Origin of the sequence: Yersinia mollaretii ATCC 43969 (assembly GCF_013282725.1) — a bacterium.
Taxonomy (GTDB): domain Bacteria; phylum Pseudomonadota; class Gammaproteobacteria; order Enterobacterales; family Enterobacteriaceae; genus Yersinia; species Yersinia mollaretii.
Map to the genome: position 1 here is coordinate 1,211,103 of NZ_CP054043.1, position 57,671 is coordinate 1,268,773.

The window sequence follows — 57,671 nt, forward strand, 5'->3', positions numbered from 1 at the left end:
AGGCAATCCCATCGCCTTGACCATTTGGTGAAGCGGCTCTATTTGCGATCGTAAATCATCGGGCATCGGTGGGCGGTGAGATTTATATTCAGCGAATAACTCATCACGAAATGTTTTGCCTTTAGCATCAAAAACAACCGCAACATGGCTTGGACGATATTGCAGCAACAGACTGCGCAACATGTTCAACACGCCATACATCGCGCCTGTCGGTTCGCCGCTGCCATTGGTCAACGGTGGGAAGGCATGGTAAGCGCGATAGAGGTAAGAGGAACCGTCAACGAGGATCAATGGGTTTTCTGCAATCTGGGCCATAGAGTTTCTTCATCTTTATTCAGCAAGGTCTGACGCTAAGAATGCCATAGCTGGCGGCAAGAGACGAATCTTAGCGTCCATTCTTGTGCGAAAGAGAGCATTTTTGCTCAGAGATCTTGAAGATCCTTTCTGTGGATAACTTTGTGAGTAAAAACATGTGCAGATTATATTTATCCGTCATCCAGCAAAGAGTTAATAATTAAACCAAGTATTATCATGGAGTTATGATTGCCTCTTTCTTATTTTACTGTCATTTTTCCTTTATCTCAATTGTGGATATTACTTATTTAGTCACGAGCTGAAGATAAATAAATTTCACTTATGGGCGAATTATCTCACGCCTTTTTTTATTACACTAAGCCACCCATTTTTAGCATTTTTACATCATGAATATCCACACCAAATCATCACGGAAATAGATAAGTAGATAAAAAACAACACCCCGAAAAATAGAAAGCCAGCATTCGGTCGCGTGTCTGTGACGTGGGATAATAGAGTGATTTAACAGCAGGGAAAGAAATAGAGTGGCAAAACAAAGTGCAGTGTGGGTATTGGGTGAGTCAAAGAGGCGCTAACAAAAGCCAGCGCCTCTTTACGTATAATTACTTTTGGGTCAGTAGGAACTTAACGACATCCGCATACTGTTTCACATAGGTATCCATTGAGCTGGTATCCATGCCATCGTTCTTAATCATATATTTGCCATTAACAAACATGGCCGGAACGCCGCGTAATTCTAAATCTTGAGCCGCTTTTTGCTGCTGAGCAACCAAGGATTTAACCACAAAGCTATTTAATGCCGCATCGTAGTCTTCACCACTCACACCCGCTTTGATAAAGACATTACGGATGTCATCGGGGGTCTGAACCGTTTGTGTTTTCTGTACGCCTTCAAACATCAGTGGGGTGATTTTATCTTCAACGCCCAGCGCCATAGCAACAGCCCATGCTTGAGTCAGTTGCTTGCCTAATGGGCCAAGGAACTCAACATGATAACGGGTCATTTTAGTCCCTTCTGGCAGTGCTTTTTTTACTGCCTGAGGAACATGGTAAATTTCTTCAAACTGGTAGCAGTGAGGGCAGTAGAAAGAGAAAAACTCTAAAACCTGAGGCTCACCCGTTACGGGTTTGTTTAACGTCTGGTACTGAGTACCGTCAGTAAATTGTGCGGCTGATGCGCTGAATGCCATCACCATGCCAACAAGCGCTAACCAAACATTTTTCATACTATAACGATCTCCATTATCTTAGCTTTAGTACATTGGCATCAGCTGCAAAGGCGGTGCCTGCAACAGCTTAACCTGCTCAGTAAATGATGCAGTCTGCTGTAACCAAAAATCAGACTCCGCCATCCACGGAAAACTTTTAGGGAATGCAGGGTCCTGCCAACGTCTGGCGACCCATGCAAGGTAATAAACCATCCGCATCGCGCGTAAAGGTTCAATCAGTGCGAGTTCACGCTGATCAAAATCAGCAAACTCACCATAGGCTTCTAGCAGAATATCCAACTGGATCAACTGCTCACTGCGTTCACCGTGTAGTAGCATCCAGAGATCCTGAATCGCTGGACCATTTCTGGCATCATCCAGATCGACAAACATCGGCCCATCACGCCATAAAATGTTGCCGGGGTGGCAGTCACCATGTAGCCGCAATGGCTGCCAATCGGTGTGCCAATACTGCTGAATGGTACTGATCAACAGATCGGTCGCCGCCAGAAACTTATCTCGCTGTTTTGTTGGTACCAGACTACTGCTGGCCAACAACTGGCGTGGTTCTGTCAGATACTCTTCAATGCCGATCGTTGAACGAGCAACAAAAAGTTTATCGCTACCCACTTGATGAATCCGGCCGAGAAAACGCCCGACCCACTCTAATTGGTCAAGATTATCTATCTCATACTGGCGGCCGCCGACACTGGGAAATACCGCAAAGAAAAACCCATGATGAGTATGCAAGGTGTTCCCATTGAGCAGCAAGGGAGCTATCACCGGGATCTCCGACTCTGCCAAATCAAGCGAGAATTGATGCTCCTCGGTGATTTGTTCGCGACTCCAGCGCTCAGGACGATAAAATTTCACCACATAACGTTTACGATCTTCATCCATAAACTGATAAACGCGGTTTTCGTAACTGTTAAGCGCGGTTAAACCAGAATCCACCCGTAAACCGACCCCTTCAAGGGCATCCATAATCAGGTCAGGAGACAACGTCTGAAAATTAAAGGCAGAGCTGTTCATAACAACATTCAGTCTATATAAGTGACAGCGACGCGCTGAGAATAAGAAATAGTATCATCAAAGCCTAATCTACGCAGATAAGGAGTATGACTAATCTTTAATGATGCCACGAGCGCGCAATATGGCCGTTTTAAAATCTTCTTCGAAATCTTTTTTCAATCCTGGGATCACTTCTGTCGATGCTGAACCGCGCATTTTCAGGTGATAAATAAGAATATCGTCGGTGAGATCTGAAAACTCCCCCTCGAAGCCCGCTTCAGCGGCCAGTTTTTGTAAAAACTGTACCAAATTTAAATCAGGCTCCTGCTGCCAGGCCGGATGTAAAAGCTCAATCAGTTCATTAACACGATGGCATTTCATAGCAAATTTATCCTATTCAAAAATATGCAGACAAAGTAGCAGGGATAATCACACAGGGAAAGAGAGCCTACTGTCAATAAAAGTAAATCCTGACCGATCCTCCTATTTAAAGATACAATTCGTCAGTCAGTTGAATATAGCGGAGTGATAGAAATGCAGCCCAATATAACAGGCGTTATTCTTGCCGGAGGCCGTTCTTCCCGAATGGGCGGAAATGATAAGGGATTGATTCCTCTTCATGGCAAGCCGCTGTTTCAACATGTCATTGACCGATTAAAACCGCAGGTTGATAACGTGCTAATTAATGCTAATCGTCATCAGGCGTTGTATCAAGAAAGTGGTATGCCGGTCATCAGCGATATCATTACTGGCTTCGTAGGCCCACTGGCAGGCATGCATGTCGGGCTGAGCCATTCACCTACAGAATGGGTTGTGTTTGCTCCCTGCGATGTTCCCACACTTCCTATCAATTTGGTTTCTCAGCTTTGGCACGGGAAACAGCAAGCGTTGGCCGCTTATGTCCACGATGGCGAGCGAGCACATCCAACATTAGCCTTAATGCATGTCAGCTTAAAACCACGCCTTGCTGAATTTCTGGCAAATGGAGATCGTAAGCTGATGATATTGATGGAGAGTGTGAATGCACAACCCGTAATATTCCGTGGGCAAGCCAACCAATTTAGCAACCTAAATACCCCCGCAGATTGCGACTTATGGGAACAAAGTAAAAGAGGGTCGTTATGAGCCAAAAGATACCGCCGTTATTAGGTATAGCCGCGTACAGTGGTACAGGAAAAACGACGTTATTGAAAAGTCTGATCCCCTTACTTCAGCAGCGCCAGATCCGGGTCGGCTTAATCAAACATACACATCACAATATGGAGATTGATACTCCAGGGAAGGATAGTTATGAATTGCGTAAAGCTGGTGCTCATCAGACTCTGGTTGCCAGCGATTGTCGCTGGGCATTGATGACAGAAACACCGGAACAAAAAACCTTGGATCTCCACTACCTGGCTAGCCGGCTAGATGCATCAACTATTGATCTCATCTTAGTCGAGGGTTTTAAGCATGAACCGATTAGCAAAATAGCACTTTATAGAGAAGCCGTGGGTAAGCCGTTCACAGACTTAATTGATGAATATGTTATCGCTTTGGCAAGTGACAAACCCATCTTGAGTAGTGCCGTAGATCAATTGGATATTAATCAGCCAGAAGAAATTGCAGAGTTTATTTGCGGTTGGTTAGGAAGGAAGCAGCAATAAGAAGTAAAACTGAGCGGCGATAGAGCCTAGGTCTTATTAGATTTCAGCTCTACCCATACTTTTTGAGTTTTGAGTGAAGACATAAAAAACTGCACCCTGACTCGTTGGGCTTCCCACTGTCAGAGTGCAGTTCAGTCGCGGAGACTTTTTTTGGTTTTGGTTTTGGTTTTGACACATAGCAAAAACCCCACGCTTTTGGCATGGGGTCTCGGCTTGATTTGATGCCTGGCAGTGTCACAGTATTCGTCTCATCTTGAGGATGAGTCTCACCCCTTCGGGGCCAGCGCAAGACGCTGTCCAAACTGCATGCGCAGTAGTATTCGTCTCATCTTGAGGATGAGTCTCACCCCTTCGGGGCCAGCGCAAGGCGCTGTTCAAACTGCATGCGCAGTAGTATTCGTCTCATCTTGAGGATGAGTCTCACCCCTTCGGGGCCAGCGCAAGGCGCTGTTCAAACTGCATGCGCAGTAGTATTCGTCTCATCTTGAGGATGAGTCTCACCCCTTCGGGGCCAGCGCAAGGCGCTGTTCAAACTGCATGCGCAGTAGTATTCGTCTCATCTTGAGGATGAGTCTCACCCCTTCGGGGCCAGCGCAAGGCGCTGTTCAAACTGCATGCGCAGTAGTATTCGTCTCATCTTGAGGATGAGTCTCACCCCTTCGGGGCCAGCGCAAGGCGCTGTTCAAACTGCATGCGCAGTTTGTCGCATGTCATGCTCGAATAGCGCACGCCAGAACCATAAACAAAAAAGGCCACCCATCAGGGTAGCCTTTTTTGTTTATTTGATGCCTGGCAGTGTCCTACTCTCGCATGGGGAGACCCCACACTACCATCGGCGCTACGGCGTTTCACTTCTGAGTTCGGCATGGGATCAGGTGGGACCACCGCGCTAAGGCCGCCAGGCAAATTCTGTTTCAATCAACTCGCTCACGATAAACTCTCGTCAGCCAGCCAATCCAATCTCGGAACATTCGCTGAAAATCTACTCTCAAATCACCAAAACACCTTTGGTGTTGTAAGGTTAAGCCTCACGGATCATTAGTACTGGTTAGCTCAATGCATCGCTGCACTTACACACCCAGCCTATCAACGTCATAGTCTTTAACGTTCCTTCAGGGGGCTTAAAGCCCCAGGGAAGACTCATCTCGAGGCAAGTTTCCCGCTTAGATGCTTTCAGCGGTTATCTCTTCCGAATTTAGCTACCGGGCAATGCCATTGGCATGACAACCCGAACACCAGTGATTCGTCCACTCCGGTCCTCTCGTACTAGGAGCAGCCCCTCTCAATCTTCCAACGCCCACGGCAGATAGGGACCGAACTGTCTCACGACGTTCTAAACCCAGCTCGCGTACCACTTTAAATGGCGAACAGCCATACCCTTGGGACCTACTTCAGCCCCAGGATGTGATGAGCCGACATCGAGGTGCCAAACACCGCCGTCGATATGAACTCTTGGGCGGTATCAGCCTGTTATCCCCGGAGTACCTTTTATCCGTTGAGCGATGGCCCTTCCATTCAGAACCACCGGATCACTAAGACCTACTTTCGTACCTGCTCGAGCCGTCACTCTCGCAGTCAAGCTAGCTTATGCCTTTGCACTAACCTCACGATGTCCGACCGTGATTAGCTAACCTTCGTGCTCCTCCGTTACTCTTTGGGAGGAGACCGCCCCAGTCAAACTACCCACCAGACACTGTCCTCACCCCGGATTACGGGGCCGAGTTAGAACATCAAACATTAAAGGGTGGTATTTCAAGGTTGGCTCCATGCAGACTGGCGTCCACACTTCAATGCCTCCCACCTATCCTACACATCAAGGCTCAATGTTCAGTGTCAAGCTATAGTAAAGGTTCACGGGGTCTTTCCGTCTTGCCGCGGGTACACTGCATCTTCACAGCGAGTTCAATTTCACTGAGTCTCGGGTGGAGACAGCCTGGCCATCATTACGCCATTCGTGCAGGTCGGAACTTACCCGACAAGGAATTTCGCTACCTTAGGACCGTTATAGTTACGGCCGCCGTTTACTGGGGCTTCGATCAAGAGCTTCGCCTTGCGGCTGACCCCATCAATTAACCTTCCAGCACCGGGCAGGCGTCACACCGTATACGTCCACTTTCGTGTTTGCACAGTGCTGTGTTTTTATTAAACAGTTGCAGCCAGCTGGTATCTGCGACTGGCTTCGGCGCCGAGAGCAAGTCTCTTTACCTAATGCCAGCGTGCCTTCTCCCGAAGTTACGGCACCATTTTGCCTAGTTCCTTCACCCGAGTTCTCTCAAGCGCCTGAGTATTCTCTACCTGACCACCTGTGTCGGTTTGGGGTACGATTCAATGTTACCTGATGCTTAGAGGCTTTTCCTGGAAGCTTGGCATCAACTACTTCTGCACCGTAGTGCATCGTCATCACACCTCAGCGTTGATAAGCAACCGGATTTACCAAGTCACTCCGCCTACATGCTTAAACCGGGACAACCGTCGCCCGGCTAGCCTAGCCTTCTCCGTCCCCCCTTCGCAGTAACACCAAGTACAGGAATATTAACCTGTTTCCCATCGACTACGCTTTTCAGCCTCGCCTTAGGGGTCGACTCACCCTGCCCCGATTAACGTTGGACAGGAACCCTTGGTCTTCCGGCGTGCGGGTTTTTCACCCGCATTATCGTTACTTATGTCAGCATTCGCACTTCTGATACCTCCAGCAGCCCTCACAGGCCACCTTCAACGGCTTACAGAACGCTCCCCTACCCAACAACACCTAAGTGTCGCTGCCGCAGCTTCGGTGCATGGTTTAGCCCCGTTACATCTTCCGCGCAGGCCGACTCGACCAGTGAGCTATTACGCTTTCTTTAAATGATGGCTGCTTCTAAGCCAACATCCTGGCTGTCTATGCCTTCCCACATCGTTTCCCACTTAACCATGACTTTGGGACCTTAGCTGGCGGTCTGGGTTGTTTCCCTCTTCACGACGGACGTTAGCACCCGCCGTGTGTCTCCCGTGATAACATTCTTCGGTATTCGGAGTTTGCATCGGTTTGGTAAGTCGGGATGACCCCCTAGCCGAAACAGTGCTCTACCCCCGAAGATGAGTTCACGAGGCGCTACCTAAATAGCTTTCGGGGAGAACCAGCTATCTCCCGGTTTGATTGGCCTTTCACCCCCAGCCACAAGTCATCCGCTAATTTTTCAACATTAGTCGGTTCGGTCCTCCAGTTAGTGTTACCCAACCTTCAACCTGCCCATGGCTAGATCACCGGGTTTCGGGTCTATACCTTGCAACTAGACGCCCAGTTAAGACTCGGTTTCCCTACGGCTCCCCTATTCGGTTAACCTTGCTACAAAATATAAGTCGCTGACCCATTATACAAAAGGTACGCAGTCACACCACGAAGGTGCTCCCACTGCTTGTACGTACACGGTTTCAGGTTCTATTTCACTCCCCTCGCCGGGGTTCTTTTCGCCTTTCCCTCACGGTACTGGTTCACTATCGGTCAGTCAGGAGTATTTAGCCTTGGAGGATGGTCCCCCCATATTCAGACAGGATGTCACGTGTCCCGCCCTACTCATCGAGTTCACAGAAGGTGTGTTTTTGTGTACGGGACTATCACCCTGTACCGTGCGACTTTCCAGACGCTTCCACTAACACACAAACTGATTCAGACTCTGGGCTCTTCCCCGTTCGCTCGCCGCTACTGGGGGAATCTCGGTTGATTTCTTTTCCTCGGGGTACTTAGATGTTTCAGTTCCCCCGGTTCGCCTTGCATGGCTATGTATTCACCATGCAATAGTGCAACGAATTGCACTGGGTTTCCCCATTCGGGTATCGTCGGTTGTAACGGTTCATATCACCTTACCGACGCTTATCGCAGATTAGCACGCCCTTCATCGCCTCTGACTGCCTAGGCATCCACCGTGTACGCTTAGTCGCTTAACCTCACAACCCGAAGGTGTTTCTGTGCTCAAAGTGGTTGCGCGTTCACAAATGCGGTGTTGTTCCGTGCGCGCAATCCTCATGAACGTTAAGTTCACTCCGGTTGCTGTGCGCGGTACGCCTTGCCTTTGCGTCGCTCACTCACTTTTTGACATTGAAAACCTGTCGCATTGCGATTATTTGAGAGACTCTAATACAGGTTACTTCTTATCTCAGTACTGCTACGGAGAGATAAGTTTCAGCTGTATTGTTTCAATTTTCAGCTTGTTCCAGATTGTTAAAGAGCAATATCTTAAACACGACTCGTTAAAGTCATCTTTAAGATATTTTTTAGTTCATAAAGAACCAGTGATAATGTCTTTCACACATTATCGGATTGGCGTCCCCAAGGGGATTCGAACCCCTGTTACAGCCGTGAAAGGGCAGTGTCCTAGGCCTCTAGACGATGGGGACACAAAAATTGCTACTGAATCAGTGATTCAGTATTTTTGTGTAAAGGTGAGAATGTGGTGACACATTCGAACGACTGATGCAGTAAATACTCGATGCCGAGGTTCTACAGCACAATCATCACCCTCATCAACAGGTGCTCTTGCTCATTACATTCATCAGACAATCTGTGTGGACACTACGCAATGCGTATCGTTAGGTAAGGAGGTGATCCAACCGCAGGTTCCCCTACGGTTACCTTGTTACGACTTCACCCCAGTCATGAATCACAAAGTGGTAAGCGCCCTCCCGAAGGTTAAGCTACCTACTTCTTTTGCAACCCACTCCCATGGTGTGACGGGCGGTGTGTACAAGGCCCGGGAACGTATTCACCGTAGCATTCTGATCTACGATTACTAGCGATTCCGACTTCATGGAGTCGAGTTGCAGACTCCAATCCGGACTACGACAGACTTTATGTGGTCCGCTGGCTCTCGCGAGTTCGCTTCACTTTGTATCTGCCATTGTAGCACGTGTGTAGCCCTACTCGTAAGGGCCATGATGACTTGACGTCATCCCCACCTTCCTCCGGTTTGTCACCGGCAGTCTCCCTTGAGTTCCCACCATTACGTGCTGGCAACAAAGGATAAGGGTTGCGCTCGTTGCGGGACTTAACCCAACATTTCACAACACGAGCTGACGACAGCCATGCAGCACCTGTCTCACAGTTCCCGAAGGCACCGAAGCATCTCTGCTAAGTTCTGTGGATGTCAAGAGTAGGTAAGGTTCTTCGCGTTGCATCGAATTAAACCACATGCTCCACCGCTTGTGCGGGCCCCCGTCAATTCATTTGAGTTTTAACCTTGCGGCCGTACTCCCCAGGCGGTCGACTTAACGCGTTAGCTCCGGAAGCCACGCCTCAAGGGCACAACCTCCAAGTCGACATCGTTTACAGCGTGGACTACCAGGGTATCTAATCCTGTTTGCTCCCCACGCTTTCGCACCTGAGCGTCAGTCTTTGTCCAGGGGGCCGCCTTCGCCACCGGTATTCCTCCAGATCTCTACGCATTTCACCGCTACACCTGGAATTCTACCCCCCTCTACAAGACTCTAGCTTGCCAGTTTCAAATGCAGTTCCCACGTTAAGCGCGGGGATTTCACATCTGACTTAACAAACCGCCTGCGTGCGCTTTACGCCCAGTAATTCCGATTAACGCTTGCACCCTCCGTATTACCGCGGCTGCTGGCACGGAGTTAGCCGGTGCTTCTTCTGCGAGTAACGTCAATCAACCGTGCTATTAACACGACTGCCTTCCTCCTCGCTGAAAGTGCTTTACAACCCGAAGGCCTTCTTCACACACGCGGCATGGCTGCATCAGGCTTGCGCCCATTGTGCAATATTCCCCACTGCTGCCTCCCGTAGGAGTCTGGACCGTGTCTCAGTTCCAGTGTGGCTGGTCATCCTCTCAGACCAGCTAGGGATCGTCGCCTAGGTGAGCCATTACCTCACCTACTAGCTAATCCCATCTGGGCACATCCGATGGCGTGAGGCCCGAAGGTCCCCCACTTTGCTCTTGCGAGGTCATGCGGTATTAGCTACCGTTTCCAGTAGTTATCCCCCTCCATCAGGCAGTTTCCCAGACATTACTCACCCGTCCGCCGCTCGCCGGCAAAGTAGCAAGCTACTTTCCGCTGCCGCTCGACTTGCATGTGTTAGGCCTGCCGCCAGCGTTCAATCTGAGCCATGATCAAACTCTTCAATTTAAGATTTGTTTGATTTGCTACTAATGAAAGTAGCGATGCTCAAAGATTACTTTCTGCAAATATGCATTCGAACCGAAGTTCAAATGTGTACTGCTTTGGTCACTCTTCAAGACTTTGATATTGCTTCTGCCTGCCGAAACAGGCTTCGATATCGTCTTGCGAGTGCCCACACAGATTGTCTGATAAATTGTTAAAGAGCGTTCGTTACCCGTTTGCCTTGCGGCGAATCTTACGGTAATGCGGGAGGCAGATAATACGCTTTCCCGCTGAAGAGTCAAGGTTTTATTTGGTTTCTTTCGAACTCAAACGCCTTCTTTTCTCTTCCTGACCCGGCGAAGTGTGTTTCGTTGTTCCCGGTCAGTGGAGGCGCATTATAGGGAGTTCCTGACAGGCTGCAACCCCTAATTTGAAAAAACTTTTCAACCGCGTTTTTTTTCAGCAAATAGGGGGTAACAGGTGAGTTTTTAAACAATTATTACGCTAAACATTCAGTCTTAGAGTGAATCTGTAGAGTAAAATAGAAATATAAGAAGACAGATAGGACAAATCACCATGCAACTAAATACCCAACAACAGGCCGCCCAGCGCAATCTTTCATATCTATTAGCCGAAAAAATTGGCCAGCGCATTCTCGCAGGTGAATATGTAGCCGGTAGCATACTGCCTGGTGAGATAGAGTTGGGTGAGCAATTTGGTGTTAGCCGTACTGCCGTTCGTGAAGCGGTGAAAATGCTCGCAGCAAAAGGGATGTTATTGCCGCGCCCACGCATTGGCACCCGAGTCATGCCGCAAACAAATTGGAACTACCTTGATCAAGAGCTACTGACGTGGTGGATGACCAAAGAGAATTTTGATCAGGTGATGCAGCACTTCCTTATATTAAGGACATCACTCGAGCCTCAAGCCTGTTCACTGGCGGCGGTGAATGCCAATGATGAGCAGCGGGCGTTGTTAGCCTCATTAATTGCAGAGATGCGCGCGCTGCATGAGCAGTTTAATCGCGAACGATGGATTCAGGTGGATGCCCAATTTCATCAGTTAATCTATGAGGCCAGCGGCAATCCATTTTTAACCTCTTTCGCCAATTTGTTCAGTTCGGTTTATCACAACTATTTTCGCGCTATTACCGGCGATGAAGTGATTAAGCTGCAATACCATCAGGATATTGTCGATGCGATTCTGACGGGTGATAGCCAAGGCGCTTTATTGGCCTGTCAGGTGTTATTAAAGGGGAAAGAGTAGCGGCGAGATGTTATTTATATCTATATAAAGATAAAGGGTACTCACGCCCACTCAATTTAATCAGGACGGACAATGATAAAATCTGCGCGCAGCATGGCGGGTCTTCCTTGGATAGCCGCCATGGCTTTCTTTATGCAGGCTTTGGATGCCACCATACTGAATACGGCCCTGCCATCAATCGCCGAAAGTCTTCATCGGTCACCGCTGACCATGCAATCCGCGATTATCAGCTATACCCTGACCGTCGCTATGCTGATCCCGGTGAGTGGCTGGCTGGCTGACCGCTTTGGCACCCGCCGAGTGTTCATTTTGGCGGTTTCACTCTTTACTCTAGGTTCACTACTATGCGCACTTTCTGGTTCACTGCCATTTCTGGTGGCCTCCCGCGTGATTCAAGGCGTCGGTGGGGCGATGATGATGCCCGTCGCCAGACTGGCACTCATTCGGGCTTATCCACGCAGTGAATTATTACCGGTATTAAATTTTGTCACTATTCCCGGATTAATCGGCCCCGTCATGGGGCCGCTGTTAGGTGGACTATTGGTCACCTACGCCACTTGGCACTGGATTTTTATCCTTAATATCCCTATTGGCATATTGGGCATTGTCTACGCACGCAAATACATGCCCGACTTCACCATGCCCAAACGCGCCTTTGATTTTATCGGCTTCCTGCTATTCGGTAGCAGCTTAGTGTTGATATCCGTGAGTTTGGAAATCATGGGGCGGCCAGATATTGCTGATTACCTGCCCGCCGCGACACTGGTCGGTGGCTTATTGATGCTGCTCTTCTATATATTCCACGCGAAAGGCCACCCAAATCCATTAATTGGTTTACCGCTGTTCAAAACCCGCACATTCTCCGTCGGGATTGCAGGTAATGTGGCCTCACGGTTAGGCACTGGTTGTGTGCCCTTCTTAATGCCATTGATGTTACAGGTTGGATTTGGTTACTCCGCCATTATTGCCGGTTGCATGATGGCACCGACTGCCATTGGTTCGATGATGGCGAAATCTGCCGTGACACAGGTATTACGTTCGCTGGGGTATCGCACCGTATTAGTGGGCATTACCGCCATTATTGGCGTGCTGATCGCCCTGTTTGCACTGCAATCGCCGGGAATGTCGCCTTGGCTGATGATCTTGCCACTCTTTGTTTTGGGTATGGCGATGTCCACTCAGTTCACCGCAATGAATACCATCACACTGGCGGACTTGACCGATAACAACGCCAGCTCGGGTAACAGTGTTTTGGCGGTCACCCAGCAGTTGGCGATCAGCTTTGGTGTGGCTATCAGCGCGGTGGTATTGCGGTTTTATGATGGGTTGTCGTTTGGGGGTAATGTCGATCACTTCCACTACACCTTTATTACCATGGGCGTGGTGACACTGCTTTCATCTGTGGTGTTCCTATTACTCAAACCCAAAGATGGCGACAATTTAATTCAGGGCCGCAATGTGAAAAAGATTTCGCGCCCTGCAAAGAGTGAAGTTTAACGGATAGCGACCGACCCACGCTCAATAAGCTCGGGAGTGAGAATCAGCACTTGCGGTTCCGCTTCCGGGTTATTCAACCGATGAATCAGTGTATCAATCGCCAGTTCGCCAAGGTCATCTTTTGGTTGATGGATGGTCGTCAGTGGTGGCGTCATATATTGTGCAATTTCAATATCATCATAACCAATGACCGCCATATCTTGCGGGATCGATAATCCAGCCTGATGCAACGCCTGATAAACCCCTACCGCCATAGCATCATTGCTGGTGAAAACGGCATCGGGTGGCTCCGGTAGGGCAAGTAACTGCTTCATCGCCACTAACCCGCCACCAAATTCAAAATCACTGGCGACTTCATAACCGGCAAGCACGGGTAACCCCGCGCGGTTCATAGCCTGACGGTATCCTTCCAAACGTTCTTTGGCCGGCGTTTTGTCCTGCGGACCCGCAATGCAAGCGATTCGGGTATATCCTCTGGCAATCAAATATGAGGTTGCCATTTCTCCGCCAAATAGCGAGTTATCCTGAATCACGTCATTCACCCCTTCAAACGGCGCCCAGTCCATCATAATGATTGGCAATGAAGGGTAACAACGCAGAATATCTTGGGAGGGACGGTGGCTTTCGGTGCACATCAGCAGTAATCCATCGACGCGTTTCTGCATCAGGGTTTCAATGCTACGACTCATGCGATCAATATCGCCTTCGGTATTGCACAGAATCAAACTATAACCGCGCTCATAACAACTGCGCTCCACGCCTCGGACAACTTCGGCATAAAATGGGTTGCTACTGGCAGTAACCAACATACCTATGGTGCGGGTTTGTTTCAGTTTTAAGCTGCGGGCCAGTGCAGAAGGGGCGTAGTTGAGTTGCTTGATAGCAGACAGCACTTTGTCGCGGATAGGATCGCTGACAAAGCGATTTTTATTAATAACATGCGAGACAGTGGAGGTTGATACGCCCGCTAAACGGGCGACATCTTTCATGGTGGCCAAAGTTATACCTGACCTTGTAAGAAGCTATCGATCTCGGTTCGCCAAGGAATGGAGGGTTGTGCGCCTGGCCGAGTGACGGCAATCGCGGCAGCGGCATGAGCAAAGCGCACGGCTAAGCCCATCGACTTACCTTCCAATAGCGCAGTCAGTAATGCACCATTGAACGTATCACCCGCAGCAATAGTATCCACCGCATCAACTTTGAACCCCGCGACCAATTGACCTTTGCCCTGTTCGCTGAGCCAGACACCACGGCTGCCCAAGGTGATGATCACAGTAGCGATGCCTTTATCATGCAGAATTTGTGCTGCTTTCGCCGCATCATCATCATGCTCAATATGAATGCCCGTTAAACGCTCAGCTTCGGTTTCATTCGGGGTAATCATATCCACCAGCGCTAACAACTCATCAGGCAGTTCACGAGCGGGGGCGGGGTTGAGAATAACCTGAGTCTGATGCTGTTTTGCCAGTTTAGCGGCGGCCATCACGGTATCGAGCGGAGATTCTAGCTGCATGAGCAGTGCATCGGCATCCATCACCTGCTGCTGATAGCGGTGAAGATAGTCAGGCGTCACCGCCGAGTTAGCCCCAGCATTGATGCCAATGACGTTTTCGCCTTCACCGTTGACGAAAATTAGCGCCACACCGGTGGTGGTTCCCGCAACCGCCTCAATAGGCGCGGTATCAATATGATCGCTGGCTAATTGCCGACGCACCCGTTCACCAATATCATCTTCACCCACACAGGCAATAAACGCGATATTCGCCCCACTACGGCCAGCGGCAACAGCCTGATTAGCGCCTTTGCCACCGAAAGCAACGTTATACTGCTTCCCGATCACCGTTTCACCCGGACGCGGAAACTGCTCAATGTTCAGAATATGGTCGGCATTGATGCTGCCGAGGACCACCAGCTTACCTGTTTCCATCGTATTTATTCCTTTGTAGATGACGCCACCGCCCAGATTATCGCGACGGTGGCGTAATGCCCTGCTTTTCTTCTTTTATTGTTTGGTGACTAATTTCAAGTCTACTGGGATAACCGCCGGCACTTTTTCGCCTTTCAACACTTTATCCGCAGTTTGAATGCCAATGACACCAATCTGGTCAGGGCGTTGAGCAATGGTTGCACCCAATTTGCCGCTCTCAACCGCTTTGATACCATCGTCGGTGCCATCAAAACCGACCACTAGCACATCTGTTTTACCCGCAGTTTGCAAAGCGCGCAGTGCGCCCAGTGCCATTTCGTCGTTCTGAGCAAACACGGCCTGCACTGTTGGATGGGCGGTCAGCAAGTTCTGCATGACGTTCAAGCCCTTGGTGCGGTCAAAGTCAGCAGGTTGGCTAGCCAGCAGTTGGAACTTATTTTTTTCCATCGACTGTTTAAAACCTTCGCCACGTTCACGCGCCGCAGAGGCTCCTGCGATCCCTTCCAACTGAATGACTTTGGCATCGCTACCCAATTTCTTGGCAATAAAGTCACCGGCCATTTTGCCGCCGAAACGGTTATCCGATGCCACGTGACTCACTACAGTGCCGGCGTTAGCCAGACGGTCAAGGGTGATGACCGGAATGTTTGCCTGATTAGCCATTTTCACGGCATTACCCACGGCATCAGAGTCAGTTGGGTTAATCAGCAGCAATTTCGTGCCACGAACCGTTAAGTCCTGCACGTTTGCCAGCTCTTTCGCCGGGTTGTTTTGCGAATCCAACACCACTAGGTTGTAGCCCAGTTTATCGGCTTCTTTTTGTGCGCCGTCTTTCATTGAAACAAAGAACGGGTTATTCAGGGTGGAAACCACCAAGGCGATGGTATCTTTTGCCAGTGCGTTTGCACTCACAGTCGCGCTCAATGCAACAACAGAGATCAAGGTAGCCAGTTTCTTCATTTTCATGGTCACAATTCCTGTAGGGAGAGAGGTTATTTGCTGCTTTTGTTATCTACCAATACCGCAAGCAAGATAACCACTGCTTTCACGATCATTTGGTAGTAAGAGGAGACACCCAATAAATTCAAACCGTTATTTAAGAAGCCGAGGATAAGTGCGCCGATTAGAGTGCCGACAATCCGCCCTTTCCCCCCAGCCAGACTGGTACCGCCTAGAACCACGGCTGCTATCGCATCCAGTTCATAGCCTGTACCCGCTGTCGGTTGTGCTGACGACAAGCGCGCCACTTCGATAATCCCTGCCAGTGCCGCTAACAATCCACACAGCGAATAAACAATAATTTTAACTTTATCGACGCTAATACCAGAGAGCCGTGTGGCTGACTCATTACCGCCTAAGGCGTAGATATAGCGGCCCAAGCGGGTGTGGTGCAACATGTACCAAGCCGCAATAAAGACAATCGCCATCAACCAGATAGGGGTCGGAATACCAAAGGGACGACCTATGCCGAACCAGCCAAAGGTGTCGGCCACCTCCGTAAAACCGGTATTGACCGGGCTACCATTGGTGTAAACCATGGTGACGCCGCGCAGCAACAGCATCATGACCAGTGTGGCGATAAACGCCTGCACTTTACCTTTGGCGACAATCACCCCGGTAATCCCGCCAATAAACGCCCCCAATGCCAGTGCCGCCGCGACGGCGACCATAGCATTCACTTCTAAACCCACAATCGAGGCCGCCACCGCACCAGTCAACGCCAGTAATGACCCCACCGACAAATCAATGCCGGAAGTCAGGATAACCAGTGTCATCCCCACCGCCATAATGGCGTTGACGGAAGTTTGCTGAAGAATGTTAAACAGGTTATTCAGGGTGAAAAAGTTTGGACTTAGCGACGAAACCACAGCAATCAGCACCAGCAGCGCAATCAGTGATTTTTGTTCTAATAACCATTCTTTGCTGAACCAGCGTTTTGTCTGGATCGTCTGGGAACTCATATCTGATTACTCCTGCTCACTAAGCTTTTGCTTATCAAAAGATTGCTTGCCGACGGCGGCTGCCATCAACACTTCTTGGGTCGCCTGTTCAATCGAGAACTCGCCGCTTAGCTGGCCTTCATGCATCACGAGAATACGGTCACTCATGCCGAGCACTTCCGGCATTTCTGAGGAGACCAGAATGATGCTCAGCCCTTCTTGCTTGAATTGGTTGATTAACTGGTAGATCTCTTTTTTAGCCCCGACGTCCACCCCACGAGTCGGCTCATCGAGGATCAGTACTTTGGGGCGGGTCATCAAACCGCGTGCAATTGCCACTTTTTGCTGGTTACCGCCGGATAACAAACCAATCGGCTGTTCCATCGAAGGGGTTTTGATATTAAATAAGCGAATAAAATCCGCGACTGCCAGTTGTTCATCCGCGTGCTTAAGCGAACCGCCCGCACGGCTGAAATAACGCAATGCCGTCAAAGACATATTCTCTTTCACGGACATTCCCAGCACCAAACCATCCCGCTTGCGGTCTTCGGAAATATAGACGATGCCGTTTGCCAAACCATCTTGCGGTGAATGGGTCACCACTTCACGGCCATCCAGCATAATGAAGCCAGACTGACGCGGCAGCGCACCATAGATGATTTTCATCAGCTCAGTGCGGCCTGCGCCCATCAACCCCGCCACACCAAGGATCTCGCCGCTGTAGAGGGTGAAACTGACATTTTTCACGCCGGGGCCACATAGCTGTTTGACCTGTAAGCGCTTTTCGCCACGGGGTAAATTCAGGCGCGGGTATTGCTCTTCTAACTTGCGACCCACCATCATCTCAATCAGAGAGTTTTCAGTCAGCTCGTTAACCGGTTTTTCCGCGATAAATTGCCCGTCACGGAACACAGTGACGTCGTCGCAAATCTCAAAAATCTCTTTTAGCCGATGGGAGATATAAACAATGCCGCGACCTTCCGCTTTCAACTCATTAATGACATTAAATAAAGAGGCGGTTTCAGTGTCGGTCAAGGCATCGGTTGGCTCATCCATAATGATGACTTTAGATTCAAAGCTCAGCACTTTGGCGATCTCCACCATCTGCTGATCACCAATAGAAAGTTCACCCACCAGCCGGTGGCTGCTGTAATGAATATTAAGACGCGCTAGCAGTAAATCCGCTTCGGCATACATCTTTTTCCAATCGATGCCGCCAAAGCGATTAACAAACTCGCGCCCTAAAAAGATATTTTCGGCGATGGTTAACTGCGGGATCAGGTTAAGTTCCTGATGGATAATGCCAATGCCCGCTTCCTGCGAGGCTTTTGGGCCATTAAACACCACTTCTTGACCCATAAAATGCTGACTGCCGGCATCTTTACTGTAGATGCCAGTCAGCACTTTCATCATGGTCGATTTTCCGGCCCCATTTTCGCCGACCAGTGCCATCACCCTGCCAGGATAGACACTGAGCGCCGCACCGGAGAGTGCTTTGACGCCGGGAAAGGCTTTATCAATCCCTTTCAGTTGCAGCAAAGGTTGCATAAATGCCTCAGAAGGTTACGCCGGAGCAGAGAATGATGTTAGCAAAGGGGGAACACTCCCCGCTACGAATCACTGCCCGGCTTTGTTTGGTTTGTTCTTTAAAAGCCTCGTGGCTGATATAGCGCAAAACAATTTGGTTTCCCTGATGTTGCTCAAGTTGTGTTAACTGGGCGAGTAACGCTTCATGGAGTTGCGGATTATTTTTAACGATCTCCTCCGCAAGGTACGCACTCTCAACCTGCATTTCTTGCGTCACCACCTCAAGAACCTGGAGGAAACCAGGGACGCCTCGTGTCAGTGCCAGATCGATACGTGTGGTGGTTGCCGGTATGGGCAGCCCCGCATCACCTATCACAACCTGATCGGTATGACCCAGGCGAGAGATAACAGCGGAAATATCAGAATTCAGTAATGCGCCTTTTTTCATTTTCGACTCCAACAGCGAAACGTTTCGCTGATACTGAGTTTAGAAAAATAGCCGCAGAAGGCAAACTCAATTTGATGAAATTGTGATCGCCATCGAAACGTTTCGCTGAACATGTGAAAAGTGGGAATAATAGAAGTGAAAAAGGCCACTATGATTAGCGGCCTTTCAGGTTAAATCTCGACTTGTGTTCCTAGCTCAATCACCCGGTTAGGGGGGATCTCGAATTGATCTGCGGCGCGCAGCGCATTACGGCTGAGGGCAATAAATAGCTTGCCGCGCAGGAACAGATACCATGGTCGTCGCGTCAGAATGAGCGACTCATGGGACATAAAGAACGACGTTTCCATCATCTGGCACGGCAAGCCTTCTAAGCCACAGCGGTGGAAGATCTCCTCTACATTTGGCGTTTCGCGCCAACCATAACTTGCCACCACCCGCCAGAAAGTCGGCGAGAGCTGCTCAATGGTGACCCGCTTCACATTGTGTACGTAAGGGGCATCCTCAGTTCGTAATGTCAGCAGCACCACGCGTTCATGTAGCACTTTGTTATGCTTGAGGTTATGCAACAACGCGAACGGAATCACATTCATTGCCCGCGACATATACACCGCCGTCCCCGTCACTCGCACCGGAGGTGATTTCTCCAATGACGCAATCATCGCTTCCAGTGAATTGCCGTGTTCATGCATACGGCGCAGCAAACCAAAACGCTCGCTTTTCCAAGTGGTCATAATGATAAACATCACGAGACCCAGAGAGAGCGGCAACCAACCGCCGGAGAACAATTTCAAGGCGTTGGCTGAAAACATCGGCACATCGATAATCAGTAAAACCACCAGCAGGCAGCCGACAAAAACGCGATTCCAGTGCCAGTTTTTCAGCGCGACAGTGCAGAACAAAATACTGGTTATTACCATGGTTCCAGTTACCGCGATGCCGTAAGCGGCCGCCAGATTACTGGAGCGCTCGAAGCCGACAATCACCAGAACCACCGCCAGATAGAGTGTCCAGTTGATGACCGGGATATAGATCTGACCCGACTCCATTTCGGAGGTATGGATAATGCGCATCGGTGGCAAGTAGCCTAACCGCACCGCCTGCCGAGTCAGCGAGAACACACCCGATATCACCGCTTGTGAGGCAATCACTGTCGCCAGTGTCGCCAGTATTAATAGTGGGATCAAGGCCCAGTCAGGGGCTAACAGGAAGAAGGGGTTTTTGATGGCTTCCGGGTTTTTCAGCAGTAATGCGCCTTGCCCAAAATAGTTCAGCACCAATGAGGGCAGAACCACGGTAAACCATGCCAATCGGATAGGGAATTTACCAAAATGCCCCATATCAGCATACAGCGCTTCCACGCCAGTGATGGCCAGCACCACCGCGCCGAGGGCATAAAACGACACCGCTTTATATTCAGTAAAGAAGCCTATCGCCCATTTGGGATTCAGCGCAGACAGGACTTCGGGATTCGCAATAATACTGCGTAGCCCCAGCAGGGCGATCGTCAGAAACCATACCAGCATCACTGGGGCGAATAGTTTGCCGACACTACCAGTGCCGTGTTTTTGAATCACAAACAGCAGAGTTAGCACCGCAATAGAGCAGGGGACGATATAGGGATCGAGCGCAGGCGCGGCAATTTCCAACCCTTCGATGGCTGACATGACCGAGATTGCAGGGGTAATGACCACCTCGCCATAAAAGAAGCTGCCGCCAATCAGCCCAAGAATCACCAGTATTGAGGTGGCGCGAGATGAGGTATTACGCCCGGCCAAAGACATTAAAGTTAAAATGCCCCCTTCACCGGCGTTATCTGCACGCATGACATAGGTCAGATATTTAACCGAGACGATCAGGATGAGCATCCAGAAAATCAGCGATAAAAAGCCAAACACTACATCCGGGCGGACATCAAAACCATAATGACCAGAAAAGCACTCTCTCAAGGTATAGAGCGGGCTGGTACCAATATCACCGTAAACCACCCCTATTGCTGCCAGGGTTACCGCCGATAAAGACTGTTTATGTTCTGTGCTCATAATTGATTTCTTTTTGCTAGAACATCCATAACCTGATGTGTGCGTTTAAGAACCGCAATAGTCGGTTCTGTGTCCCTTGACGCCCACCAAAAGGCGCACAGTATGCACGATTTCAATGGATTGCCTACTCTTAAATAAGATGACTACAATAGCTAAAATGGATTCGCCGCAAATCAATGATGAGATAAAAATTCTACTAATCAACGATCTATATCATTAAAGAAAAAGAGGATTTATTTCCCTTTATCAGGTAAAAATCAATCAACTAACGGAACATGTAGAACAATTATGGCGCAATCATCACAATTAGCAGAAAGAATCTCCCGCTTGAGCAGTGCCCTTGAAAGTGGTCTGTATGAGAGACAGGAGGCTATCCGCTTGTGTTTGTTGGCAGCACTCAGTGGTGAGAGTGTCTTCCTGCTCGGCCCACCGGGTATTGCCAAAAGCTTGATTGCTCGCCGCCTGAAATTTGCCTTCCGTAATGCCAGAGCATTTGAATACCTGATGACCCGTTTTTCCACGCCAGAAGAGGTGTTTGGCCCGCTCTCCATTCAGGCGTTGAAAGAAGAGGGGCGCTACCAGCGCATGACGGCGGGTTATCTGCCAGAAGCTGAAATCGTTTTTCTTGATGAGATCTGGAAAGCCGGCCCCGCTATCCTCAATACCTTGCTGACGGCCATTAATGAGCGGCGTTTTCGTAATGGTGATCGGGAGGAGAGTATCCCGATGCGGTTACTGGTCACCGCCTCCAACGAGCTACCGGATGCAGATAGCAGTCTGGAAGCCCTTTATGACCGCATGCTGATCCGCCTTTGGTTGGATCGCGTGCAAGAGAAGCAAAACTTTCGTTCATTGCTGCTCAATCGCCAAGATGAAAACCTTAATCCGGTGGCCGAAAATCTCAGCATCAGTGATGACGAATTTTATCAGTGGCAACCGCTGATCGACAAAATCGCCTTACCAGACGCCTGTTTTGAACTTATTTTTCAGTTACGTCAACGGCTCAGTGCGCAAGAGCAAGCGCCCTATGTCTCTGACCGACGGTGGAAAAAGGCGCTGCGTCTACTGCAAGCCAGCGCCTTTTTCAGTGGCCGAAGTGAAGTGACCCCCATTGATTTAATTTTACTGAAAGAGTGCCTGTGGCATGACCTCAGCTCCCTGAAGTTACTACAACAACAGCTTGAGCAATTGTTAACTGAGCAGGGATATCAGCAGCAAAGCCTATTAATGAAGCTACAGCATATTCAGGGCCAATGGTTGCAGCACCAGCAACAACAAAGTGACCATCAAGCGCTCACCGTGACCAAGCAAAGCGGTATGTTCAGTCGCAAACCACAATATGGGCTGCCAGACTTGTTAACCGATAGCACCCTGACACTTTTGCTGCAAAAGCCCCTTAACTTGCATGACATTCAGGTCAATCATCTGCAAATAGAGAAAGAGGCTCTTGTCCAGTGGCTAAATAAAGGGGGCGTACTGCGCGCGAAGTTAAATGGGGTCGGCTATGCCCAATCTATTGATGCAGAAATTGATGAGCAGTTACATATCACGGTACTAGATATCAGTCGCCAGCCATCAATCCTGTCGCAACCCGGTGTGGCGATAGCCAGTGTGCCGCCAGAGTTGCTGGTGGCGTTAACGGAACTGGAAAATAGCCTAACCGAGCAACGGCGGTTATTCAGTCAGCACCAGCCCTGCCTGTTCACCCCCTCCGCTTGGCTGGCAAAAATAGAAGCTAGCCTGTTGCAGGTTGCGGAGCAACTGAAGCAGCAACAACAAAAAATGCGCGGACACTGATCGATGCTCAGTCTGGCCACACTGGATCTGCTGCTATCAATCAGTGAAGGTGAACTGATTGAGGAGATGGTGGTGGGATTGCTCGCATCACCCCAACTGGCGCTATTCTTTGAAAAATTCCCGCGCATAAAACGGGCGTTGATGAAGGATATCCCCGGCTGGAAGCAAAGCTTGCAGCAGCGCATCCGTGAGGCAAAAGTCCCCCAAAGTCTGGCGAGTGAGTTTGCTTTATACCAGCAGAGCCAATTGGAGAGCAGCCCGCACTTCTATGCGCACTTGCCGGATATTGTGGCACAGCTGCAACAGATGCATTCGCCCTTTGCGGCACAAGCGAACACGCTGCTGCAAGCTGCTGATTTAACAAGAAACCCGCAAACTGGCGATAGTCTACAAGCCCTCTTTTTACAGCGCTGGCGCGTCAGCCTGACCCTACAGACCATCACCATTCACCACCAATTACTGGAGCAAGAGCGGGAGCAACTGCTGGCTGAATTACAGCAGCGATTGGCGCTCAGTGGCGCATTGGAACCCATATTGGCGACCAATGACGGTGCCGCAGGGCGGCTTTGGGATATGAGTCATAGCCATTTACAGCGCGGTGATTATCAATTGTTGCTGCAATACGGCGATTTTCTACAGCAACAGCCAGAATTGCAGCAATTAGCCGAGCAATTGGGGCGCAGCCGCTCAGCTAAAGCGCAACCCACACCGGATGCCCGCTACGAGCCTTACACGGTGATGGTGCGCCAGCCCGATACTGTGCCAGAAGAGGTCAGTGGCATTCATCAGAGCAATGATATTTTACGATTGCTCCCTACTGAGCTGGTCATGTTGGGGATGAGTGAATTGGAGTTTGAGTTTTATCGCCGTTTGCTGGAGCGGCGCTTGCTTACCTACCGCTTGCAGGGGGATAACTGGCAGGAAAAAACCTTACAACGGCCCGTCAGCCTTAAAAGTCACGACGAACAACCGCGTGGCCCTTTTATTATTTGCGTTGATACCTCAGGCTCGATGGGGGGATTTAACGAGCAGTGCGCCAAAGCATTTTGTCTGGCACTGCTGCGTATTGCACTGGCGGATAATCGTCGCTGCTACATCATGCTATTTGCTACCGAAATCATTCACTATGAGTTATCGGCAGCCAGTGGCATCGAACAGGCAATACGTTTTCTCAGCCAACACTTTAGTGGCGGCACTGATCTGGCCGCTTGCTTAGCCAGTACCCTCAGTAAAATGGAGGAGAGAGAGTGGTATGACGCTGATGCGGTGATCATTTCAGATTTTATTGCCCAACGCCTGCCTGATGAGTTGATCCGAAAGATAAAAATTCAACAGCAAGCCCACCAGCACCGCTTCCATGCAGTGGCAATGTCAGCCTATGGCAAGCCCGGCATCATGCGCATTTTTGATTATATCTGGCGTTTTGATACCGGCTTAAAAAGCCGCTTAATGCGCCGCTGGAAACGCTAATTCAGCAGGCCAGCCCCCACGTTAATCGACAATCCCAAGATCGTCATATTAAAAACGAAGGATAAGACAGACTGCAATAATACGACGCGACGGATATCTGACGTGCCGGTGGCAACATCGGCCGTTTGCGAAGCTACGCCAATGGTGAATGAGAAATAAAGAAAATCCCAATAGGAAGGCGTGGTGATCTCTTTGGGGAACAGTAAAGGAAGAATAGTTTCTGACTTATCCCGAGGCAGATAAAATAAGTGAGCATAATGCATGGTAAAAGCAGTAGGTAATAATAGCCATGACACCAATAGCGTCATCCCTGTCAGTATTAAATGGAATGCCTTGGCTGAACCCGATAGCTGATTGGCCGTGCTCAATTCAAATAAAATTACCAAAATACTGGCCAGGCACGCCATGCTAACAATACTCAGCACCATACTGGCACTTTCATCCTGAACCTTAGCTATCTTGCTGATTTTCGCTGGATTAGTCCGTAAAAGTTGCAGCCATAAAAAGAGTAAATAGAGCCATGCAGAGACATTCCAACTCACCATCAAGCGTAGTAATAGTGAGTAGTGCGTTGGCAATAGGAAATAAGTAACAACCCCCGCACTGACGGAGAACAATAATCTTGGGCGGGCATGCATATAGTGTTTAATGGGATGAATTAAAGTCATAACGTTAGCGACCTTGCATGTAGTCTTATTAAGTGGCATCTCATTATGCCACCTACAGCATAGAGTAAAAACGAGCTGACGTTAAAAACCCGCGATGGCTTATGCAGCAATAGCGGGTTCGAAAATAGAGGTATACCCAAAATAATTGGCGTTGCAGCTAACAGCCCTGCAACGTCAAGTATGAAGAGTATTAGAGCAAGCCAGCCACTTTCTCGCTAACCTCCGGCCCCCACACGCCACATTGAACCTGACCAATATGTTGCTGTTGCAGCAGTAGCATCACTAAACGAGATTGGCCGATACCACCACCGATAGTTTGCGGCATTTCGCCATTCAGCAGGGATTGATGCCATTCCAGTTTCAGGCGATCTTCATCCGCAGTTAAAGCCAACTGGCGTTTCAATGCTTCAGCATCGACACGAATCCCCATGGATGAAATTTCAAAAGCATCTTCCAGAACCGGGTTCCAGACAATAATGTCACCATTCAGCCCAGCAAAACCTTCCGCGCTCGGTGACGTCCAGTCATCATAATCCGGTGCACGCACATCATGAGATTGACCATCAGCCAATTTGCCGCCGATACCGATCAGGAATACGGCACCTAACTCTTTGGCAATCGCCCGTTCGCGACCTTTCGCATCCAAATCAGGGAAGCGAGAACGCAGAGTTTCGCTATGCACAAAGTGAATTTGTTCTGGCAAGAAAGGCTTGATACCGAATTCAGCACTGACCGCCGCTTCTGTCTCTTTTATCGCCGCATAAATTTTGTTAACAGTGGACTTCAGGTAAGCCAGGTTACGTTCGCCGTCACCCATGACCCGCTCCCAATCCCATTGATCGACATACACCGAGTGAATAGCACTCAAGCGATCTTCATCGGGGCGTAATGCTTTCATATGGGTGTAGATACCTTGGTCAGCACCAAAATCAAAGCGACCTAAAGTTTTACGTTTCCATTTAGCCAATGAATGCACAACTTCAAAAGTGGCATCTGGCAAGCTTTTTACTTTTACCTGAACCGCTTTTTCTGAACCAGAAAGGTTATCTTGGGTGCCATCGCCCACACGGCTCAAAATCGGAGCCTGCACTTCAATCAGACCCAGTTGCTGTTCCAACTGACGGGAAAAGAAGGATTTTACAAAGCTGATTTGTTGTTGTTTTTGGATAAATTGTTTTTTCATTGCCGTCTTCTCAATTCGTTATTGTTTATTATGCTAATTGGATTATGCCGTTTGGCTTGACATCGATTAAGCAACAGAATGAGTGTTAAATTCAATATCCAATAACAAATATTGCCTTTTCACTTTTAATCATTCATTTTTATGGCGGTATAATTAAATAATCGATAAAAAAAGGGGGCTAATATGGGTGAAATTTATCAAATCGATAATCTCGATCGCGGCATCCTAAACGCATTAATGGAAAATGCGCGCACACCTTACGCTGAATTGGCGAAAAATTTTGGCGTCAGTCCAGGCACTATTCATGTACGGGTGGAGAAAATGCGTCAGGCAGGAATCATCACAGCGGCTTGCGTTCACGTAAATCCAAAACAGTTGGGTTATGACGTGTGCTGCTTTATCGGCATCATCCTGAAAAGCGCGAAGGACTATCCGTCAGCACTGAAAAAATTGGAAAGTTTAGAAGAAGTTGTCGAGGCGTATTACACGACGGGCCATTACAGCATCTTTATTAAGGTGATGTGTAAATCGATAGATGCGCTCCAACAAGTACTTATCAACAAGATCCAGACTATCGATGAGATCCAATCCACTGAGACGCTAATCTCCCTGCAAAACCCCATCATGCGCACCATCGTGCCTTAAACCTTAAATAACTATACCCACATTATCCACAGGTAGATCCCAGCTGATTCACAGCGTACAATACCGACTCATTACTTCGGTTGGGTTCTTTATGGCTGACATTACCTTGATCAGTGGCAGTACGCTCGGCAGTGCTGAATACGTTGCTGAACATTTAGCTGAGAAATTAGAAGAAGCAGGTTTCACCACTGAAACACTTCATGGTCCTGAATTAGACGAACTCGCGCTTGACGGTATGTGGTTAATAGTCACATCAACCCATGGGGCAGGTGATCTTCCAGACAACCTTCAACCCTTATTAGAACAAATCGAAGAGCAGAAGCCGGATCTCTCTCAAGTGCGTTTTGGCGCTGTTGGTTTGGGCAGTTCAGAATATGACACTTTCTGTGGTGCTGTAAGACGATTAGATCAGCAGTTGATCGTTCAGGGAGCAAAAAGATTGGGTGATATTTTAGAAATCGATGTCATTCAACATGAAATTCCTGAGGATCCAGCAGAGGTTTGGGTTAAAAATTGGATTAATTTACTCTAATTTGCTTAAAGATCACGCGAACGAATGTGTATAACTAGGCTTAAAAGCAGGGTAAAACCAGTACATATCCACATAACAACCTTATGGTCTCAAAGTGCCTGTGCATAACATGCCATTTAGATCCCAGCTTATACGCAATAGGATCACCGATCATTCACAGCAATCGATCCTCCTTAATCTTATGATCTTTCATGTGAATAATCACTTATCCACAGAGGATCATGATCCTAATAAGAGATCTAATAAAGAGATCTTTAAATAAAAAGATCTTCTTTTAATTAAGGGCGATCCTAAGCTGCTTGGTCGATCGTCTAAACTTGAGTAGAATCCCCCACCCCAGGGCAAACACAGAAATTCGCATAACGGCGAGGTGCAGTACCATGTTTTATCCAGATCAATTTGACGTCATCATCATTGGTGGTGGCCATGCCGGCACGGAAGCTGCAATGGCAGCGGCACGCATGGGACGTCAGACCTTATTGCTGACGCACAACATCGACACACTGGGACAGATGTCTTGTAACCCAGCGATTGGCGGTATCGGTAAGGGACATTTGGTCAAAGAGATCGATGCTCTGGGCGGCCTGATGGCGAAAGCAACCGACCTCGCCGGGATTCAGTTTAGGATACTAAACGCCAGTAAAGGTCCAGCAGTAAGAGCCACCCGTGCTCAAGCTGACCGCGTTCTGTATCGGCAAGCCGTTCGTACCGCACTAGAAAATCAGCCTAACTTGATGATCTTCCAGCAACCAGTAGAAGATCTGATCGTTGAAAATGATCGCGTTGTGGGTGCAGTCACTAAAATGGGCCTGAAATTCCGTGCTAAAGCGGTGGTTCTGACGGTCGGTACTTTCCTCGACGGAAAAATTCATATTGGGCTGGAAAACTACAGCGGTGGTCGAGCTGGTGATCCACCGTCAATTTCATTGTCACAGCGTCTACGAGAATTACCGTTACGTGTCAATCGGTTGAAGACTGGTACACCACCACGCCTTGATGCGCGAACAATCGATTTTAGTCAGTTAGTCCCTCAGTTGGGCGATACACCCATTCCCGTATTTTCTTTCCTCGGCAATGCAGAGCAGCATCCTGAGCAGATGGCGTGTCACATCACCTACACCAATGAAAAAACACATGAAGTGATCCGCAACAATCTGGATCGTAGCCCAATGTATGCCGGGATCATTGAAGGGATCGGACCACGTTACTGCCCATCGATCGAAGACAAAGTGATGCGTTTTGCCGATCGTAATTCACATCAGATCTTCCTTGAGCCAGAAGGCTTAACCAGTAACGAGATTTACCCTAACGGTATTTCGACCAGTTTGCCGTTCGATGTTCAGATGCAAATCGTTCGTTCGATGAAAGGGCTGGAAAATGCACGCATTATTCGACCTGGCTATGCCATCGAGTATGATTTCTTCGATCCACGTGATTTGAAACCGACGCTGGAAAGTAAATATATCCATGGTCTGTTCTTTGCTGGGCAAATCAATGGCACGACAGGCTATGAAGAAGCAGCGGCTCAAGGGCTGCTTGCGGGGCTTAATGCGGGCCGTTTCGCTAACGATGAAGATGGATGGTCACCTCGTCGCGATGAAGCTTACCTTGGCGTGCTGGTGGACGATTTAAGCACCTTGGGAACGAAAGAACCCTACCGTATGTTTACCTCACGGGCAGAGTACCGTTTGATGCTACGTGAAGATAACGCCGATTTACGTCTGACTGAGATGGGGCGTAAATTAGGGCTGGTTGATGATGCTCGCTGGGCACATTTCAGCAAAAAAATTGAGCAAATCGAGAAAGAACGCCAGCGTTTGCGTGATATTTGGGTACACCCTCACTCTGAGAACGTATCAGAGATCAATGCATTGCTGAAAGCGCCCTTGTCAAAAGAAGCCAATGGTGAAGAGTTACTGCGCCGACCTGAAATTGATTACCGCTTGTTGACGACTTTACCCTCTTTTGGCCCAGCGCTAACAGATCCCCAAGCTGCGGATCAAGTCGAAATTCAGGTCAAATATGAAGGTTATATTGCCCGTCAGCAGGAAGAAATTGAAAAACAGCTCCGCAATGAGAACACGCTATTGCCTGTGGATCTTGATTACCGCCAAGTGTCTGGTTTATCGAATGAAGTAATCGCTAAGCTGAATGATCATAAACCTAACTCGATTGGGCAAGCTTCACGTATTTCAGGGATTACCCCGGCGGCTATCTCCATTTTGTTAGTTTGGCTGAAAAAACAGGGGTTATTGCGCCGTAGTGCATAACAATCAGATTTAGCTATGCTGCGAAGAAATAAACAGCATAGCTGGATTATGCTCGATTTTCAGACCACAACTAACGATTCAAACTACTGCTAAGCTAGATTATTATTCCTCATATTGGCCCTTAACTGCTGACTAAACATTTTTGGTCAGAGGAAATCGTTGTGTTAAAAAAATTAAATTCTCTGCTCAACGCAGCAGACATTGAGTTACCTGAGCAGCAAAAATTACAACTGATCGCCTATGTGGAACTGCTACATAAGTGGAACAAAGCTTATAACTTGACCTCTGTCCGTGACCCACAGCAAATGCTGGTGCGGCATATTTTGGACAGTATTGTGGTCAACACTCACTTGCAAGGTCGCCGATTTATTGATGTTGGTACTGGTCCAGGGCTTCCTGGTATCCCACTAGCCATTGTGCGCCCTGATGCCCATTTTACGTTGCTAGATAGCCTAGGAAAGCGCGTGCGCTTCTTGCGTCAGGTACAGCACGAATTAGGGTTAAGCAATATTGAGCCGGTACAAAGCCGGGTTGAGGACTTTGCCGCAAAACCGCCATTTGATGGCGTAATAAGCCGTGCATTTGCATCACTACAAGATATGCTGTCGTGGTGCCACCATCTGCCAGCCAAACCTGAAGGGCGTTTTTATGCGCTTAAAGGGGTAAGACCCGATGATGAATTAGCGACACTTCCCGAAGGAATAACTCTTGAATCGGTTGTGCGGTTGCAGGTGCCGGAGTTGGAAGGTGAGCGTCATTTGGTCATTCTTAACTCAAACTAACTTTGCTATTTATCAAATAAATGTAATAAATCATTAGTGAGCTAGCGTAAATTTATCTGATTTATTGTTTTCATTATTGGTGAGTATTTATTCTCTCACTCTCGCTTGAAACGATTATATTTCACGTGTTGTTTACAAAATCAGCAATGACATTTGGCATGACTAAATTGAAAGTGGTCAAATAATAACTTTAGTCATCACTTTACTCGCGATACGGCTCTTTTTATGTTTCAGAACTGTTGCAAAAATATAATCTTAAATGTCAATGGGACGTTTTTACTAAGTAGATAAATTGTTCAATAGTGTTTTAATTTTAACATTATGATTTATAAAAGTTTTTAATGGCTCTTTTCGTTAAAGACAAAGTGAAGCCACATGCGATATAAGTTAGTTTGTTTTTAGTTATGTGATCAATTCCACGCTTTATTGGTAATAGTTGGAATCGTCAGACAAATAAATGAGATATTTATTCCGAGGCTTTTCTTGTGAAAATAGCCTTAAAGAATAAAATTTAAATAATTGTTCACCTTTTCGCTACTTATCGATTGAATTCGTTTGAGTGGCCCGTATAATTTGCTCGTTTTTTGCTGCTTGACTCAATGGGGTAAAAAGCAGTTTTATACCTCACTCAGCATACCCTTAGTGTGGTTCAGAGAGAACAAACGTCATGCCTGTGTCCCTTTACAGTGGGAAAATCGCACGAAAGTTGCTGTTCTTGCAGTTAATGACTTTTGTTGTTCTCAGTGTTGCTTTTGGCTTTAAAAGCCTGGAATGGAGTGCTTCTGCTTTGGCAGGAGGGCTGGCAGCTTGGTTGCCCAGCGCCATGTTTATGCTGTTTGCTTGCCGCCATCAGGCAAAAACAGCTGCTCCGGGTCGTGTTGCGTGGTCGTTTGCCATTGGCGAAGGGTTAAAAGTTATCGTGACGATAATTTTGCTGATTGTGGCGTTAGGGCTGTTTAAAGCCGCTTTTGTCCCACTTGGCTTGACCTATTTAGCGGTGTTGATTGTGCAGATATTGGCACCAGCCGTGATTAGCGGCTACCGTACTTAACAGTTATCGTATTTAGCGGTTATCGCATTTAACTACAAAAGGGTAAGAGGCATCATGTCTGCATCAGGAGAAATCTCTACTCCAAGGGACTACATAGGACATCATCTGAATAACCTTCAGTTGGACCTACGTACCTTTGAGTTGGTCAATCCCCACTCACCTGGCCCTGCAACGTTCTGGACGTTGAACATTGACTCTTTGTTCTTCTCTGTCGTGCTGGGGTTAGCTTTTCTGTTTGTATTCCGCAAAGTTGCGGCGGGTGCCACCAGTGGCGTGCCTGGCAAATTGCAGACAGCGGTTGAGTTAATTATCGGTTTTGTCGATAACAGCGTTCGGGATATGTACCACGGCAAAAGTAAAGTCATAGCACCATTAGCCCTGACCGTGTTTGTTTGGGTTTTATTGATGAACATGATGGACTTACTGCCAATCGATTTACTGCCTTACATCGGCGAGCATGTCTTTGGATTACCAGCCTTACGTGTGGTTCCTACTGCTGACGTGAGCATTACCTTGTCCATGGCATTGGGTGTATTCATCCTGATCCTGTTCTATAGCATTAAAATGAAAGGTGTAGGCGGCTTCGTAAAAGAATTAACGATGCAGCCGTTCAATCACCCGATATTTATTCCAGTTAACTTAATTCTGGAAGGTGTCAGCCTGCTGTCCAAACCGGTTTCACTCGGTCTGCGACTGTTCGGCAACATGTATGCGGGTGAGTTGATCTTCATCCTGATTGCTGGCCTGTTGCCGTGGTGGTCACAGTGGATGCTCAGTTTACCTTGGGCTATCTTCCACATACTGATCATTACGTTACAAGCCTTTATCTTCATGGTTCTGACGATTGTCTATCTGTCGATGGCGTCCGAAGAGCACTGATTTTCTTATAACACTACTGCGTTTTAACTGAAATAAACTGGAGACTGTCATGGAAAACCTGAATATGGATCTGCTGTACATGGCTGCCGCTATAATGATGGGTTTAGCGGCAATCGGTGCTGCGATCGGTATCGGCATCCTGGGTGGTAAATTTTTGGAAGGCGCTGCACGTCAGCCTGACCTGATTCCTCTGCTGCGTACACAGTTCTTTATCGTCATGGGTCTGGTTGACGCCATCCCTATGATCGCTGTTGGTCTGGGCCTGTACGTGATGTTTGCTGTCGCGTAAGTAGAGTTTTCTCTACTGTGAAACTACACCAAACTATTAACTTTGAAAGAGGCATTGTGCTGTGAATCTTAACGCAACAATCCTCGGCCAGGCCATCGCGTTTGTCCTGTTTGTCCTGTTTTGTATGAAGTATATATGGCCGCCGATTATGGCTGCCATTGAGAAGCGTCAAAAAGAAATTGCTGACGGTCTCTCTTCTGCAGAGCGTGCCAAAAAAGATTTGGACTTAGCGCAAGCCAATGCGACCGACCAACTGAAGAAAGCTAAAGCAGAAGCACAGGTGATCATTGAGCAGGCAAGTAAACGCAAAGCTCAGATCCTTGATGAAGCTAAAGCAGAAGCTGAACAGGAACGTAACAAAATCGTGGCGCAAGCGCAGGCAGAGATCGACGCCGAACGTAAGCGCGCTCGTGAAGAGTTGCGTAAGCAAGTCGCGATGTTGGCTATAGCTGGCGCCGAGAAGATCATCGAACGTTCCGTGGATGAAGCTGCTAACAGCGACATCGTTGATAAACTGGTCGCTGAACTGTAAGGAGGGAGGGGCTGATGTCTGAATTTGTAACTGTAGCTCGCCCCTACGCCAAAGCAGCTTTTGACTTTGCTGTTGAACACCAAGCGGTTGAGCGTTGGCAAGATATGCTGGCGTTTACTGCCCAAGTGACTCGCAATGAACAAATCGCTGAATTGCTTTCCGGTGCAGTAGCACCAGAAACAATGTCTAAGACGTTTATTGCAGTTTGTGGTGATCAGCTCGATGAACCCGCACAGAACTTCATTCGAGTTATGGCGGAGAATGGCCGTTTACTGGTTCTTCCTGAGGTGTTGCAGCAGTTTATTCAACTGCGTGCCTCGCTGGAGTCAACCGTCGACGTTGAAGTGAGCTCAGCGAGTCCACTGAATGACGAACAGCTGGCTAAAATTGCCGCTGCGATGGAAAAACGTCTGTCACGCAAAGTTAAGCTGAATTGCAAAATTGATAAGTCTGTAATGGCCGGCGTAGTAATACGTGCAGGCGATATGGTGATAGATGGCAGCGTTCGCGGTCGTCTAGAACGCCTGGCGGACGTCTTGCAGTCTTAAGGGGACTGGAGCATATGCAACTGAATTCCACCGAAATCAGCGAACTGATCAAGCAGCGCATTGCTCAGTTCAATGTAGTGAGCGAAGCTCACAATGAAGGTACTATTGTTTCCGTCAGTGACGGGATCATTCGTGTACACGGTTTGGCCGATGTCATGCAGGGCGAGATGATCGCACTGCCAGGCAACCGTTACGCAATCGCACTGAACTTGGAGCGCGACTCCGTAGGTGCTGTCGTTATGGGTCCGTACGCCGATCTTGCCGAAGGCATGAAGGTTAAATGTACTGGCCGTATCCTGGAAGTTCCAGTCGGTCGTGGCCTGTTAGGTCGCGTCGTCAATACTCTGGGTGAACCTATTGATGGTAAAGGTCCGGTAGAAAACGACGGCTTCTCAGCTGTTGAAGCTATCGCACCTGGCGTTATCGAACGTCAATCCGTTGATGAGCCTGTTCAGACTGGCTATAAGTCAGTCGATGCCATGATTCCAATTGGTCGTGGTCAGCGTGAATTGATCATCGGTGACCGTCAGACAGGTAAAACTGCTCTGGCGATTGATGCGATCATCAATCAGCGCGATTCCGGCATCAAGTGTGTGTATGTTGCTATCGGCCAGAAAGCCTCTACCGTTTCTAACGTAGTGCGTAAACTGGAAGAGCATGGCGCATTGGCTAACACCATCGTGGTTGTTGCTACTGCCTCAGAATCTGCAGCATTACAATACTTGGCACCGTACTCTGGTTGTGCCATGGGTGAATACTTCCGCGATCGCGGTGAAGATGCGCTGATTATTTATGATGACCTGTCTAAACAGGCTGTTGCATATCGTCAAATCTCCTTGCTGCTCCGTCGTCCACCAGGTCGTGAAGCTTATCCTGGCGACGTATTCTACCTTCACTCCCGTTTGCTGGAACGTGCTGCGCGTGTTAACGCTGAATACGTTGAAGCCTTTACCAAGGGTGAAGTGAAAGGTAAAACCGGTTCTTTGACCGCTCTGCCAATCATTGAAACTCAAGCAGGGGACGTTTCCGCGTTCGTTCCGACTAACGTAATTTCGATTACTGATGGTCAGATCTTCTTGGAATCTAGCCTGTTTAACGCCGGTATTCGTCCTGCGGTTAACCCAGGTATCTCCGTATCCCGTGTGGGTGGTGCAGCGCAAACCAAGATCATGAAAAAACTGTCCGGTGGTATCCGTACCGCTCTGGCACAGTATCGTGAACTTGCTGCGTTCTCCCAGTTCGCATCCGATTTGGATGATGCAACACGTAAACAGCTGAGCCATGGTCAGAAAGTGACCGAGCTTCTGAAACAGAAACAGTATGCGCCGATGTCGGTTGCGCAGCAGTCTCTGGTTCTGTTCGCAGCTGAACGTGGTTATCTGGGCGATATCGAGTTGGCGAAGGTAGGTAGCTTCGAAGCTGCACTGTTGGCATTTGCTGACCGTGAGCACGCCGAGCTTCTGCAACAAATCAACCAAACTGGCGCGTATAACGATGAGATCGAGGCCAAGCTGAAAGGCATCCTTGATACATTTAAGGCAACCCAGTCCTGGTAACGCTATGCGGCTCTGCTTTTCATTAGGAAAGCAGGCCGTCTGGCAATGAGGAGAAGCAGAAATGGCCGGCGCAAAAGAGATACGTTCCAAGATCGCCAGCGTGCAAAACACGCAAAAGATCACCAAAGCCATGGAGATGGTCGCCGCCTCCAAAATGCGTAAATCGCAGGAACGCATGGCGGCTAGCCGTCCTTATGCAGAAACAATGCGTAGTGTGATTGGTCACCTCGCGTTAGGTAATCTGGAATATAAGCATCCGTACCTGGAAGAGCGCGACGTTAAGCGTGTTGGGTATCTGGTGGTTTCTACAGACCGTGGCTTGTGCGGTGGTTTGAACATTAACCTGTTCAAAAGACTGTTGTCTGAGATGAGAGGTTGGTCTGAAAAGGGCGTTGAATGTGATTTAGCGCTGATCGGATCAAAAGCAGCTTCTTTCTTTGGTTCCGTGGGCGGCAAGATTGTTGCTCAGGTTACTGGCATGGGGGATAACCCTTCTCTGTCAGAACTGATCGGGCCGGTTAAAGTGATGCTGCAAGCCTATGATGAAGGTCGTCTGGATAAACTGTATATCGTGAATAACAAGTTTATCAATACGATGTCTCAGGAACCACGGATCATGCAGCTACTACCTCTTCCGCCAGCGGAAGACGGTGAGCTGAAGAAGAAATCCTGGGATTACCTGTATGAACCCGACCCTAAAGCCCTGCTGGATACCCTCCTGCGTCGCTATGTGGAATCGCAAGTTTATCAGGGCGTCGTTGAAAACCTGGCCAGCGAACAGGCCGCGCGAATGGTAGCGATGAAAGCCGCCACCGATAACGGCGGTGATCTGATCAAAGAGCTGCAGTTGGTTTACAACAAGGCTCGTCAGGCCAGCATCACTCAGGAGCTTACCGAGATCGTCGGGGGAGCCTCCGCGGTTTAACCAGGTTCTTACCCTAAATAGTTCAGATTGCAGGAAGGCGGCAACTGAGCAAATCCCTAGACGCTTACTACAGTAAGCAACTAGGGTGAGAGAAGGCAGCCAACACCCCAGCAATTTGGAATATAACGGGTAAACGTATTACGTAGAGGATTCAAGATGGCTACTGGAAAGATTATCCAGGTAATCGGCGCCGTAGTGGACGTCGAATTCCCCCAAGACGCTGTACCAAAAGTGTACAACGCCCTTGAGGTTGAAGGCGCAGCTCAGAAGCTTGTGCTGGAAGTTCAGCAACAGCTGGGCGGTGGTGTTGTTCGTTGTATCGCAATGGGCTCTTCCGATGGTCTGAGCCGTGGGTTGAAAGTCATCAACCTGGAACACCCAATTGAAGTGCCAGTTGGTAAATCAACTCTGGGCCGTATCATGAACGTATTGGGTGATCCAATCGACATGAAAGGTCCTATCGGTGAAGAAGAGCGTTGGGCAATCCACCGCGAAGCGCCTTCTTACGAAGAGCTTGCCAGCTCACAAGATCTGTTAGAAACCGGTATCAAGGTAATGGATCTGATTTGTCCGTTCGCTAAGGGCGGTAAAGTCGGTCTGTTTGGTGGTGCGGGTGTAGGTAAAACAGTAAACATGATGGAGCTGATTCGTAACATTGCGATTGAGCACTCAGGTTATTCTGTATTTGCTGGCGTGGGCGAGCGTACTCGTGAGGGTAACGACTTCTACCACGAGATGACTGACTCCAACGTTCTGGACAAAGTATCCTTGGTTTATGGCCAGATGAATGAGCCACCAGGTAACCGTCTGCGCGTTGCACTGACCGGCCTGACCATGGCGGAAAAATTCCGTGATGAAGGTCGTGACGTACTGTTATTCATCGATAACATCTATCGTTATACCTTGGCCGGTACAGAAGTTTCTGCACTGCTGGGTCGTATGCCATCTGCGGTAGGCTACCAGCCAACGCTGGCAGAAGAGATGGGTGTGTTGCAGGAACGTATTACTTCCACCAAGACGGGTTCAATCACCTCCGTACAGGCCGTTTACGTCCCTGCGGATGACTTGACTGACCCATCACCAGCAACCACCTTTGCTCACTTGGATGCAACCGTCGTTCTGAGTCGTCAAATCGCCTCTTTGGGTATTTACCCAGCGGTTGACCCACTTGACTCCACCAGCCGTCAGCTCGATCCGCTGGTTGTTGGTCAGGAGCACTACGATGTAGCGCGTGGCGTGCAGTCTATTCTGCAACGTTATCAGGAACTGAAAGATATCATCGCGATCTTGGGTATGGACGAGTTGTCAGAAGATGACAAACTGGTTGTATCCCGTGCGCGTAAAATCCAGCGCTTCCTGTCTCAACCGTTCTTCGTGGCAGAAGTCTTTACCGGTTCACCGGGCAAGTTCGTGTCGCTGAAAGATACCATTCGTGGTTTCAAAGGCATCATGAACGGCGACTACGACCACCTGCCGGAACAGGCGTTCTACATGGTTGGCACCATTGAAGAAGCAGTGGAAAAAGCCAAGAAACTGTAACGCTGTTGACTGGAGGGTGACATGGCTGCAATGACTTACCATCTGGATGTTGTGAGCGCAGAGAAGAAGATGTTCTCTGGCGTGGTACAAAAAATTCAGGTGACGGGTAGTGAAGGTGAACTGGGGATTTTCCCTGGTCATGCCCCACTGCTCACTGCCATTAAGCCTGGCATGATACGTATCGTTAAGCAGTTCGGTGAGGAAGAGTTTATTTATCTTTCTGGCGGCATCCTTGAGGTGCAACCGAGTGTTGTGATCGTATTGGCTGACACTGCTATTCGTGGGCAGGATTTGGACGAAGCTAAGGCGCTGGAATCTAAGCGCAAAGCAGAAGCCCATATCAATAACTCTCATGGTGATGTCGACTATGCTCAGGCATCCGCTGAATTGGCGAAGGCGATTGCGAAATTACGCGTAATCGAGCTGACCAGGAAAGCGATGTAATTTTATATCATGTGTTTTTGTCGATTTTCCTTGCGGATGTCTGACACCACATTGATTTATAAAGTTATTACGTTAGTGATTATAGAATGCCAGTCAGTCCAACTGATTGGCATTTTTTTTACCCTTATTTTGTAAAGTCGCAATGAATACCCCCATCTAGAGTCTGATCCCCTGCCCTCAATCACCTATTCTGTGTTTAATGAATCCTAAGCTAAACTAAAAGAGTTTCTTTCTGAAAACTCTTGTTTCTTGTCGTAAAATAAGTGGTTAACAGCCTAAATGAGTGAATGTATATTGACAAAAACAAGTTAGAAAACGTCGCCGATCGCAGACACTTTTTGCCACATTTTTTCGTTACAGGCTCAGTCGCTACAACCCTTTAACCATGCGGGTTGAGTCCATTTTTCGCTGAGAAATATGTAGTAATTATTTCGCCAAACAGGTTTACTTCCGTCTATTAAATTGGAGTTATCAGGTTGCTTATGTCTAACAGCTCAATGAGTGTAGTCATCCTTGCCGCAGGTAAGGGAACTCGTATGTATTCCGACCTTCCTAAGGTGTTACACCCATTGGCAGGTAAGCCGATGGTTCAGCATGTTATTGATGCGGCCATGAAGTTGGGTGCACAAAATGTCCATTTGGTTTACGGGCATGGTGGCGAGTTGCTGAAAAAAACGCTGTCTGATCCATCCTTGAACTGGGTATTGCAGGCCGAACAGCTTGGTACAGGGCACGCGATGCAACAGGCTGCGCCACATTTTGCTGATGATGAAGATGTACTGATGCTATACGGCGATGTGCCGTTGATCTCTGTTGATACCCTACAACGCCTATTAGCCGCTAAGCCGCAAGGGGGGATTGGCTTGCTGACAGTGAAGCTGGATGACCCAAGTGGCTATGGCCGTATTGTGCGTGAAAATGGCGATGTAGTAGGGATTGTTGAGCATAAAGATGCCAACGATACACAGCGCGAGATAAATGAAATCAACACCGGAATACTGGTAGCTAACGGACGTGATTTAAAACGTTGGTTATCGCGGCTGGATAATAACAACGCCCAAGGTGAGTTTTATATCACCGATATTATCGCCTTGGCTCATGCTGATGGTCAGAAGATTGCTACTGTTCACCCCACTCGCCTGAGTGAGGTTGAGGGTGTCAATAACCGCCTGCAATTGGCGACTCTTGAGCGGGTATTCCAGTCCGAACAAGCAGAGAAGCTGTTGTTAGCAGGGGTTATGTTACTGGACCCTGCGCGCTTTGATTTGCGCGGAGAATTAACACATGGCCGCGATATTACAATCGATACCAATGTCATCATTGAAGGTCATGTCACTTTAGGTGATCGGGTGCGTATTGGTACGGGATGCGTGCTGAAAAACTGTGTCATTGGTGATGATTCAGAAATCAGCCCATACACGGTTTTGGAAGATTCCCGCTTGGATGCTGGTTGTACCGTTGGTCCATTTGCCCGCTTGCGCCCTGGAGCTGAGTTAGCGGAAGGCGCACATGTCGGCAACTTTGTTGAAATCAAGAAAACCCGTTTGGGTAAAGGTTCGAAAGCGGGTCATCTCTCCTATTTAGGTGATGCGGACATTGGCTCTGGCGTCAATATTGGCGCAGGAACCATAACTTGCAACTATGATGGAGCTAATAAGTTTAAAACGATTATCGGCGATAATGTCTTTGTTGGGTCTGATACTCAACTGGTGGCCCCTGTCACTGTCGCGAACGGTGTCACCATCGCTGCGGGGACGACGGTTACCCGTGACATCGCCGAAGATGAGTTAGTGCTCAGCCGTGTTAAGCAGGTCCATATTCAGGGCTGGCAGCGGCCAGTGAAGAAAAAATAACGTTATTAAAACAGTCCCTTCAACGTGAGTTATTCTGCATTGAAGGGATGTTTTGCCCTGTATTTTTGGTTTACTGGTTACTAAGCTGAGAATGCAGAACAAAACATAATAATCCCCAACTCTACAGGCTCGGGGAACCCGGAAAATCCGGATCAATCAGGTCACTGACATCGACAAGGTTCTAAAAGAACCTTACATAGGAATAAAACAGATGTGTGGAATAGTTGGCGCAGTAGCGCAACGTGATATCGCTGAGATTCTGATCGAAGGTTTGCGTCGTCTTGAATACCGTGGCTATGACTCTGCGGGTCTAGCCGTGGTTGATGCTGAAGGTAACATGACCCGTTTGCGTCGGGTGGGCAAAGTTCAGGCACTGTCTGACGCCGCCGAGAATCAGGATTTGCACGGTGGTACTGGGATTGCCCACACCCGCTGGGCCACCCATGGTGAGCCATCAGAGGCGAATGCGCACCCTCATGTTTCTGACTATATCTCCGTGGTTCACAACGGCATTATTGAAAATCACGAGCCTTTACGTGAATTGTTGATTGGCCGTGGTTATCGTTTCAGTTCTGAAACTGATACTGAAGTTATTGCTCATCTAGTGCATTGGGAGCAAAAACAGGGCGGTTCATTGCTGGAAGTGGTTAAGCGCGTCATCCCGCAATTGCGCGGTGCTTACGGTGCTGTCGTGATGGATAGCCGTGATCCAAGCCGTTTGGTCGCTGCTCGTTCAGGTAGCCCATTGGTGATTGGTTGTGGCGTCGGCGAAAACTTTATCGCCTCAGACCAATTAGCCCTGCTGCCAGTCACTCGTCGCTTTATCTTCTTGGAAGAGGGCGATGTGGTTGAAGTGACTCGCCGCAGCATTGAGATTTTTGATAAGCAGGGTAACGCAATTGAGCGCCCTGAAATCGAATCTCAAGTGCAATATGATGCCGGTGATAAAGGGGTTTACCGCCATTACATGCAGAAAGAGATTTATGAACAGCCAATGGCGATTAAAAATACGCTGGAAGGCCGCTTAAATCATGGGGCGATTGATCTGTCTGAGCTTGGTCCAAAAGCCGATGCTCTGCTGGCCAATGTGCAGCATATTCAAATCATTGCCTGTGGGACTTCTTACAACTCAGGTATGGTTTCGCGTTATTGGTTTGAGTCTTTAGCGGGTGTGCCTTGCGATGTAGAAATTGCCTCTGAATTCCGTTACCGCAAATCCGCTGTGCGCCCTAACAGCCTGCTGATCACCTTGTCTCAATCGGGTGAAACTGCCGATACACTAGCTGCCCTGCGTTTATCAAAAGAGTTAGGATATTTAGGTTCTCTGGCGATTTGTAACGTGGCCGGTTCTTCACTGGTTCGTGAATCAGATTTGGCGTTAATGACCAAAGCCGGTACTGAGATTGGTGTGGCTTCAACCAAAGCCTTCACTACTCAACTGACCGTTTTACTGATGCTGGTGGGCCGTATTGGTAAGCTGAAAGGCGCTGATGCTGGCTTGGAACATGAGATTGTTCATGCATTACAGGCGCTACCTGCACGTATTGAGCAAATGCTCTCTCTGGATAAAACCATTGAAGCACTGGCTGAAGGTTTCTCTGATAAGCACAATGCATTGTTCCTTGGCCGTGGTGATCAATACCCCATCGCGATGGAAGGTGCACTGAAACTGAAAGAGATCTCCTATATTCATGCGGAAGCTTATGCAGCCGGTGAATTGAAGCACGGGCCATTGGCATTGATTGATGCTGATATGCCCGTCATCGTGGTCGCGCCAAACAATGAATTGTTGGAAAAACTGAAATCCAACATCGAGGAAGTGCGCGCGCGTGGCGGCTTGCTATATGTGTTTGCCGATCAAGATGCGGGTTTCACTGATAGCGAAGGCATGAAAATCATTCAGTTGCCACACGTGGAAGAGATTATTGCTCCTATCTTCTACACTGTGCCGCTACAGTTATTGTCTTATCACGTTGCCTTAATTAAAGGCACTGATGTGGATCAGCCACGTAATTTGGCAAAATCGGTTACAGTTGAATAGTTCATTTTCCTTCAGCTAAAGGCAATTTCTACATCAAAGCCCATCCTAAATAGGGTGGGCTATTTTTTTGATGCCACTAAATTAATTTAATCGCTAAATTACACTGGTAAGCAGACCCGTTTTAGTTCCACACCCCTATCAATACTTCCGGGTTTTCAGCCATAAACTCAAAACTTCAACAATTTGTAATTGCAGTAGGAAAAACACAAAAACCATCAACGGGATGTTTAGTTGTCTCAGGTATTTTCCTGAATCTAAGAGAAGCAGATTGTGAGGGTGGCCATAAGTCACGAAGTGTACGAGATATATTAACTGTATTTATTCCATAGCTCAGTTTTGATGCCTCCCAAACACACTGTCCAATAGCTTTAGGTTGCATATTGTTTGGAATACCCACAAAAGTGATAAGCGCCTGACTAATCGAAAGCCCCGCACCCAAATCCAGATTAGGTAGCAAGAGGCGCTCTTGCAGCAAGTTATTCACTATAATACGGGTATCATGCACACAGTTATGCGCCGCAGTATAGGCATCACTAATACTATAATCTAGCTTTCCTGCATCCACTTTAAATAGAATTAATAGCCCATCCCCTAGATATTCCGTGACATGACCATTGTTCAAAAGAGCTGTTTGTGCCAATGCTGGCAACAACGTTGATGTTTCATAATAAACACGCTGGATACCGCTTTCAATGGTTGGAAAAAGTTCTTTACTGCGTAGGCGAGCTGATGATTTTCGCATATCTACGGCTAAAGCTATAAATTCATCTACTTCTGGGTTTTCCTCTTCAATAAACGGATGACCAGGGATAGAGCTTCTTATTACGCTGGGTTGAGGGGGGGGCGATTTATGGGTGATAAATTCTTCTTTAGTCAATGGTCTACGCATCAGGTGCTCAATTTTAGCCCAGTTTTTTATGGCGCGATCCAATCCGTCATTAGCTGCTTTCATCACTAATGTGGCATCTAACTCTTTTAGCATAATTTTTTTTCTTCATATAAGGGAGCCGTTGCAGTGACTCTGCTGTAACAGGCGGAAATCTGGCAATATCGAGAAAGTAATAATGTAACATTGGGTTGGCATTCAACCAGGTAATGGTCAAAATTTAAAAGTCAGTATTAAACCACTAATAAACGGAATGTTTCTACAGTGAATTATCAAATGATCTGGAATGTTACTTCCAGTGTATCGTATTACATATCAATAAGTTGTAGGGTGTTAGTGTTTTATTTGTAGGGCGTTTAAAATATTTAATAATAAAAACATTTTTCATCAGGTCGCACTTTTAAGTGTGGGTAATATGCACCATCTTCATTAGAAATATTACTTATAACTGTAGTCCTTTTCATTTTTTCTAGTTCATTTTTCTATTTTTGTAATATAAAGAAAATTTTTATAGAATATAATCTAATCCAATTTTTTAAATGTGAGTAGTATGAGCAGCATAGATAGTGTGGATAGCATAGATAATGATTTTTATAAAAAAAACCAATTAATTTCTTGGGAAAAAGGACTGTTGAATGAGAATTTTCATATTATCCATGCTATCTCATCCGAACAGGGTCTTGCGATTAACAAATGTATATCCCCTTTCGTAGGGGACAGGTTTGAAAAGATAGTCTCTAAGTGGGATATTATGTCTGGTTCTTTAGTTTCTTATTCTGAAGGAAAAGGACGTGGCGCTTTTCCAACACATCTTGTTCTTGATGTTCCTTATCAAAATATTCTAGGAACGCATTTTTCTGATGTTTGTTTTCCTACTCACGCAGGTAAATCAAGTTTGCTTTGTAATTTCTTTTGGAATTTATGGGAGAATAAAGCGACTGGGAAATTAAAAAGACCTTATTCTTTGGTTGATAAAATAAACAAAGGTAAACAAACAAATGGTCTTTACTTAGAAACATCATTTCGTATTTTAGAAAATTTTAATGAATTTATAGAAGAAATGAACCCTAATATTCACAATGAGATACTTATTGTTTGTAAGCCTAATATTTTACTTGTTGAAGACGTTCCGAGTACGGATGAGATTAAATTAAAAGGTATTGTTTATGATGTCGATAATGCTTATTTTGAAAATATAAAAAAGGACATTTTAGCTATTAAAAAAATAGCTATTGCTAATGATTTGAAAGCTGTAACATTTATATTTAATAATAAGCGTATAATCCCGTTTGAGAAAAAACATATATTTATTTATGATGAGATAAGGAAGATTTTTGGTGCTCCAATATATTCTTCATTTAAGCGAAGGTTAGTTACAGAAAATAATTTTTTGAACAAGCCAATAAAAGCTGTTGATTTATCAAATGCATATCACCCATTAGGATTGAATAGAGATATAGCTATTTTTTCGGTTAATGGAAAGCCAATTGTTGGTGAGTCTGTTAAATTGACTAATGACTGGTGAATAGTGATTCTGTTAGGGGGAACCACAAGAGTTTGTTAATTTCTGGCCGTCAGCCTAAATTATATTTGAGTTTTTTATAGGTCTATTATGCTGAGTCTTTTGTGAATGTATCTTACCTACAGTCCGAGCGCGGCTGCATAGCAGCCGCGACACTAACGATCCCTGAATGGAAGTCACCCCACGGCCTGACGGGTTGCATAAATTTCGGGACATAGAGCGATAATTGCTGCTTTTTTTGGTTGTCATATAACTGTCATATTTCGTACATTTTTCTGTCATTAAACTGTCCTATTTTCTCTCCTGCACCATACTTAATCTGATGAAAACAATTTAGACACTCTAGAGTTAATTCTAATATCCCATTAGGAGGGATTATGAAACTGATGCGTACCACCGTAGCCAGCATTGTGGCAGCGACTTTATCTATGACAACCGTGTCCGCGTTCGCTGCTGCAAGCCTGACAGGTGCAGGTGCGACATTCCCCGCGCCGGTGTATGCCAAGTGGGCAGATTCTTATCAGAAAGAAACAGGTAACAAAGTTAACTATCAGGGGATCGGTTCTTCAGGTGGCGTGAAACAAATTATCGCCAACACGGTTGATTTCGGTGCCTCTGATGCGCCATTAGCAGACGACAAACTGGCTGCTGAAGGTTTGTTCCAATTCCCAACAGTGATTGGCGGTGTGGTGTTGGCCGTGAATATCCCTGGCATCAAATCCGGTGAACTGACATTAGACGGCAAAACACTGGGCGATATTTATCTGGGCAATGTTAAAAAATGGAATGACCCCGCAATCGTTAAATTGAACCCAGGCGTTAAATTGCCTGATCAAAATATCGCTGTGGTTCGTCGTGCTGACGGTTCTGGCACCTCATTCGTTTTCACTAGCTATCTGGCGAAAGTGAATGCTGATTGGAAAGAGAAAGTGGGTGCAGGTTCTACGGTTAACTGGCCAACCGGTTTGGGTGGCAAAGGTAACGACGGTATTGCCGCATTCGTTCAGCGTCTGCCGGGTGCCATTGGTTATGTGGAATACGCTTACGCCAAACAGAATAACTTGGCTTACACCAAACTGGTTTCTGCTGATGGAAAACCGGTTAGCCCAACTGAGCAGAGCTTTAGCGCAGCGGCTAAAGGCGTAGACTGGAGCAAAACATTCGCTCAAGACTTAACCAATCAGAAAGGGGATGATGTATGGCCAATTACCTCAACCACCTTCATTTTGGTGCACAAAGAGCAGAAAAATGCTGCTAACGGCACTGAAGTTCTGAAGTTCTTTGATTGGGCTTACAAAAACGGCGCTAAACAAGCCAACGCACTGGATTACGCAACATTGCCAGATGCCGTGGTTGAGCAAGTCCGTGCCGCTTGGAAGACGCAAATTAAAGATAGCAGTGGCAAGCCAATCTTCTGATTTACTGGCAATAAGCGGTTTATGAAATATTGATTCACAATATATACCCTAAATAATTCGAGTTGTAGGTAGGCGGCAATTGAGATAATCCCCAGGAGCTTACTCAAGTAAGTGACTGGGGTGAGCGAAAGCAGCCAACACCCCTGCAGCTTGAAGTATTAGGGGTAGGATGAGAAGAGAGTTTATGGCTGCGAACAAGCCGACGATCAAAGCACCGAGCAAATACGGTGACATCATTTTCAGTGCGCTGGTTAAACTGGCTGCGCTGATTACCCTATTTCTGTTGGGCGGCATTATCATTTCATTGATTATTGCTTCCTGGCCAAGTATCGAGAAATTTGGTTGGGCCTTCCTGTGGACCAAAGAGTGGGATGCCCCGGCTGAACAGTTTGGTGCCTTAGTGCCGATTTACGGCACCGTGGTTACCTCGGTGATCGCCCTACTGATCGCGGTTCCGGTCAGTTTTGGTATTGCCCTGTTCTTAACTGAACTGGCACCAAACTGGTTAAAACGCCCGCTAGGGGTGGCAATCGAACTGTTAGCGGCGATCCCCAGCATTGTTTACGGCATGTGGGGCTTGTTTGTCTTCGCCCCCCTCTTTGCCCGCTATTTCCAAGAGCCTGTCGGCAACGTGATGTCCGGCATCCCCATTGTGGGTGTGCTGTTCTCTGGCCCGGCATTCGGTATCGGGATTCTGGCTGCGGGTATCATCTTAGCCATCATGATTATTCCTTACATTGCAGCGGTCATGCGCGATGTGTTTGAACAAACGCCGGTGATGATGAAAGAGTCGGCTTACGGCATTGGCTGCACTACATGGGAAGTGATCTGGCGCATTGTGCTGCCTTATACCAAAAATGGGGTTATCGGTGGCGTGATGTTGGGGCTGGGTCGTGCATTAGGGGAAACCATGGCGGTAACCTTTATTATCGGCAACACCTATCAGCTCGACAGCTTCTCGCTGTTTATGCCGGGCAACAGTATTACCTCCGCGTTGGCGAATGAGTTTGCCGAAGCTGAATCGGGCTTACACACCGCAGCATTGATGGAGTTGGGCCTGATCCTGTTCGTCATTACCTTTATCGTGTTGGCTTTATCTAAGTTAATGATTCTGCGTCTGGCTAAGAAAGAGGGGCGCTAAGATGGCGACGATGGATATGCAAAGTGACGCGACGCTGATGGAAACCCGCCGTAAAAAGCAGGCATGGCGTCGTCAAAAGAACCGCATTGCCTTATTACTTTCAATGGCAACAATGGCGTTTGGCTTGTTTTGGTTAGTGTGGATTTTATTCTCGACCATAACCAAAGGCATTGATGGTATGTCGCTGGCGCTGTTTACTGAGATGACACCGCCACCCAATACCGCCGGGGGCGGTTTGGCGAATGCGATTGCCGGTAGTGGGTTGTTAATCCTATGGGCGACAGTGATTGGTACGCCACTGGGCATCATGGCGGGGATCTATCTGGCGGAATATGGCCGTAAATCCTGGCTGGCGGAGATCACCCGCTTTATCAATGACATTTTGTTATCAGCGCCCTCTATTGTTGTCGGCCTGTTTGTCTACACCATCGTGGTCGCCAAGATGGAGCACTTCTCCGGTTGGGCCGGGGTGATTGCACTGGCGCTGTTACAAGTGCCGATTGTTATCCGCACCACTGAGAACATGTTGAAACTGGTGCCTGATAGCCTGCGTGAAGCCGCTTATGCACTGGGAACACCGAAGTGGCGCATGATTTCAGCCATTACGCTGAAAGCCTCTATCTCCGGTATTTTAACTGGCATCTTGTTGGCAGTGGCGCGTATTGCTGGCGAAACGGCACCCTTGCTCTTCACATCGCTCTCCAACCAGTTCTGGAGTACCGATTTGACTCGGCCAATTGCTAACTTGCCGGTCACCATCTTTAAATTTGCCATGAGCCCGTTTGCTGAATGGCAACAACTGGCTTGGGCCGGGGTGCTTCTGATTACCCTGTGTGTCCTGTTACTGAATATTCTGGCCCGGGTTATTTTCGCTAAGAAAAAGTACTGATTAGCAAAGAAAAAAACCGATTCGCCAATAAATTCCAAAATGCGGCTCCGGCGGCATTGGCTAAAAGAGAGAAGTCTTGATGAGTATGGCTACTGACACTAACAACAGCAAAATTCAGGTTCGTGACCTGAACTTCTACTACGGTAAATTCCATGCGCTGAAGAATATCTCGCTGGATATTGCCAAAAATCAGGTCACAGCATTCATCGGCCCATCAGGTTGCGGTAAATCGACACTGCTGCGGACATTCAACAAAATGTATCAGCTGTATCCGGATCAACGCGCTGAAGGTGACATCTTGCTGGATGGCCAGAATATCCTGACCGATAAACAAGATATTGCGTTGTTACGGGCTAAAGTGGGCATGGTTTTCCAAAAACCGACGCCATTCCCCATGTCGATTTACGATAACATCGCTTTTGGCGTAAAACTGTTTGAAAACCTGTCGCGTGCTGATATGGATGAGCGGGTGCAATGGGCGCTGACCAAAGCGGCTTTGTGGAATGAAACCAAAGATAAGCTGCACCAGAGCGGGTATAGCTTGTCGGGTGGACAACAACAGCGCCTCTGTATTGCGCGTGGTATCGCCATTCGCCCTGATGTTTTGCTGCTTGATGAACCTTGCTCGGCGCTTGACCCGATCTCCACTGGCCGCATTGAAGAGCTGATCAGCGAATTGAAGTCTGATTACACGGTGGTGATTGTGACGCACAACATGCAGCAAGCGGCTCGTTGCTCAGATCACACAGCATTTATGTATTTGGGCGAACTAATTGAATTCAGTGATACCGATACATTGTTTACTGCACCACAGCAGAAGCAGACGGAAGATTATATCACCGGTCGCTATGGCTGATTGGCCTATCCCATTAGGGCTATTTTATTTGCCATTTTGAACCAGGGCAGTGCTCAGAATCCTCACGTACTACGTGTACGCTCCGGTTCTTCCGCGCTGTCCGTGTTCAAACTGACTGCAACAATTACGCCTACTGGGATAGGCCCATACTACTTTCATTTCGCCTACTTGTACGGGAAGTATCATGGATAACTTAAATCTTAATAAACATATTTCCGGCCAGTTCAACGCAGAGCTTGAGCATATCCGTACCCAAGTTTTAACCATGGGTGGGCTGGTGGAGCAACAATTATCTGACGCGATCACCGCCATGCATAATCAGGACGGTGAGCTAGCCAAGCAGGTCATTGCTGGCGATAAAAAGGTCAATATGATGGAGGTGGCGATTGATGAAGCCTGTGTGCGCATCATTGCCAAACGTCAGCCCACCGCCAGCGATTTACGGTTGGTGATGGCGATCATTAAGACTATTTCTGAGCTGGAACGTATCGGTGATGTGGCGGATAAAATCTGCCGTACCGCGTTGGAAAAGTTCTCCCATCAGCACCAACCTTTGCTGGTCAGCCTAGAGTCGTTAGGCCGCCACACAGTGCAGATGTTGCATGACGTGCTGGATGCTTTCGCGCGCATGGATCTGGATGAAGCGATCCGAATTTATCGCGAAGATAAGAAGGTCGATCAAGAGTATGAGGGCATCGTGCGCCAATTGATGACCTATATGATGGAAGATCCGCGAACCATTCCCAGTGTGCTCACCGCGCTATTCTGTGCTCGCTCCATTGAGCGTATCGGCGACCGCTGCCAGAATATTTGTGAATTCATTTTCTACTTCGTCAAAGGGCATGATTTCCGCCATCTTGGTGGCGATGACTTAGAGAAGCTGCTTTCCAGTAAAACTGAAAAATAATCCTCTCCCCCAGTCAGGTTGAGCATTGAGACTTGATTGGGGGACGATTCATGCCAGACCAGAATACCTTAGTGAGTCTCATTCTCCTTACATATGCCTCTCCGCCACTCTCCCTTGCCATTTTTTCCACTTCTTTCCGCAATATAATCAGACTAACCGACTGAGAACAATTGGTTATAAATATATCGTTTTATATTATTTCCTGACCTAACGATGAATTGATAGCTTATCCACATCGCAACATCTCAATCATCTTAGGAGCTTTCAATGAAGCCATCTCTGACCACAAAAAAAAGCATACTGGCATTAACCTTACTGGCTGGCTTGGCAACACTTTCTGGTGCTGCTCACGCCGATAAATTGGATGATATCAAGCAAGCGGGTGTGGTGCGGATTGCTGTTTTTGATAGCAACCCTCCTTTTGGTTATATCGATCCGCAGACTAAAAAGCTGGTGGGTTATGACGTCGATGTGGCGAACGCGATTGCGAAGGATTTAGGGGTAAAAGTTGAACTGCGGGCCACTAACCCCGCGAACCGTATTCCGCTGCTGACATCGAAAAAAGTGGATCTGATTGCGGCTAACTTCACCATCACTGACGAACGCGCCAAGGAAGTTAACTTCAGCCTGCCCTATTTTGCTACCGGCCAGAAATTTATCGCCCATAAAGGCGTGCTGAAAACGCCAGAAGATATCCGCAAGTTACGTATCGGGGCGGATAAAGGCACCGTCCAAGAGATCACCCTCCGTGAGCATTATCCAACGGCAAAAGTGATCTCTTATGATGATACGCCACTGGCATTTACTGCCCTGCGTAATGGCAACGTTCAAGCTATCACTCAGGATGATGCAAAATTAGTGGGTCTGCTGGGCAACTTGCCGGCGGCACAAAAAGCGGATTTTGAGATCTCACCTTTCAGTATCACCAAAGAGTACCAAGGTGTCGGCATTCCTAAGGGTGAAGAGCGTTTAACAGCAACAGTGAACGAAACACTGGTTAAACTGGAAAAAGATGGCGAAGCAGCTAAGATTTATGACCGCTGGTTCGGGCCGGCAACCAATGCCGCCCAACCACGTGGCGAGTTTAAATTTGCACCGTTAGATCAACAGCCTAAGGCTTGAGTTAACGCGTGAAACACCTAAGCCCCGCATTATGATGATGTGGGGCTGTTTGCATTTAAGCGGGTATAGGGATATATGAATCTACATCATCTCACTGATTGGTTGCTGGCCCCGCAATATCTCGGCTGGCTGTGGGACGGTTTTCTACTCACCTTGTGGATCTCCGCCTGCACCGTGGTGGCCTCAACCTTATTGGGCTTTTTATTGGCGGCGGCCCGAGATAGCGAAAACAGAGCGCTACAGTGGTTTGCCATGGGTTACAGCACGTTATTTCGCAACACGCCACTGCTGATCCAGTTGTTCTTTTGGTACTTTGCCGCCAGCCAATTCCTGCCCGCCTCTTGGATTCCTTGGCTAAATTCTCCCCATGAAATTAGGGCGTTCGGGTTAACACTGAGCTGGCCCTCATTTGAGTTTTTGGCGGGATTTATTGGGCTGACCCTCTACTCCACGGCGTTTATTGCTGAAGAGCTGCGATCCGGTATCAGTGGGGTGGCGAAAGGGCAAAAATATGCTGCGCAGGCTTTGGGGTTGACGGGGTGGCAATCCATGCGCCATGTGGTGTTGCCGCAGGCGCTGAAAATCGCGATGCCGCCCTTGCTGGGCCAATATATGAATATTATTAAAAACTCCTCTTTGGCGATGGCGATTGGTGTCGCCGAACTCTCCTATGCTTCCCGTCAGGTTGAAACCGAGACATTGCGGACGTTTCAAGCATTTGGCGTGGCGACGGTGCTCTATATCGCCATTATTGCACTGATCGAGGCGTGGGGCATGTGGCGTCAACAACGAACCGCCGTCAGGGGGCATTAAGATGGATTTTACAATTATTGCTGATAACTGGAGTTATCTGCTGTGGGGAACCTACCCGGATGGCCCGCTGGGGGGGGCAGCATTAACCGTGCTGATCAGCCTTATGGCTGGGGTAGCCTCCGCCATTTTAGGCACAATATTGGGGGTGGCACTGGCGATGTCCCGTGGTGTCTGGGCGGGCATCTTAGCGGCTGTTTTAGGTTTTTTCCGCGCCATTCCCGTGATTATGCTGATTTTTTGGACCTATTTCCTGCTGCCGATTGTGTTTGGCGTGGATATCCCAGAAATCACGACCGTGGTGTGCGCGCTGGCGTTAATTTCCTCCGCCTATCTGGCGCACGCGGTGAAAGCGGGGATTGTGGCGATCGGCGCGGGTCAGTGGCAGGCGGGGTTGTCGCTCGGTTTTAACCGCTGGCAGGTTTTATGGTTTGTGGTGTTGCCGCAAGCGCTGCGCATGATGGTGCCATCATTTATTAATCAATGGATCTCATTGATTAAAGATACCTCGCTGGCTTATATCGTCGGGGTGAATGAGCTGACGTTTTTGGCGACGCAGGTCAATAATCGCAGCATGGTTTACCCGATGGAAGTGTTCCTGTTTGTTGCGCTGGTTTACTTTGTTTTATGTCTGGCGCTGGATCTGCTGGCGAATGGCCTCAATCGCCGTTTCAGCCCGCAACATGCCATTAAAAAGCAGAGCGCCATTAAACGTTCATGGCGCTGGTGGCGAAATAAAGTGGCACTGCCCGCTACGAGTCGCGGGTGATACGCCAGCCTTTTTCGCGCCATAAATCAGGCAGTTGCTGCATATCATCGAACATGGTGACCCGCGGGTGGTAGATCGGCTGATTGTGCGGATCGGCGCAGTAGTAAAATACCAGAATACCTGCCGCGATACCGGCATGTGTTCCGGCAGCGGAGTCTTCCACCAGAATGCAGTGCTCAGCCGCGACCTGCATCTCTTCTGCCGCATGGTAAATCAGCGCCGGATCAGGCTTCCAGCGCTGAATGTCGTAGCCGCTATAGAGTCGGTCTTCAAAGAAGGGGCGCAAGCCAGTGAGGCCAAGGGAGTGCTGCATTTTGCTGACCGGCCCATTGGAGACCACACAAACCGGCACGCTGATCTGTTCTAACAGCGCCTTGGCACCCGCGATCGGTTGTAATTCGGCATCAAATAGGCGGGCGACTTCGGCGCGATAGAGTTTTTCCAGCACTTCTATCGGTTCATCCAGCCCATTCTCTTGACTCACCAGCGCGACGATTTCATTCAGTTTCACGCCTTTAAAGCGCTTAATCACCTCTTCCAGTGATAAGTGGATGTCATAATGGGCAAACATCACGACGTAAGCCTGACAGCACAGCACTTCGCTATCGACCAAGGTTCCATCGCAATCGAACATGACGCATTGAATGTTATTCACGTAACTAATCCTTCAATAGAGTAAGCCCTTCAATTAACTCCACTTTAGCCATCCTGCCCAAGAATGCGACGTTTATTGCCCCTGTTAGCAATAAAAATAATAACAAATAACTAAAATTCAATAAGTTGAATAACGCAGCGGGAGAGGGTGCAGATGTTGCGCAACAACGACGATAAAAAACCCACAAAAAAGAGTGTGATCCCGCTCAAAACAACGGTTTTTTGTTATAGGATGTCCGTAACTATCACTCCCTTCTGTGGAACTCCTTAAATGAGTAAACCAAACCTTGATACTGAGCAGGGGCTGCTCGAACGTGTTTTTAAGCTGAAGCAACACGGCACCACGGCACGAACTGAGGTGATCGCCGGTATCACTACCTTCCTGACTATGGTCTATATCGTGTTCGTGAACCCGCAGATTTTAGGGGTAGCGGGGATGGATATACCGGCTGTCTTCGTCACCACCTGCCTGATCGCCGCTTTTGGCAGCATCTTTATGGGCTTGCTGGCGAATTTACCCGTGGCACTGGCCCCGGCGATGGGGCTGAACGCCTTCTTCGCTTTTGTGGTGGTTGGCGCGATGGGCATTTCATGGCAGGTTGGCATGGGTGCGATTTTCTGGGGCGCAATCGGTTTCCTATTGCTGACCATTTTCCGCATCCGTTATTGGATGATCGCCAACATTCCGCTGAGTTTGCGGGTGGGGATCACTAGCGGTATCGGCCTGTTTATTGCCATGATGGGGCTGAAAAATGCCGGTATCGTGGTCGCAAACCCAGATACTTTGGTGGCTGTGGGGAATCTGACCTCTCACAGTGTGCTACTGGGGGCATTGGGCTTCTTTATTATCGCGATACTGGCATCACGCAATATTCATGCGGCGGTGCTGGTTTCTATCGTGGTCACCACTTTGATTGGTTGGGCGCTGGGCGATGTGCATTACTCCGGCATTTTCTCCATGCCGCCTAGTGTCACTTCTGTCGTCGGGCAGGTTGATCTGGCGGGTGCACTGAATATTGGCATGGCGGGAATCATCTTCTCCTTCATGCTGGTTAACCTGTTCGATTCATCCGGCACATTGATTGGCGTGACGGATAAAGCGGGTTTAACGGACGATAAAGGCAAATTCCCGCGCATGAAACAAGCGCTGTATGTCGATAGCATCAGCTCTGTTGCCGGTGCTTTTATCGGCACTTCGTCAGTGACCGCCTATATCGAAAGCTCCTCTGGGGTCTCTGTTGGGGGGCGTACCGGCTTAACCGCCGTGGTGGTGGGGATCTTGTTCTTGCTGGTGATGTTTATTTCGCCACTGGCGGGAATGGTGCCAGCCTATGCTGCTGCGGGTGCGCTGATTTATGTCGGTGTACTGATGACCTCCAGCTTGTCTCGCGTGAAATGGGATGATCTGACGGAAGCGGTTCCGGCGTTTGTGACTGCGGTGATGATGCCGTTCAGCTTCTCCATTACGGAAGGTATTGCGCTGGGCTTTATCTCTTACTGCCTGATGAAATTGGGTACTGGCCGCTGGCGTGAAATCAGCCCATGCGTGGTGGTAGTGGCACTGCTGTTTGTGCTGAAAATTGCTTTTGTTGATCACTGATCACTTGATTGACCATTGACCTTAAAACGCCCCCATTATCGACACGAGGGTGGGGGCGTTTTATTGATAATCTTATGCTTTCAACTGAGCGCTGATTTGCTCCAGTGCTTTAGTGGCACATTGCGCATCCAGATGCCCACCCGGCGCACCAGCAACACCCACCGCACCCACCACTTCATCACCGGCTTTTACTGGCACTCCGCCACCTAGCAGCAAGAAGCCCGGGATATCTTTCAGGTTATTGGCCGCAGGTGTTTTTTGGCTATTTTCCATAACTTGTCCGCTTGCTGTCTTGGTTGACAGCGCAGTAAAGGCTTTTTGTTCGCTGGCTTTAACGGTATGCGGCCCGGCATTATCTGCGCGTAGTACGGTTTTGATAATGCCGGCTCGGTCCACCACCGTGACCGCCACGTTATAGCCATCAGCCTGACAAACCGCAAGGGTGCGGCTCGCTAAGTCTGTCGCCAAAGCCAAAGAGAGGTTACGTTCAGTGTTGAGACCCGCAGCAGAGGCTTGAGTTATCAGGCCAATGAATAAGGCAGAGGTGAGGGCAATAGGCTTGATCATATAAAATCCTTACTGTTAGCGACGTGATTGTTAGCGACGTGATTTCATCACAGTGCCATCATCCTACGGCGATAAGCGGTGAAAAAACATTCGGCCAACTACCCCTTTTGCTAGGTACTTTTACGTATTCTTATTGGGAATGGCTGCCCATGAGTGGCGCGTAATAGTGAATCAGTAGCGCCAGCGAGCTGACCTCTAGCTTGGCGAAGATATTGGCGCGGTGGGCCTCCACGGTGCGCGGTGAAAGAGACAAAATATGCGCAATTTGCTTGCTGGTTTCCCCCTGAATAATTAGGGCGACCACCTCTCGTTCACGGGCGGAGAGTTGGCTGAGTAACTGCTGATAACCTATCTGCTGGCGGTGAGTGGCTAGCGCCTGCTCATGTTGCTCGAGTGCCAGGCTGACGGTTTCGATCAGCACATCGGCATCAATCGGTTTGGTCAGAAACTCCAATGCGCCGCCCTTAAAGGCGCGGCGGCACAATTCAATGTTACCGTGCCCCGTCATTATGATGACCGGTAGCGAGCTATCACGAGCCTGAATGGCTTCCAGTACGGCGATCCCGCTTTTACCGGGCATTCTGATATCCACCAGCACACAACTGGGCTGGGTGACGACCAAAGTATCGAGGAAAGTCTGGCCGTCACTGAAGGTTTTGACCTCCCAGCTCATGGTGGCGAGAAGTGCAGCGAGTGCGGCGCGAACCCCCTCATCGTCATCAATCAGATAAATGTGTTTGGTCATGCATCCTCCCTGGCGTTATGGGAAAAATCAGGGTAAAGCACGCGCCCCCCTGTTCACTGTTACCTACTTTGATGTCGCCCCCCATTCGCTGCACCAATGTTTCGCACAGAGTTAGCCCCAATCCCAATCCACTCTCACGGGTGGTATAGAAGGGGGTAAACAGGTTGTCCAACTGCTGCTGGCTTAGCCCCGGCCCATTATCTTCGATTTGGATAACCCACTGTTTTGGTTGAGGGTTAACCCGGAAATAGACCGTCGGTGCAGGGGTATCTTGCAGTGCCTGAATCGCATTACTGAGCAAATTATGAAATACCTGCTCCAGCCATAAAGGGTCACTCTGGAGCGGCGGTAAATGAGCCGGAATATCACTGTGGATGGTCACGCTGGCGGCGGTAATTTCTTGTTTTAACAGCATGTTAACCCGCTGCCAGATATCGGCCACTCTGACTGGCTGTAAGTTGATTTGCCCACGGCTGAGCAGTGTCCGCAAGCGGTCGAGCAGCGCGGCGATGCGCTTAATCTGCTCAACCGAGGCCACCAGTAATGGCGCGACTTTCTCGTCCTGCGACGGCAACAGTCTTAGCGCGGTCTGGTTATAGGTCAGTGTCGCGGTAAGCGGCTGATTCAACTCATGGGCGATCCCGGTCGCAATCTCTCCCATCGCATTGAGTCTGGCCTGATCGGCGAACTTAGCCCGCTGTTCGGCATGTAAGCGGTATTGCGCCAACTGTTGCCAGCGGTGCCAACCATAGAGCGCGGCGGCGGTGATCAGGGAGAGCAGCAGGGCGGTTAACCAAGGTAAATCGCGCCAAATGGGGGTGGCATGGCCGATTAATGTGAATGATTGCGCCCCTTCTCCCAACGGCTTTTGCCACTGCCAGAAGCTTTCAGGCGCTGAATGCCCCAGCACCGCCAGTTGATGCTGCTGATAGCGCAACACCACACTGTCAAAATTGGCGGGTAAACCCACGACTTGCAGTAGCCGTTGCCCGCTAACCTGCAAGCCACTGCCGCTATAGGAGTTAGATAGACGGTAATCGCCGCCCTGAACTTGCAGGGTGAGCTGGCCCGCTTTTGATCTATCGGCGGTTGTTTGGCTGATGCCCACCAATTGTGGTAAATGGCGCTGTAGCTGTGTCAGTTGGTCCGGCTCCAGCGCCAAAAATAGGATTGCCTGTTGCTGCGCCAGTTGTTGGCTCAGCTCTCGGTGAGTGATGCGAAAATCCGCTTCACGTTCGGCTTGTTGGGTGTTCAGCCCGTACCAACCCAGCCACAGGGTGGATATCAGGGTTAGGGTCAGCCAGACAGTGATTTTAATGGCCATCGGTCAGCAGCATCCGCAAAAGAGAGTGGCAGTGTGGGTACGAAGCGGCTCCCCAATGCCCGCAGGCTTGTGGGGAGCGTTGGAATTGTAGGGGTAAGGGCTTACTTCACGCGAACACGATCAATGTAAGTGGTAAAAGCAGCTAACTGGCTGGTCAGGAAATCCAGTGTTCCTTGCTCGATCAACTCTTTGGCTTGTTCATCCACTTTGCTTTGAATCACCCCGCCCATAAATTCAGGCTTATTCATCACCATCGCATCAAGGAATACCAAAATCTGGCGTAAATGATATTGGCAACGCGCACCCCCCACTGGCCCCATTGAACTGGTTTGAATCGCCACCGGTTTGCCCGCCAGCGGCTGATTGGGCAAACGGGATAGCCAGTCGATTGCATTCTTCAAACCGCCGGGGACGGAGTAGTTATATTCCGGCGTCACGATAATCACGCCATCCGCCTGACGGATTTGCTCAGCAATGGCTTGCACCGTCGCTGGGAAGCCCTCTTCCTGTTGTACATCAGCATCATACAGCGGAATGTCGCGA

At 48.5% G+C, this 57,671-nt stretch carries 50 protein-coding genes, 1 tRNA gene and 3 rRNA genes (2 of these 54 cut by a window edge); 31 read left to right on the plus strand and 23 right to left on the minus strand.

Annotation, left to right across the window (positions count from 1 at the left end; translation table 11 throughout):
- The 4 genes from polA to HRD69_RS05300 all read right to left on the minus strand — a co-directional run.
- On the minus strand, nucleotides 1-315 hold the 5' end (the start) of the coding sequence (gene polA / locus HRD69_RS05285; RefSeq protein ID WP_004875478.1) for a DNA polymerase I. It extends 2,484 nt beyond the left edge of the window; the window shows 315 of its 2,799 coding nt (coding positions 1-315); its start codon is at nucleotides 313-315; its stop codon lies beyond the left edge, outside the window.
- A 602-nt stretch (nucleotides 316-917) separates the two neighbouring features.
- Complete coding sequence (gene dsbA / locus HRD69_RS05290) at nucleotides 918-1,541, minus strand: thiol:disulfide interchange protein DsbA (protein ID WP_004875477.1); 624 nt, start codon at nucleotides 1,539-1,541, stop codon at nucleotides 918-920.
- Nucleotides 1,542-1,568: 27 nt separating this feature from the next.
- Nucleotides 1,569-2,555: a serine/threonine protein kinase gene (locus tag HRD69_RS05295; RefSeq protein WP_004875476.1), complete on the minus strand. Its 987-nt coding sequence runs from the start codon at nucleotides 2,553-2,555 to the stop codon at nucleotides 1,569-1,571.
- Nucleotides 2,556-2,645: 90 nt separating this feature from the next.
- Nucleotides 2,646-2,915: a YihD family protein gene (locus tag HRD69_RS05300; RefSeq protein ID WP_004875475.1), complete on the minus strand. Its 270-nt coding sequence runs from the start codon at nucleotides 2,913-2,915 to the stop codon at nucleotides 2,646-2,648.
- A gap of 153 nt (nucleotides 2,916-3,068) precedes the next feature.
- On the opposite strand from HRD69_RS05300, the gene mobA reads away from it, so the two are divergent.
- Complete coding sequence (gene mobA / locus HRD69_RS05305) at nucleotides 3,069-3,659, plus strand: molybdenum cofactor guanylyltransferase MobA (protein ID WP_004875474.1); 591 nt, start codon at nucleotides 3,069-3,071, stop codon at nucleotides 3,657-3,659.
- Nucleotides 3,656-4,180 (plus strand): molybdopterin-guanine dinucleotide biosynthesis protein MobB, encoded by a 525-nt coding sequence (mobB, locus tag HRD69_RS05310; protein ID WP_032814665.1) that lies wholly within the window; start codon nucleotides 3,656-3,658, stop codon nucleotides 4,178-4,180. The genes mobA and mobB overlap by 4 nt, the downstream gene beginning before the upstream one ends.
- Before the next feature lie 787 nt (nucleotides 4,181-4,967).
- On the opposite strand, the gene rrf is transcribed toward mobB, so the two are convergent.
- The 4 genes from rrf to HRD69_RS05330 all read right to left on the minus strand — a co-directional run bounded on the left by rrf (nucleotide 4,968) and on the right by HRD69_RS05330 (nucleotide 10,294).
- Nucleotides 4,968-5,083 (minus strand): 5S ribosomal RNA (rrf, locus tag HRD69_RS05315).
- A 114-nt stretch (nucleotides 5,084-5,197) separates the two neighbouring features.
- Nucleotides 5,198-8,104 (minus strand): 23S ribosomal RNA (locus HRD69_RS05320).
- A 374-nt stretch (nucleotides 8,105-8,478) separates the two neighbouring features.
- Nucleotides 8,479-8,554 (minus strand) — tRNA-Glu (locus tag HRD69_RS05325).
- Between the two features lie 197 nt (nucleotides 8,555-8,751).
- Nucleotides 8,752-10,294: ribosomal RNA gene (locus tag HRD69_RS05330) — 16S ribosomal RNA — on the minus strand.
- Together the 16S, 23S and 5S rRNA genes with 1 tRNA gene alongside form the textbook arrangement of a ribosomal RNA operon.
- 552 nt (nucleotides 10,295-10,846) lie before the next feature.
- Here HRD69_RS05330 and HRD69_RS05335 point away from each other — a divergent pair.
- Nucleotides 10,847-11,536, plus strand: coding sequence for a FadR/GntR family transcriptional regulator (locus tag HRD69_RS05335; protein ID WP_004875737.1), 690 nt, complete (start codon nucleotides 10,847-10,849; stop codon nucleotides 11,534-11,536).
- A 72-nt stretch (nucleotides 11,537-11,608) separates the two neighbouring features.
- Nucleotides 11,609-13,033 (plus strand): multidrug transporter subunit MdtD, encoded by a 1,425-nt coding sequence (gene mdtD / locus HRD69_RS05340; protein WP_004875736.1) that lies wholly within the window; start codon nucleotides 11,609-11,611, stop codon nucleotides 13,031-13,033.
- Here mdtD and rbsR read toward each other — a convergent pair.
- From rbsR to kup, 7 genes are all read right to left on the minus strand, one after another.
- A complete protein-coding gene (rbsR, locus tag HRD69_RS05345; RefSeq protein WP_032814820.1) occupies nucleotides 13,030-14,031 on the minus strand; it encodes a ribose operon transcriptional repressor RbsR in 1,002 nt (333 codons plus the stop codon). The two genes, mdtD and rbsR, sit on opposite strands and share 4 nt — an antisense overlap.
- A 2-nt stretch (nucleotides 14,032-14,033) precedes the next feature.
- On the minus strand, nucleotides 14,034-14,960 hold the full coding sequence (rbsK, locus tag HRD69_RS05350) for a ribokinase (protein WP_004875735.1): 927 nt from the start codon (nucleotides 14,958-14,960) through the stop codon (nucleotides 14,034-14,036).
- A 75-nt stretch (nucleotides 14,961-15,035) separates the two neighbouring features.
- Complete coding sequence (gene rbsB / locus HRD69_RS05355; protein ID WP_032814819.1) at nucleotides 15,036-15,926, minus strand: ribose ABC transporter substrate-binding protein RbsB; 891 nt, start codon at nucleotides 15,924-15,926, stop codon at nucleotides 15,036-15,038.
- A 26-nt stretch (nucleotides 15,927-15,952) separates the two neighbouring features.
- A complete protein-coding gene (gene rbsC / locus HRD69_RS05360; RefSeq protein ID WP_004875733.1) occupies nucleotides 15,953-16,921 on the minus strand; it encodes a ribose ABC transporter permease in 969 nt (322 codons plus the stop codon).
- Between the two features lie 6 nt (nucleotides 16,922-16,927).
- Nucleotides 16,928-18,448 (minus strand): ribose ABC transporter ATP-binding protein RbsA, encoded by a 1,521-nt coding sequence (gene rbsA, locus HRD69_RS05365; protein ID WP_004875732.1) that lies wholly within the window; start codon nucleotides 18,446-18,448, stop codon nucleotides 16,928-16,930.
- Nucleotides 18,449-18,455: 7 nt separating this feature from the next.
- Nucleotides 18,456-18,875: a D-ribose pyranase gene (gene rbsD / locus HRD69_RS05370; protein ID WP_004875731.1), complete on the minus strand. Its 420-nt coding sequence runs from the start codon at nucleotides 18,873-18,875 to the stop codon at nucleotides 18,456-18,458.
- A 170-nt stretch (nucleotides 18,876-19,045) separates the two neighbouring features.
- On the minus strand, nucleotides 19,046-20,914 hold the full coding sequence (gene kup, locus HRD69_RS05375) for a low affinity potassium transporter Kup (RefSeq protein WP_004875730.1): 1,869 nt from the start codon (nucleotides 20,912-20,914) through the stop codon (nucleotides 19,046-19,048).
- 288 nt (nucleotides 20,915-21,202) lie between these two features.
- On the opposite strand from kup, the gene ravA reads away from it, so the two are divergent.
- Together ravA and viaA are read left to right on the plus strand one after the other, a co-directional pair.
- The gene (ravA, locus tag HRD69_RS05380) at nucleotides 21,203-22,711 is read left to right on the plus strand and encodes an ATPase RavA (RefSeq protein WP_004875729.1); all 1,509 of its coding nucleotides are present in this window, start codon (nucleotides 21,203-21,205) and stop codon (nucleotides 22,709-22,711) included.
- Nucleotides 22,712-22,714: 3 nt separating this feature from the next.
- Nucleotides 22,715-24,181 (plus strand): ATPase RavA stimulator ViaA, encoded by a 1,467-nt coding sequence (gene viaA / locus HRD69_RS05385; RefSeq protein WP_004875728.1) that lies wholly within the window; start codon nucleotides 22,715-22,717, stop codon nucleotides 24,179-24,181.
- Here viaA and HRD69_RS05390 read toward each other — a convergent pair.
- Both HRD69_RS05390 and asnA read right to left on the minus strand, forming a co-directional pair.
- Nucleotides 24,178-24,849, minus strand: a complete 672-nt coding sequence (locus HRD69_RS05390; RefSeq protein WP_032814818.1) for a DUF1345 domain-containing protein — start codon at nucleotides 24,847-24,849, stop codon at nucleotides 24,178-24,180. The genes viaA and HRD69_RS05390 overlap by 4 nt on opposite strands.
- Before the next feature lie 190 nt (nucleotides 24,850-25,039).
- Nucleotides 25,040-26,032 carry an aspartate--ammonia ligase gene (gene asnA, locus HRD69_RS05395; protein ID WP_004875727.1) on the minus strand — a complete coding sequence of 331 codons (993 nt, stop codon included), beginning with the start codon at nucleotides 26,030-26,032 and terminating at the stop codon, nucleotides 25,040-25,042.
- 183 nt (nucleotides 26,033-26,215) lie between these two features.
- On the opposite strand from asnA, the gene asnC reads away from it, so the two are divergent.
- From asnC to glmS, 15 genes are all read left to right on the plus strand, one after another.
- On the plus strand, nucleotides 26,216-26,677 hold the full coding sequence (asnC, locus tag HRD69_RS05400; protein ID WP_004393055.1) for a transcriptional regulator AsnC: 462 nt from the start codon (nucleotides 26,216-26,218) through the stop codon (nucleotides 26,675-26,677).
- Between the two features lie 91 nt (nucleotides 26,678-26,768).
- Nucleotides 26,769-27,209 carry an FMN-binding protein MioC gene (gene mioC, locus HRD69_RS05405; RefSeq protein ID WP_004875726.1) on the plus strand — a complete coding sequence of 147 codons (441 nt, stop codon included), beginning with the start codon at nucleotides 26,769-26,771 and terminating at the stop codon, nucleotides 27,207-27,209.
- Between the two features lie 380 nt (nucleotides 27,210-27,589).
- Nucleotides 27,590-29,479 (plus strand): tRNA uridine-5-carboxymethylaminomethyl(34) synthesis enzyme MnmG, encoded by a 1,890-nt coding sequence (mnmG, locus tag HRD69_RS05410; RefSeq protein WP_004875725.1) that lies wholly within the window; start codon nucleotides 27,590-27,592, stop codon nucleotides 29,477-29,479.
- Nucleotides 29,480-29,640: 161 nt separating this feature from the next.
- Nucleotides 29,641-30,261: a 16S rRNA (guanine(527)-N(7))-methyltransferase RsmG gene (gene rsmG, locus HRD69_RS05415; RefSeq protein WP_004875724.1), complete on the plus strand. Its 621-nt coding sequence runs from the start codon at nucleotides 29,641-29,643 to the stop codon at nucleotides 30,259-30,261.
- A gap of 667 nt (nucleotides 30,262-30,928) precedes the next feature.
- Complete coding sequence (gene atpI / locus HRD69_RS05420; protein ID WP_032814815.1) at nucleotides 30,929-31,312, plus strand: F0F1 ATP synthase subunit I; 384 nt, start codon at nucleotides 30,929-30,931, stop codon at nucleotides 31,310-31,312.
- A 54-nt stretch (nucleotides 31,313-31,366) separates the two neighbouring features.
- Nucleotides 31,367-32,191, plus strand: coding sequence for a F0F1 ATP synthase subunit A (gene atpB, locus HRD69_RS05425; protein ID WP_005161179.1), 825 nt, complete (start codon nucleotides 31,367-31,369; stop codon nucleotides 32,189-32,191).
- 49 nt (nucleotides 32,192-32,240) lie between these two features.
- On the plus strand, nucleotides 32,241-32,480 hold the full coding sequence (gene atpE, locus HRD69_RS05430; RefSeq protein ID WP_004393045.1) for a F0F1 ATP synthase subunit C: 240 nt from the start codon (nucleotides 32,241-32,243) through the stop codon (nucleotides 32,478-32,480).
- Between the two features lie 61 nt (nucleotides 32,481-32,541).
- A complete protein-coding gene (atpF, locus tag HRD69_RS05435) occupies nucleotides 32,542-33,012 on the plus strand; it encodes a F0F1 ATP synthase subunit B (protein ID WP_004393038.1) in 471 nt (156 codons plus the stop codon).
- 14 nt (nucleotides 33,013-33,026) lie between these two features.
- Nucleotides 33,027-33,560 carry a F0F1 ATP synthase subunit delta gene (atpH, locus tag HRD69_RS05440; protein ID WP_004875721.1) on the plus strand — a complete coding sequence of 178 codons (534 nt, stop codon included), beginning with the start codon at nucleotides 33,027-33,029 and terminating at the stop codon, nucleotides 33,558-33,560.
- Nucleotides 33,561-33,574: 14 nt separating this feature from the next.
- Entirely contained in the window at nucleotides 33,575-35,116 is a 1,542-nt protein-coding gene (gene atpA / locus HRD69_RS05445; RefSeq protein ID WP_004875720.1) for a F0F1 ATP synthase subunit alpha, read from the plus strand.
- A 61-nt stretch (nucleotides 35,117-35,177) separates the two neighbouring features.
- The gene (atpG, locus tag HRD69_RS05450) at nucleotides 35,178-36,041 is read left to right on the plus strand and encodes a F0F1 ATP synthase subunit gamma (RefSeq protein WP_004875719.1); all 864 of its coding nucleotides are present in this window, start codon (nucleotides 35,178-35,180) and stop codon (nucleotides 36,039-36,041) included.
- 156 nt (nucleotides 36,042-36,197) lie between these two features.
- Entirely contained in the window at nucleotides 36,198-37,580 is a 1,383-nt protein-coding gene (gene atpD / locus HRD69_RS05455) for a F0F1 ATP synthase subunit beta (protein WP_032814812.1), read from the plus strand.
- Between the two features lie 21 nt (nucleotides 37,581-37,601).
- Complete coding sequence (locus HRD69_RS05460) at nucleotides 37,602-38,024, plus strand: F0F1 ATP synthase subunit epsilon (protein ID WP_004875717.1); 423 nt, start codon at nucleotides 37,602-37,604, stop codon at nucleotides 38,022-38,024.
- A gap of 482 nt (nucleotides 38,025-38,506) precedes the next feature.
- Nucleotides 38,507-39,877 carry a bifunctional UDP-N-acetylglucosamine diphosphorylase/glucosamine-1-phosphate N-acetyltransferase GlmU gene (gene glmU / locus HRD69_RS05465; RefSeq protein WP_032814811.1) on the plus strand — a complete coding sequence of 457 codons (1,371 nt, stop codon included), beginning with the start codon at nucleotides 38,507-38,509 and terminating at the stop codon, nucleotides 39,875-39,877.
- A 211-nt stretch (nucleotides 39,878-40,088) separates the two neighbouring features.
- Nucleotides 40,089-41,918 (plus strand): glutamine--fructose-6-phosphate transaminase (isomerizing), encoded by a 1,830-nt coding sequence (glmS, locus tag HRD69_RS05470; protein WP_050539029.1) that lies wholly within the window; start codon nucleotides 40,089-40,091, stop codon nucleotides 41,916-41,918.
- A 175-nt stretch (nucleotides 41,919-42,093) separates the two neighbouring features.
- On the opposite strand, the gene HRD69_RS05475 is transcribed toward glmS, so the two are convergent.
- Nucleotides 42,094-42,900 carry a hypothetical protein gene (locus HRD69_RS05475; RefSeq protein ID WP_004875713.1) on the minus strand — a complete coding sequence of 269 codons (807 nt, stop codon included), beginning with the start codon at nucleotides 42,898-42,900 and terminating at the stop codon, nucleotides 42,094-42,096.
- A gap of 454 nt (nucleotides 42,901-43,354) precedes the next feature.
- On the opposite strand from HRD69_RS05475, the gene HRD69_RS05480 reads away from it, so the two are divergent.
- The 9 genes from HRD69_RS05480 to HRD69_RS05520 all read left to right on the plus strand — a co-directional run bounded on the left by HRD69_RS05480 (nucleotide 43,355) and on the right by HRD69_RS05520 (nucleotide 52,238).
- A complete protein-coding gene (locus HRD69_RS05480) occupies nucleotides 43,355-44,329 on the plus strand; it encodes a hypothetical protein (protein ID WP_004875712.1) in 975 nt (324 codons plus the stop codon).
- A gap of 374 nt (nucleotides 44,330-44,703) precedes the next feature.
- Nucleotides 44,704-45,744: a phosphate ABC transporter substrate-binding protein PstS gene (pstS, locus tag HRD69_RS05485; RefSeq protein ID WP_004875711.1), complete on the plus strand. Its 1,041-nt coding sequence runs from the start codon at nucleotides 44,704-44,706 to the stop codon at nucleotides 45,742-45,744.
- 184 nt (nucleotides 45,745-45,928) lie between these two features.
- On the plus strand, nucleotides 45,929-46,885 hold the full coding sequence (gene pstC, locus HRD69_RS05490) for a phosphate ABC transporter permease PstC (protein ID WP_032814809.1): 957 nt from the start codon (nucleotides 45,929-45,931) through the stop codon (nucleotides 46,883-46,885).
- Between the two features lies 1 nt (nucleotide 46,886).
- Nucleotides 46,887-47,774, plus strand: coding sequence for a phosphate ABC transporter permease PstA (gene pstA / locus HRD69_RS05495; RefSeq protein WP_004875709.1), 888 nt, complete (start codon nucleotides 46,887-46,889; stop codon nucleotides 47,772-47,774).
- Nucleotides 47,775-47,853: 79 nt separating this feature from the next.
- The gene (pstB, locus tag HRD69_RS05500; protein WP_032814808.1) at nucleotides 47,854-48,630 is read left to right on the plus strand and encodes a phosphate ABC transporter ATP-binding protein PstB; all 777 of its coding nucleotides are present in this window, start codon (nucleotides 47,854-47,856) and stop codon (nucleotides 48,628-48,630) included.
- Between the two features lie 184 nt (nucleotides 48,631-48,814).
- Nucleotides 48,815-49,537, plus strand: coding sequence for a phosphate signaling complex protein PhoU (gene phoU / locus HRD69_RS05505; protein WP_004875707.1), 723 nt, complete (start codon nucleotides 48,815-48,817; stop codon nucleotides 49,535-49,537).
- A 267-nt stretch (nucleotides 49,538-49,804) separates the two neighbouring features.
- Nucleotides 49,805-50,659 (plus strand): ABC transporter substrate-binding protein, encoded by an 855-nt coding sequence (locus HRD69_RS05510; RefSeq protein ID WP_004875706.1) that lies wholly within the window; start codon nucleotides 49,805-49,807, stop codon nucleotides 50,657-50,659.
- Between the two features lie 75 nt (nucleotides 50,660-50,734).
- On the plus strand, nucleotides 50,735-51,472 hold the full coding sequence (locus HRD69_RS05515; RefSeq protein WP_004875705.1) for an amino acid ABC transporter permease: 738 nt from the start codon (nucleotides 50,735-50,737) through the stop codon (nucleotides 51,470-51,472).
- A gap of 1 nt (nucleotide 51,473) precedes the next feature.
- The gene (locus HRD69_RS05520; protein WP_004875704.1) at nucleotides 51,474-52,238 is read left to right on the plus strand and encodes an amino acid ABC transporter permease; all 765 of its coding nucleotides are present in this window, start codon (nucleotides 51,474-51,476) and stop codon (nucleotides 52,236-52,238) included.
- On the opposite strand, the gene yieH is transcribed toward HRD69_RS05520, so the two are convergent.
- Complete coding sequence (yieH, locus tag HRD69_RS05525) at nucleotides 52,222-52,893, minus strand: 6-phosphogluconate phosphatase (protein ID WP_032814806.1); 672 nt, start codon at nucleotides 52,891-52,893, stop codon at nucleotides 52,222-52,224. The genes HRD69_RS05520 and yieH overlap by 17 nt on opposite strands.
- A 270-nt stretch (nucleotides 52,894-53,163) precedes the next feature.
- On the opposite strand from yieH, the gene HRD69_RS05530 reads away from it, so the two are divergent.
- The gene (locus tag HRD69_RS05530; RefSeq protein ID WP_004875702.1) at nucleotides 53,164-54,492 is read left to right on the plus strand and encodes an NCS2 family permease; all 1,329 of its coding nucleotides are present in this window, start codon (nucleotides 53,164-53,166) and stop codon (nucleotides 54,490-54,492) included.
- A gap of 72 nt (nucleotides 54,493-54,564) precedes the next feature.
- Here the strand turns inward: HRD69_RS05530 and HRD69_RS05535 are convergent, their stop codons facing one another.
- From HRD69_RS05535 to HRD69_RS05550, 4 genes are all read right to left on the minus strand, one after another.
- On the minus strand, nucleotides 54,565-55,059 hold the full coding sequence (locus HRD69_RS05535) for a GlcG/HbpS family heme-binding protein (RefSeq protein ID WP_004875701.1): 495 nt from the start codon (nucleotides 55,057-55,059) through the stop codon (nucleotides 54,565-54,567).
- A gap of 130 nt (nucleotides 55,060-55,189) precedes the next feature.
- Entirely contained in the window at nucleotides 55,190-55,804 is a 615-nt protein-coding gene (locus HRD69_RS05540; protein ID WP_032814804.1) for a response regulator transcription factor, read from the minus strand.
- Nucleotides 55,779-57,128, minus strand: a complete 1,350-nt coding sequence (locus HRD69_RS05545) for a sensor histidine kinase (protein ID WP_004875699.1) — start codon at nucleotides 57,126-57,128, stop codon at nucleotides 55,779-55,781. The genes HRD69_RS05540 and HRD69_RS05545 overlap by 26 nt, the downstream gene beginning before the upstream one ends.
- Before the next feature lie 101 nt (nucleotides 57,129-57,229).
- Nucleotides 57,230-57,671 carry the 3' portion of an NADPH-dependent FMN reductase gene (locus HRD69_RS05550; protein ID WP_032814803.1) on the minus strand. The gene runs 131 nt beyond the window's last position, so 442 of the gene's 573 nt are visible here — the last part of the coding sequence; its start codon lies beyond the right edge, outside the window — the gene reads right to left on this strand; its stop codon occupies nucleotides 57,230-57,232.

Bases quoted from the DNA above. Each gene is read 5' to 3' on its own strand.
- dsbA (WP_004875477.1), bottom strand. From the start codon at position 1,541: ATGAAAAATGTTTGGTTAGCGCTTGTTGGCATGGTGATGGCATTCAGC.
- HRD69_RS05295 (WP_004875476.1), bottom strand. From the start codon at position 2,555: ATGAACAGCTCTGCCTTTAATTTTCAGACGTTGTCTCCTGACCTGATT.
- HRD69_RS05300 (WP_004875475.1), bottom strand. From the start codon at position 2,915: ATGAAATGCCATCGTGTTAATGAACTGATTGAGCTTTTACATCCGGCC.
- mobA (WP_004875474.1), top strand. From the start codon at position 3,069: ATGCAGCCCAATATAACAGGCGTTATTCTTGCCGGAGGCCGTTCTTCC.
- mobB (WP_032814665.1), top strand. From the start codon at position 3,656: ATGAGCCAAAAGATACCGCCGTTATTAGGTATAGCCGCGTACAGTGGT.
- HRD69_RS05335 (WP_004875737.1), top strand. From the start codon at position 10,847: ATGCAACTAAATACCCAACAACAGGCCGCCCAGCGCAATCTTTCATAT.
- mdtD (WP_004875736.1), top strand. From the start codon at position 11,609: ATGATAAAATCTGCGCGCAGCATGGCGGGTCTTCCTTGGATAGCCGCC.
- rbsK (WP_004875735.1), bottom strand. From the start codon at position 14,960: ATGGAAACAGGTAAGCTGGTGGTCCTCGGCAGCATCAATGCCGACCAT.
- rbsB (WP_032814819.1), bottom strand. From the start codon at position 15,926: ATGAAAATGAAGAAACTGGCTACCTTGATCTCTGTTGTTGCATTGAGC.
- rbsC (WP_004875733.1), bottom strand. From the start codon at position 16,921: ATGAGTTCCCAGACGATCCAGACAAAACGCTGGTTCAGCAAAGAATGG.
- rbsA (WP_004875732.1), bottom strand. From the start codon at position 18,448: ATGCAACCTTTGCTGCAACTGAAAGGGATTGATAAAGCCTTTCCCGGC.
- rbsD (WP_004875731.1), bottom strand. From the start codon at position 18,875: ATGAAAAAAGGCGCATTACTGAATTCTGATATTTCCGCTGTTATCTCT.
- kup (WP_004875730.1), bottom strand. From the start codon at position 20,914: ATGAGCACAGAACATAAACAGTCTTTATCGGCGGTAACCCTGGCAGCA.
- ravA (WP_004875729.1), top strand. From the start codon at position 21,203: ATGGCGCAATCATCACAATTAGCAGAAAGAATCTCCCGCTTGAGCAGT.
- viaA (WP_004875728.1), top strand. From the start codon at position 22,715: ATGCTCAGTCTGGCCACACTGGATCTGCTGCTATCAATCAGTGAAGGT.
- HRD69_RS05390 (WP_032814818.1), bottom strand. From the start codon at position 24,849: ATGACTTTAATTCATCCCATTAAACACTATATGCATGCCCGCCCAAGA.
- asnA (WP_004875727.1), bottom strand. From the start codon at position 26,032: ATGAAAAAACAATTTATCCAAAAACAACAACAAATCAGCTTTGTAAAA.
- asnC (WP_004393055.1), top strand. From the start codon at position 26,216: ATGGGTGAAATTTATCAAATCGATAATCTCGATCGCGGCATCCTAAAC.
- mioC (WP_004875726.1), top strand. From the start codon at position 26,769: ATGGCTGACATTACCTTGATCAGTGGCAGTACGCTCGGCAGTGCTGAA.
- mnmG (WP_004875725.1), top strand. From the start codon at position 27,590: ATGTTTTATCCAGATCAATTTGACGTCATCATCATTGGTGGTGGCCAT.
- atpI (WP_032814815.1), top strand. From the start codon at position 30,929: ATGCCTGTGTCCCTTTACAGTGGGAAAATCGCACGAAAGTTGCTGTTC.
- atpB (WP_005161179.1), top strand. From the start codon at position 31,367: ATGTCTGCATCAGGAGAAATCTCTACTCCAAGGGACTACATAGGACAT.
- atpE (WP_004393045.1), top strand. From the start codon at position 32,241: ATGGAAAACCTGAATATGGATCTGCTGTACATGGCTGCCGCTATAATG.
- atpH (WP_004875721.1), top strand. From the start codon at position 33,027: ATGTCTGAATTTGTAACTGTAGCTCGCCCCTACGCCAAAGCAGCTTTT.
- atpA (WP_004875720.1), top strand. From the start codon at position 33,575: ATGCAACTGAATTCCACCGAAATCAGCGAACTGATCAAGCAGCGCATT.
- atpG (WP_004875719.1), top strand. From the start codon at position 35,178: ATGGCCGGCGCAAAAGAGATACGTTCCAAGATCGCCAGCGTGCAAAAC.
- atpD (WP_032814812.1), top strand. From the start codon at position 36,198: ATGGCTACTGGAAAGATTATCCAGGTAATCGGCGCCGTAGTGGACGTC.
- HRD69_RS05460 (WP_004875717.1), top strand. From the start codon at position 37,602: ATGGCTGCAATGACTTACCATCTGGATGTTGTGAGCGCAGAGAAGAAG.
- glmU (WP_032814811.1), top strand. From the start codon at position 38,507: ATGTCTAACAGCTCAATGAGTGTAGTCATCCTTGCCGCAGGTAAGGGA.
- glmS (WP_050539029.1), top strand. From the start codon at position 40,089: ATGTGTGGAATAGTTGGCGCAGTAGCGCAACGTGATATCGCTGAGATT.
- HRD69_RS05475 (WP_004875713.1), bottom strand. From the start codon at position 42,900: ATGCTAAAAGAGTTAGATGCCACATTAGTGATGAAAGCAGCTAATGAC.
- HRD69_RS05480 (WP_004875712.1), top strand. From the start codon at position 43,355: ATGAGCAGCATAGATAGTGTGGATAGCATAGATAATGATTTTTATAAA.
- pstS (WP_004875711.1), top strand. From the start codon at position 44,704: ATGAAACTGATGCGTACCACCGTAGCCAGCATTGTGGCAGCGACTTTA.
- pstC (WP_032814809.1), top strand. From the start codon at position 45,929: ATGGCTGCGAACAAGCCGACGATCAAAGCACCGAGCAAATACGGTGAC.
- pstA (WP_004875709.1), top strand. From the start codon at position 46,887: ATGGCGACGATGGATATGCAAAGTGACGCGACGCTGATGGAAACCCGC.
- pstB (WP_032814808.1), top strand. From the start codon at position 47,854: ATGAGTATGGCTACTGACACTAACAACAGCAAAATTCAGGTTCGTGAC.
- phoU (WP_004875707.1), top strand. From the start codon at position 48,815: ATGGATAACTTAAATCTTAATAAACATATTTCCGGCCAGTTCAACGCA.
- HRD69_RS05510 (WP_004875706.1), top strand. From the start codon at position 49,805: ATGAAGCCATCTCTGACCACAAAAAAAAGCATACTGGCATTAACCTTA.
- HRD69_RS05515 (WP_004875705.1), top strand. From the start codon at position 50,735: ATGAATCTACATCATCTCACTGATTGGTTGCTGGCCCCGCAATATCTC.
- HRD69_RS05520 (WP_004875704.1), top strand. From the start codon at position 51,474: ATGGATTTTACAATTATTGCTGATAACTGGAGTTATCTGCTGTGGGGA.
- HRD69_RS05530 (WP_004875702.1), top strand. From the start codon at position 53,164: ATGAGTAAACCAAACCTTGATACTGAGCAGGGGCTGCTCGAACGTGTT.
- HRD69_RS05535 (WP_004875701.1), bottom strand. From the start codon at position 55,059: ATGATCAAGCCTATTGCCCTCACCTCTGCCTTATTCATTGGCCTGATA.
- HRD69_RS05540 (WP_032814804.1), bottom strand. From the start codon at position 55,804: ATGACCAAACACATTTATCTGATTGATGACGATGAGGGGGTTCGCGCC.
- HRD69_RS05545 (WP_004875699.1), bottom strand. From the start codon at position 57,128: ATGGCCATTAAAATCACTGTCTGGCTGACCCTAACCCTGATATCCACC.